58 protein-coding genes, 1 tRNA gene and 1 pseudogene (2 of these 60 cut by a window edge) are annotated in these 55,672 nt (G+C 73.5%); 33 read left to right on the forward strand and 27 right to left on the reverse strand.

From position 1 onward, the window contains the following. Nucleotides 1-240, reverse strand: partial view of a dihydropteroate synthase gene (gene folP / locus EF879_RS10175; protein ID WP_123557243.1) — the 5' portion only. 630 nt of this gene lie to the left of the window's left edge; 240 of the gene's 870 nt are visible here — the first part of the coding sequence; its start codon is at nt 238-240; its stop codon lies beyond the left edge, outside the window. A gap of 180 nt (nt 241-420) precedes the next feature. Here folP and EF879_RS28785 point away from each other — a divergent pair. The 4 genes and pseudogenes from EF879_RS28785 to EF879_RS10195 all read left to right on the forward strand — a co-directional run. Next, nucleotides 421-966: pseudogene (locus EF879_RS28785) on the forward strand (DivIVA domain-containing protein); the annotation flags it as partial. A 302-nt stretch (nt 967-1,268) separates the two neighbouring features. Beyond that, nucleotides 1,269-1,802 (forward strand): SRPBCC family protein, encoded by a 534-nt coding sequence (locus EF879_RS10185; RefSeq protein WP_123557245.1) that lies wholly within the window; start codon nt 1,269-1,271, stop codon nt 1,800-1,802. Between the two features lie 91 nt (nt 1,803-1,893). Beyond that, a complete protein-coding gene (locus EF879_RS10190) occupies nt 1,894-2,484 on the forward strand; it encodes a DNA-3-methyladenine glycosylase I (RefSeq protein WP_123557247.1) in 591 nt (196 codons plus the stop codon). A gap of 31 nt (nt 2,485-2,515) precedes the next feature. After that, the gene (locus EF879_RS10195; RefSeq protein WP_123557249.1) at nt 2,516-3,106 is read left to right on the forward strand and encodes a hypothetical protein; all 591 of its coding nucleotides are present in this window, start codon (nt 2,516-2,518) and stop codon (nt 3,104-3,106) included. Nucleotides 3,107-3,149: 43 nt separating this feature from the next. Here the strand turns inward: EF879_RS10195 and EF879_RS10200 are convergent, their stop codons facing one another. Both EF879_RS10200 and EF879_RS10205 read right to left on the reverse strand, forming a co-directional pair. Next, on the reverse strand, nt 3,150-3,941 hold the full coding sequence (locus EF879_RS10200; RefSeq protein ID WP_123557251.1) for an enoyl-CoA hydratase/isomerase family protein: 792 nt from the start codon (nt 3,939-3,941) through the stop codon (nt 3,150-3,152). After that, a complete protein-coding gene (locus tag EF879_RS10205; RefSeq protein WP_123557253.1) occupies nt 3,938-4,762 on the reverse strand; it encodes a PaaX family transcriptional regulator C-terminal domain-containing protein in 825 nt (274 codons plus the stop codon). Before EF879_RS10205 ends, EF879_RS10200 begins: the two co-directional genes overlap by 4 nt. Before the next feature lie 191 nt (nt 4,763-4,953). Between EF879_RS10205 and EF879_RS10210 the strand changes: the two genes are divergently transcribed. Together EF879_RS10210 and EF879_RS10215 are read left to right on the forward strand one after the other, a co-directional pair. Then, nucleotides 4,954-5,121, forward strand: a complete 168-nt coding sequence (locus EF879_RS10210) for a DUF3117 domain-containing protein (RefSeq protein WP_007455245.1) — start codon at nt 4,954-4,956, stop codon at nt 5,119-5,121. 154 nt (nt 5,122-5,275) lie between these two features. Beyond that, entirely contained in the window at nt 5,276-6,820 is a 1,545-nt protein-coding gene (locus EF879_RS10215) for a M17 family metallopeptidase (protein WP_123557255.1), read from the forward strand. A gap of 115 nt (nt 6,821-6,935) precedes the next feature. On the opposite strand, the gene EF879_RS10220 is transcribed toward EF879_RS10215, so the two are convergent. Beyond that, nucleotides 6,936-7,559: an O-methyltransferase gene (locus EF879_RS10220; RefSeq protein WP_123558314.1), complete on the reverse strand. Its 624-nt coding sequence runs from the start codon at nt 7,557-7,559 to the stop codon at nt 6,936-6,938. Nucleotides 7,560-7,875: 316 nt separating this feature from the next. Between EF879_RS10220 and EF879_RS10225 the strand changes: the two genes are divergently transcribed. Together EF879_RS10225 and EF879_RS10230 are read left to right on the forward strand one after the other, a co-directional pair. After that, complete coding sequence (locus EF879_RS10225) at nt 7,876-9,201, forward strand: S1C family serine protease (RefSeq protein WP_123557258.1); 1,326 nt, start codon at nt 7,876-7,878, stop codon at nt 9,199-9,201. Nucleotides 9,202-9,401: 200 nt separating this feature from the next. Beyond that, the gene (locus EF879_RS10230) at nt 9,402-9,854 is read left to right on the forward strand and encodes a preprotein translocase subunit TatB (protein WP_123557260.1); all 453 of its coding nucleotides are present in this window, start codon (nt 9,402-9,404) and stop codon (nt 9,852-9,854) included. A 48-nt stretch (nt 9,855-9,902) separates the two neighbouring features. Here the strand turns inward: EF879_RS10230 and EF879_RS10235 are convergent, their stop codons facing one another. The 3 genes from EF879_RS10235 to EF879_RS10245 all read right to left on the reverse strand — a co-directional run bounded on the left by EF879_RS10235 (nt 9,903) and on the right by EF879_RS10245 (nt 12,612). Next, nucleotides 9,903-11,105, reverse strand: coding sequence for an Mrp/NBP35 family ATP-binding protein (locus EF879_RS10235; protein WP_123557262.1), 1,203 nt, complete (start codon nt 11,103-11,105; stop codon nt 9,903-9,905). Nucleotides 11,106-11,365: 260 nt separating this feature from the next. Beyond that, the gene (locus tag EF879_RS10240) at nt 11,366-11,884 is read right to left on the reverse strand and encodes a hypothetical protein (RefSeq protein ID WP_370375471.1); all 519 of its coding nucleotides are present in this window, start codon (nt 11,882-11,884) and stop codon (nt 11,366-11,368) included. Further along, entirely contained in the window at nt 11,881-12,612 is a 732-nt protein-coding gene (locus EF879_RS10245; protein WP_123558316.1) for an HAD family hydrolase, read from the reverse strand. Before EF879_RS10245 ends, EF879_RS10240 begins: the two co-directional genes overlap by 4 nt. A 130-nt stretch (nt 12,613-12,742) precedes the next feature. Between EF879_RS10245 and EF879_RS10250 the strand changes: the two genes are divergently transcribed. Then, nucleotides 12,743-13,810, forward strand: a complete 1,068-nt coding sequence (locus EF879_RS10250; RefSeq protein ID WP_123558318.1) for a DMT family transporter — start codon at nt 12,743-12,745, stop codon at nt 13,808-13,810. Between the two features lie 51 nt (nt 13,811-13,861). Here the strand turns inward: EF879_RS10250 and EF879_RS10255 are convergent, their stop codons facing one another. After that, nucleotides 13,862-14,278: a DUF4190 domain-containing protein gene (locus EF879_RS10255; RefSeq protein WP_123557266.1), complete on the reverse strand. Its 417-nt coding sequence runs from the start codon at nt 14,276-14,278 to the stop codon at nt 13,862-13,864. 36 nt (nt 14,279-14,314) lie between these two features. After that, the gene (locus EF879_RS10260) at nt 14,315-14,839 is read right to left on the reverse strand and encodes a DUF4190 domain-containing protein (protein ID WP_123557268.1); all 525 of its coding nucleotides are present in this window, start codon (nt 14,837-14,839) and stop codon (nt 14,315-14,317) included. 191 nt (nt 14,840-15,030) lie between these two features. Here EF879_RS10260 and EF879_RS10265 point away from each other — a divergent pair, with 191 nt between their 5' ends. After that, nucleotides 15,031-15,882 carry an SDR family NAD(P)-dependent oxidoreductase gene (locus EF879_RS10265; RefSeq protein ID WP_370375488.1) on the forward strand — a complete coding sequence of 284 codons (852 nt, stop codon included), beginning with the start codon at nt 15,031-15,033 and terminating at the stop codon, nt 15,880-15,882. Nucleotides 15,883-15,903: 21 nt separating this feature from the next. Here the strand turns inward: EF879_RS10265 and EF879_RS10270 are convergent, their stop codons facing one another. The 4 genes from EF879_RS10270 to EF879_RS10285 all read right to left on the reverse strand — a co-directional run bounded on the left by EF879_RS10270 (nt 15,904) and on the right by EF879_RS10285 (nt 19,904). After that, nucleotides 15,904-16,389 carry a DUF4190 domain-containing protein gene (locus EF879_RS10270; protein WP_123557272.1) on the reverse strand — a complete coding sequence of 162 codons (486 nt, stop codon included), beginning with the start codon at nt 16,387-16,389 and terminating at the stop codon, nt 15,904-15,906. A gap of 252 nt (nt 16,390-16,641) precedes the next feature. Continuing rightward, nucleotides 16,642-17,049, reverse strand: a complete 408-nt coding sequence (locus EF879_RS10275) for a CoA-binding protein (RefSeq protein WP_123557274.1) — start codon at nt 17,047-17,049, stop codon at nt 16,642-16,644. 127 nt (nt 17,050-17,176) lie between these two features. Then, nucleotides 17,177-18,754 (reverse strand): Rv2578c family radical SAM protein, encoded by a 1,578-nt coding sequence (locus EF879_RS10280; protein ID WP_370375472.1) that lies wholly within the window; start codon nt 18,752-18,754, stop codon nt 17,177-17,179. 118 nt (nt 18,755-18,872) lie between these two features. Further along, nucleotides 18,873-19,904, reverse strand: coding sequence for a LacI family DNA-binding transcriptional regulator (locus EF879_RS10285; protein ID WP_123557276.1), 1,032 nt, complete (start codon nt 19,902-19,904; stop codon nt 18,873-18,875). A 281-nt stretch (nt 19,905-20,185) separates the two neighbouring features. Between EF879_RS10285 and EF879_RS10290 the strand changes: the two genes are divergently transcribed. The 3 genes from EF879_RS10290 to EF879_RS10300 are packed head-to-tail and all read left to right on the forward strand — an operon-like array spanning nt 20,186 to nt 22,607. After that, nucleotides 20,186-21,361: a Gfo/Idh/MocA family protein gene (locus EF879_RS10290; RefSeq protein WP_123557278.1), complete on the forward strand. Its 1,176-nt coding sequence runs from the start codon at nt 20,186-20,188 to the stop codon at nt 21,359-21,361. Then, on the forward strand, nt 21,358-22,170 hold the full coding sequence (locus EF879_RS10295; protein ID WP_123557280.1) for a sugar phosphate isomerase/epimerase: 813 nt from the start codon (nt 21,358-21,360) through the stop codon (nt 22,168-22,170). Before EF879_RS10290 ends, EF879_RS10295 begins: the two co-directional genes overlap by 4 nt. Nucleotides 22,171-22,202: 32 nt before the next feature. Further along, the gene (locus tag EF879_RS10300; protein WP_123557282.1) at nt 22,203-22,607 is read left to right on the forward strand and encodes a thiol-disulfide oxidoreductase DCC family protein; all 405 of its coding nucleotides are present in this window, start codon (nt 22,203-22,205) and stop codon (nt 22,605-22,607) included. Here EF879_RS10300 and EF879_RS10305 read toward each other — a convergent pair. The 3 genes from EF879_RS10305 to trxA all read right to left on the reverse strand — a co-directional run bounded on the left by EF879_RS10305 (nt 22,586) and on the right by trxA (nt 24,824). Then, nucleotides 22,586-23,629: an MFS transporter permease gene (locus EF879_RS10305; RefSeq protein WP_123557284.1), complete on the reverse strand. Its 1,044-nt coding sequence runs from the start codon at nt 23,627-23,629 to the stop codon at nt 22,586-22,588. The two genes, EF879_RS10300 and EF879_RS10305, sit on opposite strands and share 22 nt — an antisense overlap. Next, on the reverse strand, nt 23,626-24,066 hold the full coding sequence (locus EF879_RS10310) for a hypothetical protein (RefSeq protein ID WP_123557286.1): 441 nt from the start codon (nt 24,064-24,066) through the stop codon (nt 23,626-23,628). Before EF879_RS10310 ends, EF879_RS10305 begins: the two co-directional genes overlap by 4 nt. A gap of 389 nt (nt 24,067-24,455) precedes the next feature. Further along, nucleotides 24,456-24,824 (reverse strand): thioredoxin, encoded by a 369-nt coding sequence (trxA, locus tag EF879_RS10315; protein ID WP_123557288.1) that lies wholly within the window; start codon nt 24,822-24,824, stop codon nt 24,456-24,458. A gap of 623 nt (nt 24,825-25,447) precedes the next feature. Here trxA and EF879_RS10320 point away from each other — a divergent pair. The 10 genes from EF879_RS10320 to EF879_RS10360 all read left to right on the forward strand — a co-directional run bounded on the left by EF879_RS10320 (nt 25,448) and on the right by EF879_RS10360 (nt 33,681). Continuing rightward, on the forward strand, nt 25,448-26,029 hold the full coding sequence (locus EF879_RS10320; RefSeq protein WP_123557290.1) for a hypothetical protein: 582 nt from the start codon (nt 25,448-25,450) through the stop codon (nt 26,027-26,029). Between the two features lie 74 nt (nt 26,030-26,103). Further along, on the forward strand, nt 26,104-26,742 hold the full coding sequence (locus EF879_RS10325; RefSeq protein ID WP_123557292.1) for an RNA methyltransferase: 639 nt from the start codon (nt 26,104-26,106) through the stop codon (nt 26,740-26,742). Nucleotides 26,743-26,908: 166 nt separating this feature from the next. After that, nucleotides 26,909-27,583, forward strand: a complete 675-nt coding sequence (locus EF879_RS28790; protein ID WP_370375473.1) for a DUF6758 family protein — start codon at nt 26,909-26,911, stop codon at nt 27,581-27,583. A gap of 119 nt (nt 27,584-27,702) precedes the next feature. Then, on the forward strand, nt 27,703-27,861 hold the full coding sequence (locus EF879_RS27580) for a hypothetical protein (protein WP_199736305.1): 159 nt from the start codon (nt 27,703-27,705) through the stop codon (nt 27,859-27,861). A 6-nt stretch (nt 27,862-27,867) separates the two neighbouring features. Next, nucleotides 27,868-28,740 (forward strand): PH domain-containing protein, encoded by an 873-nt coding sequence (locus tag EF879_RS10335; RefSeq protein ID WP_123557296.1) that lies wholly within the window; start codon nt 27,868-27,870, stop codon nt 28,738-28,740. A gap of 184 nt (nt 28,741-28,924) precedes the next feature. After that, nucleotides 28,925-29,728: a SigE family RNA polymerase sigma factor gene (locus EF879_RS10340; RefSeq protein ID WP_233604369.1), complete on the forward strand. Its 804-nt coding sequence runs from the start codon at nt 28,925-28,927 to the stop codon at nt 29,726-29,728. Continuing rightward, the gene (locus tag EF879_RS10345; RefSeq protein WP_123557300.1) at nt 29,725-30,918 is read left to right on the forward strand and encodes a hypothetical protein; all 1,194 of its coding nucleotides are present in this window, start codon (nt 29,725-29,727) and stop codon (nt 30,916-30,918) included. The genes EF879_RS10340 and EF879_RS10345 overlap by 4 nt, the downstream gene beginning before the upstream one ends. Before the next feature lie 124 nt (nt 30,919-31,042). Further along, nucleotides 31,043-31,894: a PHP domain-containing protein gene (locus tag EF879_RS10350; RefSeq protein WP_123558322.1), complete on the forward strand. Its 852-nt coding sequence runs from the start codon at nt 31,043-31,045 to the stop codon at nt 31,892-31,894. 40 nt (nt 31,895-31,934) lie between these two features. Further along, complete coding sequence (locus EF879_RS10355) at nt 31,935-32,549, forward strand: MarC family protein (RefSeq protein WP_123557302.1); 615 nt, start codon at nt 31,935-31,937, stop codon at nt 32,547-32,549. Between the two features lie 277 nt (nt 32,550-32,826). Then, a complete protein-coding gene (locus EF879_RS10360) occupies nt 32,827-33,681 on the forward strand; it encodes a PD-(D/E)XK nuclease family protein (RefSeq protein ID WP_123557304.1) in 855 nt (284 codons plus the stop codon). A 154-nt stretch (nt 33,682-33,835) separates the two neighbouring features. Here EF879_RS10360 and EF879_RS10365 read toward each other — a convergent pair whose 3' ends face one another. Beyond that, entirely contained in the window at nt 33,836-34,261 is a 426-nt protein-coding gene (locus EF879_RS10365) for a Fur family transcriptional regulator (RefSeq protein WP_123557306.1), read from the reverse strand. Between the two features lie 212 nt (nt 34,262-34,473). Here EF879_RS10365 and EF879_RS10370 point away from each other — a divergent pair, with 212 nt between their 5' ends. Beyond that, nucleotides 34,474-34,950 carry a DUF2231 domain-containing protein gene (locus EF879_RS10370; RefSeq protein WP_123558324.1) on the forward strand — a complete coding sequence of 159 codons (477 nt, stop codon included), beginning with the start codon at nt 34,474-34,476 and terminating at the stop codon, nt 34,948-34,950. A gap of 176 nt (nt 34,951-35,126) precedes the next feature. Here EF879_RS10370 and EF879_RS10375 read toward each other — a convergent pair whose 3' ends face one another. Continuing rightward, nucleotides 35,127-35,453 (reverse strand): translation initiation factor 2, encoded by a 327-nt coding sequence (locus EF879_RS10375; protein WP_123557308.1) that lies wholly within the window; start codon nt 35,451-35,453, stop codon nt 35,127-35,129. Between the two features lie 184 nt (nt 35,454-35,637). Between EF879_RS10375 and EF879_RS10380 the strand changes: the two genes are divergently transcribed. Next, nucleotides 35,638-35,826, forward strand: coding sequence for a hypothetical protein (locus tag EF879_RS10380; protein WP_123557310.1), 189 nt, complete (start codon nt 35,638-35,640; stop codon nt 35,824-35,826). 11 nt (nt 35,827-35,837) lie between these two features. Here the strand turns inward: EF879_RS10380 and EF879_RS10385 are convergent, their stop codons facing one another. From EF879_RS10385 to EF879_RS10395, 3 genes are all read right to left on the reverse strand, one after another. Next, on the reverse strand, nt 35,838-36,449 hold the full coding sequence (locus tag EF879_RS10385; protein WP_123557312.1) for a flagellar biosynthesis protein FlgA: 612 nt from the start codon (nt 36,447-36,449) through the stop codon (nt 35,838-35,840). Between the two features lie 151 nt (nt 36,450-36,600). Beyond that, nucleotides 36,601-36,951, reverse strand: a complete 351-nt coding sequence (locus EF879_RS10390; protein ID WP_123557314.1) for an FmdB family zinc ribbon protein — start codon at nt 36,949-36,951, stop codon at nt 36,601-36,603. Between the two features lie 104 nt (nt 36,952-37,055). Further along, nucleotides 37,056-37,667, reverse strand: coding sequence for a 5-formyltetrahydrofolate cyclo-ligase (locus tag EF879_RS10395; protein ID WP_123557316.1), 612 nt, complete (start codon nt 37,665-37,667; stop codon nt 37,056-37,058). Between the two features lie 83 nt (nt 37,668-37,750). Here EF879_RS10395 and EF879_RS10400 point away from each other — a divergent pair, with 83 nt between their 5' ends. The 6 genes from EF879_RS10400 (at nt 37,751) to EF879_RS10425 (ending at nt 44,471) form a co-directional block, all read left to right on the forward strand. Further along, on the forward strand, nt 37,751-40,315 hold the full coding sequence (locus tag EF879_RS10400; protein ID WP_370375474.1) for a diguanylate cyclase: 2,565 nt from the start codon (nt 37,751-37,753) through the stop codon (nt 40,313-40,315). 9 nt (nt 40,316-40,324) lie between these two features. Continuing rightward, the gene (locus EF879_RS10405) at nt 40,325-41,275 is read left to right on the forward strand and encodes a UTP--glucose-1-phosphate uridylyltransferase (protein ID WP_123557318.1); all 951 of its coding nucleotides are present in this window, start codon (nt 40,325-40,327) and stop codon (nt 41,273-41,275) included. A 22-nt stretch (nt 41,276-41,297) separates the two neighbouring features. Next, nucleotides 41,298-42,608 (forward strand): gephyrin-like molybdotransferase Glp, encoded by a 1,311-nt coding sequence (gene glp, locus EF879_RS10410; RefSeq protein WP_123557320.1) that lies wholly within the window; start codon nt 41,298-41,300, stop codon nt 42,606-42,608. Next, complete coding sequence (locus EF879_RS10415) at nt 42,605-43,246, forward strand: GNAT family N-acetyltransferase (RefSeq protein WP_233604370.1); 642 nt, start codon at nt 42,605-42,607, stop codon at nt 43,244-43,246. The genes glp and EF879_RS10415 overlap by 4 nt, the downstream gene beginning before the upstream one ends. A gap of 224 nt (nt 43,247-43,470) precedes the next feature. Next, on the forward strand, nt 43,471-44,259 hold the full coding sequence (locus EF879_RS10420) for a hypothetical protein (RefSeq protein WP_199736307.1): 789 nt from the start codon (nt 43,471-43,473) through the stop codon (nt 44,257-44,259). A 138-nt stretch (nt 44,260-44,397) separates the two neighbouring features. Continuing rightward, nucleotides 44,398-44,471: transfer RNA gene (locus EF879_RS10425), tRNA-Ala, on the forward strand. A gap of 54 nt (nt 44,472-44,525) precedes the next feature. Here the strand turns inward: EF879_RS10425 and EF879_RS10430 are convergent. Both EF879_RS10430 and EF879_RS10435 read right to left on the reverse strand, forming a co-directional pair. Continuing rightward, entirely contained in the window at nt 44,526-45,152 is a 627-nt protein-coding gene (locus EF879_RS10430) for a VanZ family protein (RefSeq protein WP_123557322.1), read from the reverse strand. A 253-nt stretch (nt 45,153-45,405) separates the two neighbouring features. Beyond that, nucleotides 45,406-46,833, reverse strand: a complete 1,428-nt coding sequence (locus tag EF879_RS10435) for a S9 family peptidase (protein ID WP_123557324.1) — start codon at nt 46,831-46,833, stop codon at nt 45,406-45,408. Nucleotides 46,834-46,979: 146 nt separating this feature from the next. On the opposite strand from EF879_RS10435, the gene EF879_RS10440 reads away from it, so the two are divergent. Beyond that, nucleotides 46,980-47,636, forward strand: coding sequence for a response regulator transcription factor (locus EF879_RS10440; RefSeq protein WP_123557326.1), 657 nt, complete (start codon nt 46,980-46,982; stop codon nt 47,634-47,636). Then, on the forward strand, nt 47,633-48,697 hold the full coding sequence (locus EF879_RS10445) for a cell wall metabolism sensor histidine kinase WalK (RefSeq protein WP_233604371.1): 1,065 nt from the start codon (nt 47,633-47,635) through the stop codon (nt 48,695-48,697). The genes EF879_RS10440 and EF879_RS10445 overlap by 4 nt, the downstream gene beginning before the upstream one ends. An 81-nt stretch (nt 48,698-48,778) precedes the next feature. Here EF879_RS10445 and EF879_RS10450 read toward each other — a convergent pair whose 3' ends face one another. The 4 genes from EF879_RS10450 to EF879_RS10465 all read right to left on the reverse strand — a co-directional run. Continuing rightward, nucleotides 48,779-49,597 (reverse strand): SGNH/GDSL hydrolase family protein, encoded by an 819-nt coding sequence (locus tag EF879_RS10450; protein WP_123557327.1) that lies wholly within the window; start codon nt 49,595-49,597, stop codon nt 48,779-48,781. Nucleotides 49,598-50,010: 413 nt separating this feature from the next. Next, nucleotides 50,011-51,531 carry a PQQ-binding-like beta-propeller repeat protein gene (locus EF879_RS10455; protein ID WP_158624150.1) on the reverse strand — a complete coding sequence of 507 codons (1,521 nt, stop codon included), beginning with the start codon at nt 51,529-51,531 and terminating at the stop codon, nt 50,011-50,013. Between the two features lie 218 nt (nt 51,532-51,749). After that, nucleotides 51,750-53,648, reverse strand: a complete 1,899-nt coding sequence (locus EF879_RS10460; RefSeq protein ID WP_158624151.1) for an SMI1/KNR4 family protein — start codon at nt 53,646-53,648, stop codon at nt 51,750-51,752. Between the two features lie 912 nt (nt 53,649-54,560). Then, a protein-coding gene (locus EF879_RS10465; RefSeq protein WP_370375489.1) for a dolichyl-phosphate-mannose--protein mannosyltransferase crosses the window boundary here: on the reverse strand, nt 54,561-55,672 show its 3' portion. 667 nt of this gene lie beyond the right edge of the window; the window shows 1,112 of its 1,779 coding nt (coding positions 668-1,779); its start codon lies beyond the right edge, outside the window; the stop codon is at nt 54,561-54,563.

Consider the following 55,672-nt stretch of genomic DNA (forward strand, 5'->3'; position numbering starts at 1 on the left):
CACCGTGCGGCGAATCTCCTCCGCCACGTCGACCTCGGCGCCGGGGCCCGCCTTGACGCCGCCGATGTCGATGATCTCCGCGCCCTCGGCCACCGCCCGCTCCACGGCGCGCAGCGCCCGGTCGGCCGCGAAGGTCGCGCCGCGGTCGAAGAACGAGTCCGGGGTGCGGTTCACGATCGCCATCACGACGAGTTCCCCGGGCCCGAAGCTCCGCCGTCCGAGCCGTAGCGCGCCCGACATTCACCACTCCCTCGGGATCGTCCGCTCTCTCCGTCGTGGGTGACGCTAGCCGGCGGACCCGGGCCGCGTCCTCCGGGGCCGTCACCCGCCAGCCCCGGACGGGGTACGCGGTGATGATCGTCGAAGAGTGCGCGGGGTGGCGGGGTCGCCCGCGCCGCGATGTCATGCCACGATCGGCGCATGGGTCAGGTACTGCTCCTCTTGGTCGTGGCGTTGACCGTCGCGGCGGTGGTGTTCGGCGTGACGGTGCTGGTGACCGGCGCCGATCCGGGGCTCGGAGACGCGGAGCCGGACGGTCGGGCCGTGCCGCTGCCCGGCAACCGGCCGCTCCAGGAGTCCGACCTGGAGAAGGTCCGCTTCGACACGGCGCTGCGGGGATACCGGATGGCCCAGGTCGACCAGGCACTGCGCCGGACGGCGTACGACATCGGTTACAAGGACGAGCTGATCGGGGTCCTCCAGGCCGAGGTCGCGGCGCTGCGCGCCGGGCGGATCAGCGAGGCGGACGAGTTGCGGCGGGCCCGCGAGGAGGCGCTGGCCCCGAGCGGCGCCGCCCTCGCGGCGGCCCCGGTCGGTACGCCCGCGCCTGCGGCGGCCGAGGCGGCCCCCCGCTCCGGCCCGTCCACGCCCGAGCGGCTCGAGGTCGAGCCGGCCCGGTTCGGCGGAGCCGGGTCCGGTGCGGTGCAGGACGGCTCGTCCACCGACCCCGCGGACTCCACGCGACGCGACGCGGCCGACGCCGACGCCGCGGACCGTGCCGGCTCCGCCGACCGGGTCGACTCCGCCGATGCTGAGGGCCGGACCGACCCCGCCGAGCCCGCCAGCCCTGCCGCCCCGGCCGGCCGTGCCGGGTCCGCGAACGCCGAGCCGGCCGAATCAGCCGGGACCGGCGGAGGTGAGACGGCTCGGTCCGACTTCACGTCCGTGATCGCCGCCGAGGACGGCGACCTGGCCGGACCGACCCGGTCCGCCCCGACGGACGGAACGACGGAGCCGGCCGGCCCGGCGGCGGAGCGCCCGGAGCGGTCGTGAGCGCCGGAGGCGATCCCGGCCCGGGTCCCGACGGACCGGCTGCCGGCGACGATGCCGACCTGCGGGCGGCGGCCCGACCCGGCGCCGGGGAGGTCACCGCCACGGTCATCGTTGCCGCTCCCGCGTCCCGGGTCTTCGCCGCGCTGACCGCCTGGGAGCGGCAGGGTGAGTGGATCCCGTTCACCCGGGTCCGACTCATCGAGGGCGACGGTGGCGAGGGCAGCCTGGTGGAGGCGATCACCCGCGTCGGGCCGGCGGCGCTCCGGGACGAGATGCGGGTGGTCCGGTTCGACGCGCCGTACGAGGTGCGGGTGGTGCACTGCGGCCGGCTGCTCCGTGGCCCGGGCGTGCTGCGCTGCACCCCGATGGGCCGGGACCGTACCCAGGTCGTCTGGCACGAGTGGTTCCACCTGCCGGGTGGGGTTGCCGGCCGGGTCGCCTGGCCGGTGCTCTGGCCCGGGTCGAAGGTCGGGCTCACCCAGGCGCTGCGGCGCTTCGCCCGGCTGGTCGAGGGCGGCCGGCTGCCCTGACGCACCGGGCCACGTACCCGTGAGGGACTTCCGTCCGTTCTCTCCACCCCGTGTCGGCAGGTCGTCGGTCCGTTGGCCTACCGTCGACGCCGTGGCAGATCTGGTGACGGGCGCCGACGGCCTGGTCCGGTGCGGCTGGAGCGCGAGCACCCCGGACTACGCGGCGTACCACGACGAGGAGTGGGGCCGGCCGCTGCACGGCGACGACGCGCTCTACGAGCGGCTGACCCTGGAGGCGTTTCAGTCCGGGCTCTCCTGGCTGACCATCCTGCGGAAGCGTCCGGCGTTTCGCGCCGCCTTCGACAACTTCCGGCTGGAAACCGTGGCCCGGTACGACGAGTCGGACGTCGCCCGGCTGCTCGCCGACACCGGAATCGTCCGGAACCGTGCCAAGATCGAGGCCGCGATCGCCAACGCCCGGGCCGCCCTCGACCTCCCTGAGAATCTGGCGACCCTGCTCTGGTCGTTCGCCCCGACCACCCGGAAGGCCCGCCCGCGGTCCTCCGCCGGGGTGCCGGCGGTGACGCCGGAGTCGACCGCGATGGCGAAGGCGCTGAAGAAGCGGGGCTTCCGCTTCGTCGGGCCCACCACGGCGTACGCGTTGATGCAGGCGACCGGGATGGTCGACGACCACCTGGACGGCTGCCACGTGAAACCTCCCGCCGCGGCCATGATGGGATAACGGGCATGAGCGAGCGGAGCGGGGAGAGGACGTGAGCGAGCGGATCGGTGCCTGGGCGGTTGTCATCCCTGGTGAGCGGTACGAGACCGAGCGGCTGTTCCACCACGACACCCTGGAGCTGACCGGCCTGAACGGCGGGCCCCGGCCCGGCCCGGGTGACCCGGTTCTGGTGGTCTGCGACGAGCAGCCGCCGCTGGTGGTGGCGCTCGGCCGGGTGACCACCACGGACGGCTCCGGCGAGCGGGACCCGGACGACCCGCAGTCCGGCCCGGTGGAGTCGGGGGCGCTCGCGGTGAGGTACACCCGGCAGGTCTTCGACGCGCCGGTCCCGGCCGACCGGCTCACCCTCGACGGTCCCGTCACCCCGGTCGACCCGGCCCTCTACGCGGAGCTGGCCGAACGGATCGGCCCGGCGCCGAAGCGGCGGGACTGGCTGGTCAGCCTGTACCTGCCGATCGAGGCGGTCTCGTCGGCCGAGGCGGTCCGGCTGTTCTGGTCGTACCTGCAGGAGCTGGGACCGCGGGAGCTGCCGACCTTCGTCTCGCCGTCCGGCGACGAACTCGCGATGCAGACGTTCGTGCTCGGGGTCGAGGCCAGCCAGGACCCGGAGGGGGACGACTGAACCGGGCGAGTGTCGGATAACCGACACCGTGCCGTCGCGCGACCTACCGTCCCTCGAAGGTGGGCCGGCGCTTCGCCACGAACGCGGCCGTGGCGGCGCGGTGGTCGGCGGTCGCGCCGCAGATGGTCTGGGCCTGGGCCTCGGCGGCCAACGCCTCCGACAGGGTGCCGGCGTCGCCGACCGAGAGCTGCCGTTTGATCGCCCCGTACGCCACGGTCGGGCCGGCGGCGAGCCGGGCGGCCAGCTCCTGGGCGGCCGGCAGCACCTGCGCGTCGTCGTCCACCAGCCGGGTCAGCAGGCCGAGCCGGTACGCCTCCTCGGCCGTGACCGGCTCCGCCAGTATCAACAGCTCGGCCGCCTTGGCGTGGCCGACCAGCCGGGGCAGCGACCAGGACGCGCCGGTGTCGGCGGCCAGCCCGACCTTGGCGAAGGCCAGCAGGAACCGGGTCCGGGGGCCGCCGATCCGGAAGTCGGCGAGGAAGGCCAGCGAGGCGCCCGCCCCGGCGGCCATGCCGCGGACCGCCGCGACCACCGGCTTCGGCAGGCTGGCCAGCCGTGCGGCGATCGGGTTGTAGTGGGTGCGGACCGTGCCGAGTGGGTCGCTGCTGCCGGAGTCGAGGACGGCGGCGTGCTCGCGCAGGTCCTGCCCGGCGCAGAAGGCGTCGCCGGCGCCGGCGAGCACCACCGCCCGACAGGACCGGTCGTGCTCCAGCTCCGCGAGGGTGTCGCGCAACGCCTCCTTCAGCGTGGTGTCCAGCGCGTTCATCGCCTCGGGCCGGTTCAGCGTCACCGTCACCACGGCGTCGGAGCGGTCGACGAGCAAGGACTCGGTCACTGACGTGCACCCTTCTGTCGGGCGGCCCGGTTGGCACTGTCGAGGCACCGGTCGACGAATCGGTCGGCCGCCGGGCGGAGCCGGGCGGCGTGTCGGTCGAAGAACGCCGCCGCACTACTGCCCGGCCATCGTTGCGGCAGCAGCGCGGGGGGCAGCTGCGGATCTCGGAAGAGGAAGGTACGCCACGCGTGTACGAGCCGGAAGCGCGCCGCGTACGCCTCCTCGTCCCTGCTGCGTACGGTGACGGCGGCGAGGAGTGGACGCTGCCGGGCGACGAAGTCCTGGTACGCCTTGGCGATTTCGTCCAGGTTCCAGGCCCGGCGTACCACCGCCATCGCCCCCGCCGTGCCGGCGGCATGCGCGGCCGTGAACCGTTCGTAGCGCACGCCGGCCTCGGTGAGCAGCCCGTCGACGTCCTCGCCGGCCCGGGTCGCGATCCAGGTCTGCTCGTCGAGCCGGCCGTAGCCGAGGTACGCGAGGTTGGCGGCGAGCCGTTCCCGGTCACGCCGGTTGACGGGAGACGAGAGGACGATCAGGTCGAACCGCCCATCCCAGCCGATTTTCGTCGTTCGGTAGATGCGTGCGGCGGCCTCGTCCAGGCGCCGGTTTGCTTTCGGGGTCAGCAGGTAACCCGGTCCGGAGGCGAGGCGGAGCGGGCGCAGCCAGCCCTGGCGGACCATCCGGGAGACGGCGGTGCGGACCGCGGGGGCGGCGATGCCCAGCGGGGAGAGGAGTTTCACCAGGGCGGAGACCGGAGCCCGCCCACCCCGGGACCGGAGGTAGTCGCCGTACAGGTCGAAGAGTGCCGACCGTGCCTGCATGACCGCACATTGTGACACCCCTCCTCAAGATATGCTAGGTGCTGTTACATCGGTACTGGTTCGGTTTGGGTCCGGCGGTGTTCATCAGGGAAAATCGTTGGTCGGCACCGCGGGTCTTGAGCGCGGTGATGCTGACGCAAAAGGACGTGGGGTAACCCACCGACCCTGGTGAAGGTCTGAGGGGAGACGAAATGGCGGCGATGAAGCCGCGGACGGGCGACGGTCCGCTGGAAGTCACCAAGGAGGGCCGGGGCATCGTCATGCGGGTTCCGCTGGAGGGTGGTGGCCGGCTCGTCGTCGAGATGACTCCCGACGAGGCCAACGCGCTCGGTGACGCGCTGAAGGCCGCCGCCGGCTGAGCGAACGACAACCCCTCCGGGCGGCGTGACACCCGGGGAAGTTCATCAGCCCTGGGCCACCGGTGATGCCGGTGGCCCAGGCCTGTGATGTCGGCCGGGCGTGCGACACCCCGCCCCGCCGGGTTCATCCACGATCATCTGGGGGTAGTGGCGCGTGCTGTCGATCCGTCTGGTAGGTGGTCCCGTCGAGGGCGATGCCCTGGCCCTGCCGGTCCGGCCCGCTGGGGAGTCGAACCCGGCGGACGCGGACCTGTACGGGCCGACCGGCGCCGGCCTGCCCGCCGAACTGACCGCCGAGGCCGCGGCGCTGCTTCCGCACCTCGACCACCCCGGTGACGCCGGCACCGTGCACCGGTCGATCCGGCCGTCGCGTACTCCGACCCGGCTCCTGCTGGTCGGGGTGGGCGCCGGGGACGAGGCCGGGTGGCGGACCGCCGGGGCGGCTCTGGCCCGGGCCGCCACACGTGAGAGTTCGATCACGTTCGCCCTGCCGGCGGCGGCCGGCCCGGAGGCGGTACGCGGGCTCGCTGAGGGGCTGTGGCTGGCGTCGTACCGGTTCCGGCTGCCCGAGGAGGAGCGGCGCGGGACCGCCGCCGGCGACGGTGGTGCCGGGGACGGTGCGGATCCGGGCGACGGAGGAGCCGGTGACGGCGCCACGCTCGCCGAGGTGGTCCTCGCGGTCTCGGACCCGGAGCCCTACCGGGCCGTGCTCGCCGCCGCGCGGGTGGTCGCCGAGTCGACATGCTTCGCCCGCGACCTCACCAACATGCCCTCCTCGGTGAAGAGCCCCGCCTGGTTCGCGGAGCAGGTCGCCGCAGCCGCCGCCGGGCGGCCGGGGCTGACCCTCGACGTCCGCGGACCCGACCGGCTCGTCGCCGAGGGCTTCGGCGGCATCCTCGCGGTCGGCGGCGGTTCGGTCCGGGAACCCCGGCTGGTCGAGCTGAGCTGGCGGCCGGCGGAGGCGAGCCGGCACGTGGTCCTGGTCGGCAAGGGCATCACGTTCGACACCGGCGGCATCGCGATCAAGCCCCGCGAGGGGATGAAGCTGATGCGCAAGGACATGGGTGGCGCGGCCGCGGTGGTGGCGGCGACCCTCGGTGCCGCCGCGCTGAACCTCCCGGTCCGGGTGACCGCCCTCGCCCCGCTCGCGGAGAACATGCTCAGCGGCTCGGCGTACCGGCCGGGGGACGTGATTCGGCACTACGGCGGAATCACCAGCGAGAGCACCAACACCGACGCCGAGGGCCGGCTCGTGGTGGCGGACGCGATGGCGTACGCCGTCGAGAGGCTGGCGCCCGACGTTCTCGTCGACCTCGCCACCCTCACCGGGGCGAACGCGGTCGCGCTCGGCAAGCGTACGGCGGCGCTCTACAGCGAGAACGACGAGCTGGCGGCGGCGGTGCTGGGCGCGGCCGACGCCGCCGGCGAGCGGGCCTGGCGGATGCCGCTCCCGGCGGACTACGCGGAGTACCTGGGCAGCGAGATCGCCGACGTGTTCAGCGCGCCGGACCAGGGCGCCGGCTCGGTGGTGGCCGCCCTCTTCCTCCGCGAGTTCACCGGGAAACTGCGCGACCGCTGGGTGCACGTGGACATGTCGGCGCCGTCCTGGGCGGACAGCCACGACGGCGAGCTGGTCAAGGGCGCCACCGGCTGGGGCGTACGCACCCTGCTGCGCTGGCTCGCCGACCACACCGGCTGACGTCGGGCCGGGCCCGACCCGATCCCGGCCGGCGGGCCGCCGGTGCTGTCGTCCGGGCCGCCGGCCGTCCGGTCCATCCCGGCCGCCCGTCGTCCGACCGCCGGGTCGGTCGCGCTCAGCGCTTCACCGCGACCAGCAGGCCCTCTCCGGTGGGGAGCAACGCCGGTGTCCACTCCTCCGACTCCCGGATGGCCTTGACGACCTCGCGGACGGTCACCGTCTCCACGTCCCGGGCCGCAGGGTCGCCGATCCGGCCGGCGGCGAGCGCGCCGTGCAGCGCCAGCATGCCGCCCGGGCGCAGCAGCCGCAGCGCGGCCTCGACGCAGGCGCTGTACTCGGCCACCTCCGAGTCCACGAAGATCAGGTCGTAGGCGCCGTCGGCGAGCCGGGGGAGGACGTCCAGCGCGCGGCCGCTGATGATCCGGGTACGGCCCGAGGGAAAGCCCGCCTCCTGGAAGATACGGCGGGCGATCCGCTGGTGTTCGGCCTCCACGTCGATCGTGGTCAGGATGCCGTCGGGGCGCATCCCCCGCAGCAGCCAGAGGCCGCTCACCCCGGTGCCGGTGCCGATCTCCACGACCGCCCGGGCGCTGCCGGCGGCGGCCAGGAACCGCAACGTCGCGCCGACGCCGGGGGTCACCGCGTCGAGTCCGACCTCGGTGGCGAGGCTGCGTGCGGTGCGTAGGACGAGGTCCTCGGCGACGTACGTCTCGGCGAACTGGAGTGCCTGAGTGGTCAGGGCGCTGACTGACCGGTCGACCGTGGCGATGGGGCACCTCCGGACGGCAGGGGACAGGGGTCGCTGGCGCGGGCGGACGGCCGGGTGGCGGAACGTGCTGCGGCAGGCGGTGGGCCGGTGGGGGGACGGTTGCGAGTATGAGCCTAAGAGGTGCTGCCCCGTGATCGGCAGGGGCGGTCCGGTGGCCGGGGACAAGCGGTGACCGGTACTCGGCCATCCGTGCGATGCTGGATGCGGAACCCGGACGCTGCGGCCGGAAGCGGTCGCCCCGCCCACCCGCGACGTCCGGACCGGGACGGACTGGGAGGCATCGAACGTGACGGACGGCTGGAACTGGCGCCAGCCCGAGGGGACCGCGACGCCGGGGCACGCGCCGTCGTCGCGCCCGACGATCGGCACGCGGGCGGGCTCCGCCGGCGTTCCGGACCCGGCGTCGTTGCCCTGGTGGTCGGACGCGCTGCACGACCCGTGGCGGGATCCGGGGACGCCCACGGCGGTGGTCATACAGGTCCCGCCAAGCTCGGCGGGCGGTAGCGCGCCTGAACCGGTCAGCGACCCGGACGGCGTACGGCGCCGGGGACTCGGGTCGGTCTTCCTGGTGTCGCTGCTGACCGCGCTGCTGGCCGGTGCGCTCGGCGGTGCGCTCGGGTACGCGTTCGCCGTCCGGGGCGGCGTGGCCGGCACCACCGCGCTGGGATCGACCGGGGCGGAACCGCCGGCGATCGCGCAGCGACCACCCGACTCGCTGGCCGGGGTGGCCGAGCGGGTGCTGCCGAGCGTCGTCACGGTACGGGTCAGCGGCAACGGCGGGGTCGGACTCGGCTCCGGGTTCGTGGTGACCGAGGACGGCTACGTCGTCACCAACGACCACGTGATCGGCGTCGGTACGGAGTCCGCGACGGTCGTCTTCAGCGACGGCTCCACCGCTCCGGCCCAGGTGGTCGGCAAGGACCCCGAGTCCGACATCGCGGTCATCAAGGTGGCCCGGACCGGCCTGAAGCCGGTCGAGTTCGGCGACTCCGACGCCGTTGCCGTCGGTGACCCGGTGCTCGCCTTCGGCACGCCGCTGTCGCTGGCGAACACGGTGACCGCGGGCATCGTCAGCGCCCTGGACCGGACGTTCCGCAACGGGGATCCGGGTGGGCAGGTGCGGTACTACGCCGCGATCCAGACCGACGCCGCGGTGAACCGGGGCAACTCCGGTGGGCCGCTGGTCGACGGCGCCGGGCGGGTGATCGGGGTGAACTCCGTGATCCAGACTCCGGCGGCCGACGAGGAGACCGCCGGCAACGTCGGTCTGGCCTTCGCCATCCCGATCAACCAGGCGAAGCGGCTGGCCCAGGAGATCATCGACACCGGCAGGGCTCGCCGGACGGTGATCGGTGCGCAGGTCGGTGGCACCCGGCAGGGCGGTACCGGCGGCGTACGACTCTCCGCGGTCGACCCGGCCGGCCCGGCGGCCCAGGCAGGGCTGCGCGCCGGCGACGTGGTGTTGAGGCTCGACGGGAGGCCGCTGGAGGAGCCGAGCGACCTGATCGCCCTGGTCCGCAAGTACGCCCCCGGCTCGGTGGTCACCATCGAGTACCGCCGCGGGTCGGAGACCCGGTCGGCGTCGGTGACCCTCGCCGCGGACGCGAAGTAGAAGTAGACGCGAAGTAGAAGTAGCGGTGACCCTGGCCGGCGTGGGCCGCGCCGGCAACCGGTGGCCCGCGCCGCCGTGGACAGGAGGCGGTGTGGCGATGGCCGGGTGGACGTCGGCGAAGCCCGCCGGTCGTCGCCTCCCCCTCCCATGGGTCACGTCGTCGTGCGTACTCTTGCCTCGGTCGGCGTGAGGAGGCGTACGTGTTCGAGAACCTGAACTGGTGGGAGATCGGTGCGCTGTTGCTGGTCGCCCTGCTGATCTTCGGCGACCGACTGCCGAACGTGATCAGTGACGGGCTCCGGATGCTGCGCAACCTGCGGAACATGGCCCAGAACGCGACCAGCGACCTCAGCCGGGAACTGGGCACCGACATCACGCTCGAGGACCTGCACCCGAAGGCGTTCATCCGCAAGCACCTGCTCAGCGAGGAGGACGAGGCGGCGATCCGCAAACCGTTGCAGGGCGCCTACGAGAAGCTGCGCGCGGACCTGACCGACGTACGCCGCGAACTGGACGACGTGGCCGCGGCGGCCGACATCCGCTCCTCGACCGGTTCGGAAAGCACCTCGACGGGCACCGGTCCGACCCCGCCGGCCGCTACGGGAGCCGGCCCGACCCCGCCGCAGCGCCGGTACGACATCGACGCCACCTGAGCCTGGCGGCGCCGACCCGCCTGATCCCGGTGACGTGGACGCCCGGGGTCAGCGACCGGCCGGGCGGAGACCGAGCGGCTTGCCGACCAGCGACTCGCGCCGGACCGCGAGCCGTTCGGCGACCGCGGTCAGCGCCCGCGCCGCCGACGACTCCGGCTGGGCCAGAACGACTGGCGTGCCGGTGTCACCGGCCTCCCGGACCCGCGTGTCGAGTGGGATCTGCCCGAGGAGCGGCACCTGGGCGCCGATGGCCCGGGTCAGCGACTCGGCGACGACCGCGCCCCCACCGGAGCCGAAGACCTCCATCCGGGAACCGTCCGGCAGGTCCAGCCAGGACATGTTCTCGACGACCCCGACCAGGCGCTGGTGGGTCTGCAGGGCGATCGCCCCGGCCCGCTCGGCCACCTCGGCCGCCGCCGTCTGCGGCGTGGTCACCACCAGGATCTCGGCGCTCGGCAGCAGCTGGGCCACGGAGATGGCGACGTCGCCGGTGCCGGGCGGCAGGTCCAGCAGGAGGACGTCCAGGTCGCCCCAGTAGACGTCGGCGAGGAACTGTTGCAACGCCCGGTGCAGCATCGGGCCCCGCCAGACCACCGCCGCGTTGCCCTCGGTGAACATGCCGATGGAGATCACCTTCACCCCGTGTGCCTGGGGCGGCATGATCATGTCCTCGACCCGGGTCGGCCGGCTGTCGACCCCGAGCATCCGGGGTACGGAGTGGCCGTAGATGTCCGCGTCGACCACCCCGACCGCGAGGCCCCTGGCGGCCAGCGCCGCCGCCAGGTTGACGGTGACGCTCGACTTGCCGACCCCGCCCTTGCCGCTGGCGATCGCGTAGACCCGGGTCCGGGAGCCCGGCTGGGCGAACGGGATCACCGGCTCCGGGCCGGCCGCACCGCCGCGGAGTCGGGCCTGTAGGGCCTGCCGTTGCTCCGGGCTCATCACCCCGAACTCGATCTCGACCCCGGTCACCCCGGGCACCGCGGCGACCGCCGTGGTGACGTCGGTACGCAGCTTCTCCCGCAGCGGGCAGCCGGCGACGGTGAGCAGCAGCTCGACCCGTACGGTGCCGTCGGCGTCGACCGTGACGGAGCGCACCATGTCGAGGTCGGTGATCGGCCGGCGGATCTCCGGGTCGTCGACCGTGGCCAGCGCGGCCCGCACCGCCTCCTCGACGGCGCTCGCGGACCGGGCGTCCTGGCCGGGCACGGACGCGGCGGCGTGGGGGCCGGGTACGGCAGGAGCAGACATGCCGCCATGCTACGTCGCCGAGGGTGCCGTCCGGTCGTGGCCGATGGCGGGGTGTGGGCGAACCGATACGACCTGCCGGGTACGTCGGTACTTCGCCCGTTCTGCGATGAGGGGCGGCTCTCGGTGGACGCCGATCGGCGCTGGTGCGACGATCGGGGCGGTTCGCCGCGCACCTGGCCCCTTGAGGTGCGCGGCGGAGCCCCGTGAGGTGCGCGGCGGACGACCGCTCGCCCCGGGGCGGGCCGCCCGGCCGGCGCGGCTCAGCGCCGGCGTACCCGGTGGAGCCGGAACGGCCGCGGAGTGCGCCGGACGGCGGGGGTTGCCCGGGGCGGTGCGGCGAGGGAGTCGTCGGGCAGGGTGGGACCGGCGGCGATCACCGGCCCGGCGGGGGCGAGCCGGTTGACGGCGCACCCGTCCGCCGCCCACCGGCGCGCCACCTCGGCCGGACTCCCGGAGGCGTTCAACCGTTTGGCCGCCAGCTGCGGTGCCACCGTCGTCCACTCGGGGCTCTCCGGCGTCAGCCGGGTCACCTCGGCCGACCAGGTGACGATCCGCCCCCCGTGGTCACCGCGGAGCGTCACCTCGGCGGTCCGGGCCTCGGCGAGCCCCGGCGCGGCCTGCTCGCCGGGGCCGGTGACGACGTACAGGGCATCGTCGAGCGGCAGGCACCAGAGCGCGACCGCCGGACGGGCGTCGACGGCCACCCAGGCCACGGCCGCCTTCCTGATCGCCTCCGCGACCAGCGCCGATCCGGCCGGGTCGGGAACGCTGTCTGTCACGTCCCGCATCCTGCCGCACGCGGCGGCGGCGCGGTACCCGACCGGACGCCGTCCAGCAGGTCGGGCAGCTCGGCCAGCGACCCGAGCACCGGGCCCCGCCAGCCCCGGTCACCGTTGAACACGAGGTGACGGTCGAGATCGGCCGCCGCCAACCGCACCGCGGTCATCCCGGCCCGGGTGGCCCCGGTGAGTTCCTGGCTGCCGCCGTCGCCGACGTAGAGACAGTCGGCGGGCGTGACCCGGAGCCGGCGACAGGCCGCCAGGTAGATCGCCGGGTCAGGCTTGCACGTGCCGACCTCCACCGAGAAGACCCGGGCGTCCAGCAGCGGCGCCACCGGCAACTTCGGCAGGAACGCGGGCAGCTCGTGGGTGCAGTCGGTGACCAGGGCGGTCCGAACGCCTCGGCGGCGTACGGCGCGGAGCACGGTCACCGCTTCGGGGCGGAGCCGGGTGTCCGCCCGTACCGCCTCGATCCTGGAGTCGGCGGCGGCGACGAGGTCGGCGCTCTCCGGCCGTCCACCGGCCTTCTCGCAGACCCAGCGCAGCGTGTCGACCGCGTCGCCGAGCGCCCCGCTGGCGCGGAGGTAGAAGGACCGGTCGAGGACGTCGGTGAGGACGTCCGGCGGGCAGCCGAGCAGCGCGGCGACGTCGGCGTGGTGCCGGCCGCGCCGGGTCGCGCAGGTGAGGGTGCCGAAGAAGTCGAAGAGCACCGCGCGGTACGCGGGCAGCCTGGTGTACCGGTTTCTGGGCATGGGGGAGCAAGCCTCCGGACCGGGAACTGAGCGGACGTGAGACCGGCCGATGCTAACGCCTTGTTGATCAGAAGGTGGCCCCGCGTGACATGTGAGGATCTTTTCCGTGGTCAGTCCGCCGTCTCGCGCCCCGATCGACCCGCTCAGCCTCGGAGCGGTGGCACTCGCCGTCGCCGCGGTCTCGTCGTCCGCGCCGCTGATCGCGTACGCCGCCGCCCCGGCACTGGCGGTCGCCTTCTGGCGCAACGTCATCTCCGTCGGCCTGCTCGGACCGTTCGCGCTGATCCGTCGCCGGCACGAGTTCCGGGCGCTCGCCCGGCGTGCGGGCCGCCGCGACGCCGGATTCTGTGTCCTGGCCGGCCTCGCCCTCGCCGTGCACTTCGGGACCTGGATGCCGAGCGCCCAGCTGACCTCGGTGGCCACCGCCACCGCGCTGGTGGTGACCCAGCCGGTCTGGCAGGGACTGATCGCGCTCGGGCAGGGCCGGCGCCTGCCCGCGGCGGGCTGGCTCGGCATTGGTGTGGCGGTGCTCGGCGCGGTCTGGGCGGTGGGCGCCGACCTCGACGTCGGGTCGACCCGGGCGGTGCTCGGGGACCTGCTCGCCGTCGGCGGCGGGATCGCGGCGGCGGTGTACACCGCGCTCGGCGAGCGGGCCCGGACGACGATCAGTACCGTGACGTACACCACCATCTGCTACGGCACCTGCGGAACGGCGTTGCTCCTGGTGTGCCTGGTCGGGGGTGTACGGCTGGCCGGCTTCCCCGCCTCGACCTGGCTCGCCGTGCTGGGCCTGGTGGTGGGTGCCCAGTTGCTCGGGCACTCGATGTTCAACTACGCGCTGCGGCGGATCTCGGCGACCACGATCAGCGTGCTCCTCCTGCTGGAGACGCCGGGGGCCGCGCTGCTCGCCTGGCTCTGGCTGGACCAGGTGCCCCGGCCGGCGGCGCTGCCCGGACTGCTTCTCCTGCTGGCCGGGGTCGCCGTCGTGCTGCACGCCGAGGCCCGGGCCGCCCGCCGCGCGGCGGCCGACGCCGCCGTCGAGCACCGCCCGTTGGTCGGTGATCCCGGGCCGGTGCCACGGGACTCCCGCCCCGGGCCGGTGAACTCCGATGCCGGGCCGGGGACGCCGGGCGGATCCGTGGCGGAGCCCCCGGTGCCGGCGCCGGACCGGTGACCTCGGGCCAACGATCGGACCGGGACCGGCGGGGCGGGGCTCCGCCGGAGGTCACCCCGTCTGGGTCGTGGAGAAGATGACCGCGCCGACGACGCCGAGGTAGCCGAGGACGAGCAGGATGGTGAGCACGCTCAGGGCGACGCCGATCCAACCGAGGACCATGCCGGCGGTGGCGAAGCCCTCGCCCTCCTCACCGCTGGTCCGGATCTCCTCCCGGGCGCGCCTGGCCAGGTAGAGGGCGACCACGCCGAGCAACGGGCAGCTCAGGAGGCCGACGATCCCGGTGATCATCGAGGCGAGCGCCATGCCGTTCGTGGGCCGGCGGACCACGTAGGGCGGAGGGCCGGGCGTCCAGGCGGGCTGCGGCGCACCGGCCTCGGGCGCACCGGCGTACGGCCCGCCGGACGGTGCGGCGTCCGGCCCGTTGTCGAGGCTGTGGGTGGGGTCGGCAGGGTTGTCCGGTTGCACGGTTGCCTCCTGTCGGCGGAACGTTCAGCGGGGGGATTAGCTGTCGTAGCTCGATCCCTGTTTCACGCTGATCACGATGATCACGATGATCGCGATGGTGGCGAGGATCGCGATACCGCCGGCGATCCAGCCGACGATGATTCCGGCCAGCGCGAGTCCGTCCCCGCCCTCACCGCGCTCCCGGATTTGCTTGCGGGAGATGTGCCCGAGGATGGCGCCGACGATGCCGAGGTATCCCCCCAGGCCGTACGCGCAGATGCCGAGCATGCCGACGATGCTCACCACCAGGGCGGCGATCGACATCCCGTTCGCCTGCGGCGGCACGACGACCGGGTAGGCGGCGCCGGGGTAGCCCGGGTACCCGACTCCGGGGGGCGGACCGGCGGCCGACGGGTTGCCGCTCGTCGGGTAGCCTGCCGACCCGCTCGACTCGGCCGGGTAACCCGGTTGGTACACCGTCTCCTGCGGGATCGTCGGCTCGGTCGGGTTCGGGTCTCCCCCGACGGACGGGGCCTGCCAGGAGGAATCACTGGAGTAGGTACTCGGCTGGGGATCCGTCATCTGAAATGCTCACTCCGTCCGTGCGGGATGCGCCGTCAGGGTAGTCGCCCTGCGCCAGTTTCGCCGTCCCGGCCGGTGGTCCGGCATTGCCCGGATCGTCCGAACAGGGCAGGATCGCGGGCATGGTATTTGACGCCCGCGCCGGGGACAGGGCAGACAGCCGGTCCCGCCGGGACGCCGCGCGCCCCGCTCTGGCCCGCCGCAGCCGTACCGGCGTGGCGAACGCCATACCGGCGGGCGCCGACACCCTCCGGTTCGGACCGATCGCGGACGACGAACCGGCGACGATGCGCCTGGACGGCCGGGTCGCGCTCGTGACGGGGGCCGGCAGCCCGGACGGGATCGGGTACGCGACCGCGCGGCGACTCTGCGGGCTGGGTGCCCGGGTGGCGATCGTCTCGACCACCCGACGGATCCACGACCGGGCGAGCGAGTTGGGCGCGACCGGCTTCGTCGCCGACCTGACCGACGAGGCCGAGGTGGCCGCGCTCGCCGACGCCATCGTCGACCAGCTCGGTGAGGTCGAGGTCCTGGTCAACAACGCCGGGCTGGCGAGCCGAACCAGCCCGGAGGTGCTCCGGCCGGTCGGCCAGCTCAGCTACGACGAGTGGCATCGGGAGATCGAGCGGAACCTGACCACCGCCTTCCTGTGCAGCCGGGCGTTCATCGGTGGCATGGCGGAGCGGGGCTGGGGCCGGATCGTGAACCTCGCCGCCACCGCCGGCCCGGTCAACGCCCTGCCGACCGAGGCGGCGTACGCGGCGGCGAAGGCCGGCGTGGTCGGGTTCACCCGGGCCCTCGCGTTGGAGATGATCGCCGACGGGGTCACGGTCAACGCGGTGGCGCCGGGGAAGATCTACACCGCCGCGTCCACCATGACCGAGCTGAAGCAGGGGCTCGACACACCGGCCGGCCGTCCCGGTACGCCCGACGAGGTGGCCGCCGCGATCGCGTTCCTCTGCTCGCCGGCGGCGTCGTACATCACCGGGCAGATGCTCGTGGTGGACGGTGGCAACAGCGTGCGGGAAGCCGAGTTCCGGTAGCCGGCCGCCGTCCGGCGGAGGCTAGTACGTCCCGTCGGAGCCGGCCCAGATCGCGAGGGCGAGCCAGCCGCAGCAGAAGATCACGTACAGCGCGGTGAAGACGTAACTGAGGATCAGACCCCAGAGGGCGAGCTGGGCGCCCTGCTCGCCGCTGCTCGCGATCTGCCGCCGGGCCAGGTGCCCGAGCACGATGCCGGCCGGGGCGAAGACGAACGCGAAGACCAGCGACAGAATCGCCAGGACGTTGTAGCCGCGCGGCTCGCCGTACGGGCCGGGCTGGGGGTACTGGCCCGACTGTCCGTACCGGCCGTAGCCACCGTATGGGCCGGGCTGCTCCGGCTGCCCGTACTGGCCGTACCCGCCGGGCGGGCCCCACGGGCCCGGCTGGTGCCCCGCACCCGGCTGTCCTTGCGGGCCCGGTTGTCCGCCGGGCTGCCCTGAGGACTGGCCCGGCGGTTGCGGGGACTCCTGCGGATCCTGCGGGTCGCCGGGCCCTGGGTAGCTCATCGGGACTCTCCCCTCCTCGCCCAGAACGCTACCGGGTGATGTCGGCTTTTACCGGTATTGCGGCAATAGCCGGCCGTGTCGACCGGGGAGACCGTCGGGCGTGCCGGGGGAGCCACGGCCGGCAGGCCCGCCCGGGCAGGTGGGCGAGGGGGCGTGGCCGGCGGCGCGATCGGGCCGGCAGTGCGATCGGGCCGGCGGCGACGAGGCTGTTCGCGGAGCGGAGGGACGCGGCGGGCGGCGCCGTCGCGGAGCTCAGCCGCGCCGGGACAGCCCGCCGGCGGCGCGTTCCACCGCCAGACAGCGGTCCTCGACGTAGTCGATCCCAGCCTCCTCCGCGATCCGCCGGGCCTCGGCCGAGACGATCCCGAGCTGGAGCCAGACCGCCGGCGCGCCGATCGCCACCGCCTCCCGGACCACCTGGACCGCGTCCTCGGCGGGCCGGAACACGTCGACGAGGTCGACCGGATGCGGGATCTCGGCCAGGGAGCGGTACACCTTCTCCCCGAAGAGCTCGTCCGCCTGCGGATTCACCGGGACGATCCGCCAGCCGTACCGCTGCATCTGCAGCGGTACGGTGTGGGCCGGCTTCGACGGGTCACGCGACGCACCGACGACCGCGATCACCGCCGCGTCGGCCAGGATCTGCTGCGGGGTACGCATCCCGCGACTGTAGCTCCGCCGGCCCCGCGCAACGCCGGCACGTACCCAGCGGCAGGGATGGGGGAGTCACGCGCCCGCCGAGCAGGGCACCCGCGACGTCGCGGACCCGGCGTCGACAGGCCGGCGGTCAGAGCAGGCTGAGCTGCTCGACGGCCGGTGCCGGGGCGGCGTCCGGCGGCACCTGGCGAGTCTCGCCCGGGGCCGGACGGTGCAGGCCGTACCGCCGCGCGGCGATCCGGACCCGGGCGGTCACCTCCCGCTGGTACGCCTGCGGCAGGTAGGAGCCCGCGCCGTACAGCTCCCGGTAGCGCGGCACCAGCCCGGGGAACTCGCGGGCCAGCCAGGCCGCGTACCACTGCCGGGCGCCGGGGCGCAGGTGCAGCGGCAGCGGCGTGACGCTGACCGCCCCGGCCGCGGCGATCGCGGCCACCGTCTCCTCGATGGAGTCGTCGGTGTCGGTCAGCCCGGGCAGGATCGGCGCCATCAGGACGCCCACCGCGAACCCGGCGTCGCGGAGCGTCCGGACGACGTCCAGCCGCCGCCGCGGGCTGGGCGTCCCGGGCTCGACCGCCCGCCACATCCGCTCGTCGACGAAGCCGACCGAGAGGGAGAGGCCGACCTGGGTCACCTCCGCGGCCTGGCGCAGCAGCGGCAGGTCCCGCACGATCAGGGTGCCCTTGGTCAGGATCGAGAACGGGTTGGCGAAGTCTCGCAACGCGGCCAGGATCTGCGGCATCAGCCGGTACCGGCCCTCGGCCCGCTGATAGCAGTCCACATTGGTGCCCATGGCGATGTGCCCGCCACCCCACCGTGGCGCCGCCAGCTCGCGGCGGAGCAGCTCGCCCGCGTTGACCTTGACGATGACGCGGGTGTCGAAGTCGCGCCCGGGGTCGAGGTCGAGGTAGGTGTGGGTGTTGCGGGCGAAGCAGTTGTGGCTGACCACGCCGTTGGCGATGAAGTCGCCCGTCCCGGTGGTGATGTCGTAGAGCCGCAGCTCTCGCCCCTGCGGCTCGATGCGGCGGACGCGTAGCGCCGTCCGGCTGCTCAGGATCGTCCCGTCGAGCGGGGCGGCCGTGGCCTGGCCGGCGCCACATCGCTCGGGGTCGCCGGTCGTCGGCCCTGACCGCCCGATGCCGAGCAGGCTGTCGGTGATGGTCAGGTAGGGCCGGGGCGGTTCGCCCGGCGGGGCGGCGGTGACGTGCTTCCACCCGCGTGGAGTGAGGAACCGGTGGTCTGCGCTGGCGGTCAGCGTGGTGCCGTCCTCCAGCGTGATCCGGTACGCCGGCTTGACGGTCGACCAGTGGGCCAGCACCGCGGTGCGGACGTAGCGTCGGTGGTTGCCCTGCGCGACGGTCCCGTAGATCTCGTCGCCGACCCGCAGCTCGGCGAGGGGCCGGGTGTGCCCGTCGGCGAGGAGGATCTCGGTCTCGCCGGCCAGGCAGTAGACGCAGGCGTGGCTGCACCCCCGGTAGGGGTTGACGGTCCACTCGAACGGGACGCGGGAGGCGCCCGGCACCCGGTTGATGATCGACCTGGCCCGCACCTCGTAGAAGGTCATGCCGGCGAAGCCGGGGGTGTCGAAGGTGCGGGTGACGGCGCCGGGCAGCGCCAGCGGCAGGGGTGGGGCCGCTGGCGCCGCCTCCGGGGGGTCTCCGGGGCCGCCGTGCGTGGCCGACGACAGGTTGTCCCAGCGCATGGCGACCATTCGAACACATGTTCGACAAGCCGTGCAACCGCGACGCGCCGTCAGGAGGCGTCTGCGCAGGTCCGATGGCTCCCGCTCCGGCGGTCCCGCGGTCGGCTTCGCTCTGCCGGGCCGGCCGTCAGCGCGGGTCCGGCGGGGGCGGCGCGGTGCTCTCCCGGCGGATGAGTTCGGCGTCGACGTGCTCGATGTGCGGCGTGTTCAACGGCTCCGGCGGTTGCAGGGCGAGCGTCATCGCCCGGGCCCCCATGTCGGCCAGCGGCAGCCGGACGGTGGTGAGGGCGGGGGTCACGTCCCGGGCGATCGGCATGTCGTCGAAGCCGGTCACACTGATCCGCCCCGGTACGTCGATGCCCCGTTCCCGGAGCACGGCCAGCGCCCCGATCGCCATCGAGTCGTTCAGGGCGACGATGGCGGTGACGTCCGGCTGGGTGTCGAGCAGCGTCGCCGTCGCGCTGGCGCCGCCGGAGCGGTCGAAGTCGGCGTAGACGATCTGTCGGGCGGAGAGCTTGCGTCCATGTTGTCGGGCGGCCCGACGCAGCCCGTTGAGCCGGTCGCTGGTGGTGGTGAGGTGGCGCGGCCCGGCGACGACCCCGATCCGGGTGTGGCCAAGCCGGAACAGCTCCGCCCCGATGAGCTGGCCGCCGGCCTCGTTGGCCGGGATCACCGCGTGGCCGCTGTGCTCGTGCCGGCCGATCACCGCCACGTGGCCCCCCGTGGCCTGGTAGACCCGCAGCTTGGCGTCGAGGGTGCGGGTGAACTCCTCGTCGTGGTACCCGGAACCGGCGAGGATGATCGCGGCGGCCTGGTTGGCCCGGAGGAGTTCGACGTACTCCAGCTCCTTCTCGGGGTCGCGGTAGGTGTTGCAGATGATGACCAGGCGGCCGTGTTCGGTGGCGACCCGTTGCAGCCCCCGGGTGATCTCCGAGAAGTACGGGTCGGAGACGTCGTGCACGATCACGCCGACCGCGCTGCGGTGGTTGCGGGCGAGTTGCTGCGCGTGGGCGTTCGGAACGTACTGGAGTTCCTCGACGGCGGCCAGGACCCGTGCCCGCAACGCCTCGGTCACCGGCTTCGGGCTGCCGTTGATGATTCGGGACGCGGTGGCGGGGGAGACACCGGCTCGCCGTGCGACATCTGCCAGAGTGGCCATGGCCTCCAGTCCCTCCCCGACCGCCGGTGACCGGTTGCTGGTCGAGGATAGCGCGGCGCGACCAGCGGGTCCGGTGCGCCGGACCGGAGACCGGATGGACCGGAGCGGACCCGACCTGACCTCCCCTTGCCCGAACCAGAACCTGATCGGTAGCGTACGCGGGAAAGCGCTTACCGGATTCCCGTGGCACCGGAACTCCGCGCTCCGACCCCCGCGTTCGCCGACCATCCCACCCACCCCACCGTCGCGCGGCGCGGATCAGCAGCCTGAGGAGGCGACGTATGGCCCGTACCACGATCGGCATCGTGCTCAACGGCGTGACCGGCCGGATGGGCTACCGGCAGCACCTGGTCCGGTCCCTGCTCGCCATCCGCGAGCAGGGCGGCCTGCCGCTGCCCGACGGGACCCGGCTCTGGCCCGAACCGGTGCTGGTCGGCCGCAGCGAGGCGAAGCTGCGGGAGATCGCCGACCGCCACGGCCTGACCGAGTGGAGTACCGACCTGGCCGCGACGCTGGCCCGGCCGGACGTGCAGATCTACTTCGACGCCCAGGTCACCGCCCAGCGCGAGAAGGCCCTGAAGCTGGCGATCGAGGCGGGCAAGCACATCTACACCGAGAAGCCGACCGCGGAGGACCTGGCCGGTGCGGTCGAACTGGCCCGCCTCGCCGACGCCGCCGGCGTCAAGCACGGCGTCGTGCAGGACAAGCTCTTCCTACCCGGGCTGCGCAAGCTCGACCGCCTGGTCAAGGGTGGGTTCTTCGGCCGGATCCTCTCGGTGCGCGGCGAGTTCGGCTACTGGGTCTTCGAGGGTGACTGGCAGCCCGCACAGCGGCCCTCCTGGAACTACCGCGCGGCGGACGGCGGCGGGATCACCGTCGACATGTTCCCGCACTGGCACTACGTGCTGGAGCAGATCTTCGGCCGGGTCACCTCGGTGACCGCGTACGTCACCACGCACATTCCGCAGCGCTGGGACGAGGCCGGCGAGCGCTACGACGCCACCGCCGACGACGCCGCGTACGGCATTTTCGAGATCGAGCGGCCCGGCCAGGACAGCCGGATCGTGGCCCAGATCAACTCCTCCTGGGCGGTCCGGGTCTACCGGGACGAACTCGTCGAGTTCCAGGTGGACGGCACGGAGGGCAGCGCCGTCGCCGGGCTGCGCAACTGCCGGATCCAGCACCGTGCCACCACACCGAAGCCGGTCTGGAACCCGGACCTGCCGGTCACCGAGGACTTCCGGTCACACTGGCAGGTCGTGCCAGACAACGAGGAGTTCGACAACGGCTTCAAGGTCCAGTGGGAGCTCTTCCTCCGGCACGTCGTCGCGGACGAGCCGTACACCTGGGACCTCTGGGCCGGTGCCCGCGGGGTGCAGCTGGCCGAACTCGGCCTGCGCTCTGCCCGTGAGGGCCGGCGGATCGAGATCCCTGAGCTGGTCGGCGGGGCGGCGTGACCGTCCCGGCCCGGTTCTCCTTCAACCAGGCCACCGCCAAGTACTGGCCGATCCCGGAGCTGGTCGCCGGCTGCGTCGCCGCCGGGGTCCGGCAGATCGGCCTGTGGCGGGAGGAGACCGCCGCGTACGGCCTGGACAGGACCGCGGCTCTGGTCCGCGACGCCGGCGTCGCCGTCACCTCGCTGTGCCGGGGCGGCTTCTTCCAGACTCCCGACTGGTACGACGAGAATCGGCGCGCCATCGACGAGGCGGCCACCCTCGGGGCGCCGGTGCTCGTGCTGGTCTCCGGCGGGCTGCCCGAGGGGAGCCGGGACCTGGACGCGGCCCGGGCCAGGGTCGGCGAGGCGGTGGGGGCGCTGGTGCCGCATGCCCAGGCCGCCGGGGTACGGCTGGCGATCGAGCCGCTGCACCCGATGTTCTGCTCGGACCGGTGTGTGGTCGCCAGCCTGGGCCAGGCGCTGGATCTGGCCGCCCCGTACCCGGCCGACGCGGTCGGGGTGGTGGTGGACACGTACCACCTCTGGTGGGACGACCAGGTCTGGGCGCAGATCGCCCGGGCCGGCCGGGAGGGCCGGATCGCCTGCTTCCAGGTGGCCGACTGGATCACCCCGCTGCCGGAGGGCGCACTCCTCGGTCGAGGGCTGCCCGGCGAGGGCTGCGTCGAGCTGCGCCGGTTCCGGGAGGCGGTCGAGGCGGCCGGCTACACCGGGCCGATCGAGGTCGAGGTCTTCCACGCCGGACTCTGGGCCCGTCCCGGCCCGGAGATCCTGGCGCGGACCCTCGCCGGTTACCTCGCCCACGTCGCATAGCCGGTGGTGTCCGGGCGGGGGAGGATGGTCCCATGGACCGACCCACCTTCGTGTACGACGGTGACTGCGCCTTTTGCAGCAAGTGCGCGGAGTTCATCGAGCGGCGGATCCCGACCGACGTCCGGGTGCTGCCCTGGCAGTTCGCCGACCTGGACGCCCTCGGGCTGACCCCGCAGCAGTGCGACGAGGCCGTCTGGTGGGTCGGCCCCGACGGCGTCCGCGCGGCCGGCCCGGACGCGATCGCCCGGCTGCTCGGCACGAGCCGGCCGGGGTGGCGCGTTCTCGGCGCGCTACTACGGCTGCCGCCGGTGCGGGCGCTGGCGTGGCCGAGCTACCGCTGGGTGGCCCGCAACCGGCACCGGCTGCCGGGCGGTACGGCCGCCTGCGCCCTGCCGCAGGCGGCCCGGGACCGGAGCTACGTGGCGGGCGAGGGCTGAACCGGAGGCGTCTCCGGCGGTGTGACCGGGGGTGCCTCCGGTCCGGGCGGTTGTCCGGTCGACGGGCGCGGTGCTCGGGCCGGGCCGGGCGGGGTGTCTGCCCCGTCACCGTCCGGGGGCGTGGCGGGGGTGCCGACCTCGCCCGCCGGACCGGCGCCGTCGGCGCCCATCGGACGCAGCCACCGTCGCCTGAGCCAGTTGACCGGCCGGACCCGCTCCAGGGAGAGGTAGCTGGCCATCGCCACCAGGTGCGGCGCGAACGAGATCGTGATGGTGGCGAAGGTCATCAGGTGGAACGAGTAGAAGAAGGCGACCACCCGCCGCTGCCACCGTGGCGGGGCCACGAAGACCAGCGGGCTGAGCAGTTCGAAGGCGACGATCCCGAACTGCGCGGCGATCAGCAGGTAGGGGACCTGGGCGATCAGGTCGGCCAGCTCGGTGCCGCGCCGGATGACAGCCCGGGCCAGTACCGAGCCGGTCAGCCACTCGATCCCGCCGAACCGGAGCTTCGCCCAGGCGGCCAGGAAGTACGTGCAGACGACCGCGATCTGGGTGACCCGCAGTGCCCAGCCGCCGGCCTCGGTCCGGGTCGCGTCCCCGTGCCGGGCAGGCCCGGCGGTGGGGAGGACGGCGAGGGCCACCAGGAAGGCGAACCGGTCGTGGTCCACCTTTCCGTAGCTCATCGCGATGACCATCCACTCGAAATAGAGCAGGAAGACCGGCCAGCCCAGGGCGTGGGGGGCGCGCCCGGTCGCGGCGGCCAGCGAGAGCAGCAGGATCGCCCAGAAGAGGATCTCGACCAGCCGGGGGGTGGGGGTCGGCAGCGGCAGCAGCCGTCCGATCAGGAGCGGCTGGTACAGCTCGCCGGGGATGCTGGCCTTGTGCCGTACCCACGGGGTGAAGATCACCAGGTCCGCGGCGACGAAGAGGTAGACGAGGGTGCGGAAGGCGGCGATCCGGCCCCGGGGCACCGGTTCGGTCAGCCACCGCGTCAGCCCGCCCGCCAGACTCCGGTACGTCATGCCGGCACCTGCCACCGGACCGCCGTCTCGTCGACGAAGTCGCCGGTCGGCCGGCCGTTCCGTATCCCGTGCCAGCGGATCACGATGCGGACCTCGACCAGCGCGGGGGCGCCGGGATGCCGTTTCGCGTACGCGTCGGCGACCTGCCGCAGCAGGCTCGGGTCGGCGGCGTAGCGGCTCTGCCGCCCCTCGATCTCGGCTCGGCGGATCCCGGTGTTCGCCTGGTCGAGCGGGACCACGGCGCCGGTCACGTCCACCCCCTCGACCCGCGTGTCCGGTGCGGGATCGTTCGGCGGGTTGGACGTCGCGTACATTCGGAACGGGCCGAACGGGAAGTGGTCGTCCTGCCCCCAGAGCGTGCCGGCCAGCAGGAGGGCACCGACCAGTACGGTGATGCCGACCCGCAGCGCACGCCCGCGACTCGTCAACACGTCCATCGCCCCGAGACCCTACGCCGTCGGCGCGATCTCGTTCGTCCCCGCCCGGGTCGGGGACCGGTAGGGTCGTCGGAGGTGGCCCGGACCCGGGCGCCGCCCGCCGTCGCGGGTCGCGGCGGACATGGCTGTCGCCGGGGGGCGGGGCGGGCATGGTCGCGCCCGGTGGCCTCACGCGGCCTGGCGGACGGCGCGGGATGCAAAGACGGCACATACGCCTCCGGCCGGGCCCGGTGGGCCCGGCCGGAGGACGAGTGACCGGTGGGCGCCGCCGTGGCGCCCGCAGTCGTCCTTTCTCGACCTGAACCGCGTCTCGACCTGAACCGCGCGGCGGTCACCCCCCCGCGTCCCGCCGTGCGGACGCCGGGACCACACGTCAGGTTGCCGACGGTTCAGTGTGTGTGTTCGTGCTCGGCGAGCTTCCGGCGCACCTCGTCCATGTCCAGCGCCTCCACCTGCTCGATCAGCGACTCGAGCGCCGACTCCGGCAGGGCGCCCGGCTGGGCGAAGACCACGATGCCGTCCCGGATCGCCATGATCGTTGGGATGGATCGAATCTTGTATCGCATGGCGAGTTCCTGCTGCGCCTCGGTGTCGACCTTGCCGAAGACGATGTCCTGGTGCTTCTCGGAGGAGCGCTCGTAGATCGGAGCGAACCGCTTGCACGGGACACACCAGTCGGCCCAGAAGTCCACCAACACGATGCCCGGCTGCTCGGTCACCTCGTCGAAGTTGGCTGCGGTCAGCTCAACGGTCGCCATTGATCACTCCGATCGACGCAATTGAAAGGTGCACCTCTGGGAACCTCGTCCATCGTCGGTGAATTCCCCGCGCCGAGGGGCTGAAACGGTCATCGTGGGGCGCATCACGTGGGCACTCGCATCGACGCCAATCCCTGCTCTGCAGAGGTGGTCGACCGAAACACGGTTGACATATCTTGCTCACCGAGAGTTATGGGAGCGTTTCCAGGGATTGCCCTGGCCAGCCGGAGTCCGATCGGCGAACGTGTCGGATGGCAAGCGGAAACAGGAGACAAATGGGATGGCGGGTCGCGTACGTGTCCTCACGATGAGTAACATTACAAAAAGGTAACTGTGACCCCGATCTCGTTGTCGGCTCTTCTGTCCTGCGGGCCGGGTCGGGCAGAATCTTTCCCAACAGAGCGTGGGCGGCGGGCGCCGGGGAGGGCCCCGCCGCTCATTGCGTCCGGGAGTTGTCGTGCCGTTCCCCGGCGACCGTGACGCCCGCTCGCTCGACCCCCGTTTCCCGCATCGGTACCGTGCGCGATCGGTTGCTCTCGGTCGACCGGTTCGGTCCGCCGTCCCGGGCGGGATCGGTGGGGAACTTTCAGGGCATGACCGGATTTCCTCCGCGGGCCCGGCATATGCTGACCCGGGAGGCCGCCATGAGTCACACCGGATCCCCGGACCCGGCCGGCGCCACCGCTCCGGATCCCTCCGGCGGCGTGCGCGACGTCCGGCGAACCACCACGGCCCCCTACTCGCCGGAGGACTGGCAACTCCTCGTTCGGCTGCCGGGTCGGGTGATCGTGGCGGTCTCGTCCGGGCCCGAGAACCCCGCCCGGGCCGTCGCCGAAGGGCTGGCCGGACTGGACGGGATCGCCGCCGGCCGCGCCTTCGACAGCGAACTCGTCCGAGCCGTGGTCGCCGCCATCTACGCCGAGTCCGACGACGGGCACTCGGCGCCGGTCCGGTCCCATTCCCCCGACGGGGGGCTGACGGATTTGCTCCAGTCCTGCCGGGCCGCGGTTCAGGTCCTGACCCGCCACGCAGACCCGGCCGACTCGGCCGCGTACCGGCAGTGGGTGCAGTCCGTCGCCGCCCGGGTCTGCCGGGCCGCCGGTCCCGACGGCCGGCCCCGGCCGTTCGGCGATCCGGTGGAACCCGCACAGCGGGCGCTGCTGGATCGCCTCGGGGAGGCACTGGGGCTGCGGTCGGCGGGCTGACCGGGGTACGCCGACGGGCCGGATGGCGGGCCTGGGATCGCCCGGTCGGCGGGTGGCCGTACCCTCTGCAGACCGTGGAGGGTGCGGAGGTCGAACCCGAGGTCGGGGTGGGGCCCTGGCCCGGTGAGCCACCCACCGACCCGCGCTACGACCCGGAGCTGCTGGCGCACGGCGACCGGCGCAACGTCGTCGACCGGTACCGGTACTGGCGGCACGAGGCGATCGTCGCGGACCTGGACCGGCGACGACACGACTTCCACGTCGCGATCGAGAACTGGCAGCACGACTTCAACATCGGCACCGTGGTCCGCAACGCCAATGCCTTCCTCGCCGCCGAGGTGCACGTGATCGGCCGCCGCCGGTGGAACCGCCGCGGCGCCATGGTGACCGACCGGTACCAGCACGTACGCCACCACGAGACGATCGAGGCGTTCGTCGACTGGAGCAGAGCGCACGACCTGCCCGTGATCGGGATCGACAACCTGCCGGGCTCCCGGCCGCTGGAGACCGCCGTGCTGCCCCGCCGCTGCGTCCTGCTGTTCGGCCAGGAGGGCCCCGGGCTCTCCGCACCGGCCCGGGACGCCTGCGCCCAGGTCCTCTCCATCGCCCAGTACGGCTCGACCCGGTCGATCAACGCCGGGGTGGCGAGCGGGATCGCCATGCACGCGTGGATCCGGGCGTACGGCGGCCCGCCGCCCGACCCGTCGGGCTGATCGGCTCCGGATGGGGCCGGTGGGCGAGGATGTCCCCCGGCGTACGGGGGAAGGCCAAAAGAGCCGGTTCGCTTGACTACGGGGCAGTGGTACGGCGAGTGTAGTTCTCGTGGGTGTTGCGGCGAGCTGTCCACGTTGCGGCGGTCCGGTCCGGCCGCCCGGCCGCATGCACTCCACGCGGCACGCGCACCGTGGGCCGGCCTCCATCCCGCTCGTGGTGGCGCGTGCCGGGCCGGAGATCGTGGCCGGCACCGTCGACCGGATCTCCGCCGAGCCCCCCGCCGCCCGGCCCGCCACCGATGGCGGCGCGGCGGCCGGTGGGGAGGCGACCCCGTCGCCCCTCGGGTGCCGTTGGCCGCTCCCGCCGGGCGGGACGACGACCGGGGTCGGTGGGGCGGGCGGTGATCGCGGCGGGGTCCAGGCGACCGCCACCGCGTGCTGCGGCCCCGCGTCGCTCGGCGGCGGGCCGGCGGACCGGGTGCTGGTGGCCCCGGAGCCCGGCGTCGGGGCGGGCTGCCGGCTCGCCGGGACGGCGGGGATCGACCCGGGTCCACGGCTCACGGAGACGCGGACCGAGGTCGGCCCGGGCCGCGCCGAGCGGGTCGCCGCGGCCAGGGTTCGGGTCGGGCGGCGCTCTCCTCTACTGTGGTCAGGCAAATCTCGGACAGACCGAAGCGCCCACGTTCGCATGCTTCGGGAGACCCGGCGGTATGCGATAACCTGGCCGGCGAGCACAGGTCACCTCCGCGCGGGCGGTGTCGTCCTCCGCGACCTGACCGAGTGGACACCACCTGAGCTTGTGTACGGTGCTCCGTCTCCCTGCCCGCACGGGAGGCTCTGAGATGGTCGACCGGGGCGGGGTGGAGATCGTACGCTGTTTATTCACGGTTGGACAGCCGACTGATACTCTGGGTTTTGCCGCGGCTTGTAGCCCGGCACCGCACGGAGGGATGGCCCGCCATGGTTAAAAAGGTCTTCACCTGGGGCGGAATCGCCTTCCTGATCTTCTTCATCGCCTACCAGCCCTCGTCCGCTGCCGACGTCTTCAAGTCGTTGGGCGGCAGCATCATGGACATCGCCCAGGGCTTCGGCGACTTCTTCACCGACCTCGTCGCCTAGCCGTCCATGGGTAATCCGTCGGGTGAGCCCCCCGAGCCCGAGGACGACGCCGAGCGTCGACGGCGCGAGCGGGACACCGAGCCGATCCCCCGGGTCCGGCCCGACGACGGGCCGGAGTTCGGCGTGGGGTCAGACCACGGTGCCGGCGCCTCCTATGCGGACGGTCCCGACCTGGTCGACGAGTACGGGGAGCCACGCCGGGCCGGGACGCGGGGCTGGGTGCGGGATCCGGACGACGGCCCGGAGATCTCCGAGGAGGAGCTCGCCGGCCTTCGGGTCGACGCCTCCGGGATGCCGCTCGGCCCACGGCGCGTGCTGCCGTTGGAGGACGAGCCGACTGCGCTGGTCGCCCGCTACCTCTTCCCCACCGAGCGCTACCGGGGTGAGTGGAAGCGGCACAAGATATCGCTCGCCGTTCCCCTGCTGATCGGCCTCGTGGCCACCTTCGTGCTTGGATATCTCGCCGGCTGGCTGGCGGGCGAGGGCGGCGGCACGCTGACCACCCTCTCGGTCCTGGTCTGGCTCGCGATCATGGGCTGGGTGGCGTGGAAGGTGGCGGACTGGTACTTCGACCGCTTCATCCTGACCAACAAGCGGGTGATGGTGGTCAACGGCATCATCACCCGGCAGGTCGCGATGATGCCGCTGCTCCGGGTCACCGACATGAAGTACGAGCAGTCGCCGCTCGGTCGGGCGCTGAACTACGGCACCTTCGTCCTGGAGTCGGCCGGTCAGGACCAGGCGCTGCGTGAGATCAAGTACCTCCCCAACCCCAACGAGCTCTACCTGCGGGTGGTCGAGGAAATGTACGAGCCGCAGGCCGTCGAGGCCCGGCTGGGCAAGGAGGCCGAGGAGGCCAGCGCCGACGACGGCGCCTGACCTCGGGGCGGGGCGCTGCGGCTGGTGCTCTGCGCGCCGGAGGACCGGGAGCTGCTCCGCCGGGTCCGGCTTTCGGCCGGACCGGGACGTCGACCACACCGCGAACGAAGAGCGGCTGTTCATCTCATAGACCTGGCGGGCCGGCTGTGGCAGCCTGTCCGCAACACGGCCGGGGAGGCGACAGGTGGCGCCACGACACTCGATGGACGAGGAGTTCCGCGAGTTCGTCGCTGCGCGTTCGGCGGCCCTGCTGCGGACGGCGTACCTGCTGGCCGGGGACTGGGCGACCGCCGAGGACCTGTTGCAGACCGCGCTGACCAAGACGTACCTCGCGTGGAAGCGGCTGGGGGAGATCGAGGCGGTCGAGCCGTACGCCCGGCGGGTCCTGATCAACACCGCGACGAGCTGGTGGCGACGGCGCTGGCACGGCGAGCGGCCGACCGAGATCCTGCCCGAGCGGCCCGCCCCCGACGAGATCGAGCCCCAACTGGAGCGCGACCGGTTGTGGCGGCACCTCCAGAGCCTGCCGGTCCGGCAACGTGCCATCCTCGTGCTGCGGTACTACGAGGATCTCTCCGAGGCGCAGACGGCCGCGCTGCTCAACATCTCGCCGGGCACGGTGAAGAGCCAGACGTCCCGGGCACTCCACACGCTTCGCCGTCGGCTCGGGGCCGAGGCCGACCGCGCGCTCGATTCGGCCGCCCCGGGGCTGTCACCCGCGTCCCGGACCACCGCCGGGATCGCTCGTTCCACGGCGTCGTCGGCGGGACGTACCCCGGCACCGGCCGGCGTCGGGCCGCGGACCATCCCGGCGGCCGGCTCCACCGCGCCGCGCCGCCCGGACGAGTTGCTGCCGGCGGGCCGGCGTGAGGAGTCGCTTCCGGCGGGCGAGCCGGCGCCCCGGCCGCGCCAGGGCGGGGCACGACGGCCCGCCGCCGCGCTCGAGGTCCCCGCGCCGGTCATCCCGGTACTCGGAGCGGAAGCGTGAGCGTCATGGTGGAGGACTCGCTGCGTGAGATGTTCGCCGCCCGGGTCGCGACGCCCCCGGTCGCGGATGACATCGCGGCCCGGGTCATCCGGCGGGGCCGGGCCATCCGCCGGCGGCGGACCGTCGCCTCGCTGCTCGGGGCGGCGACTGCCCTGGTTCTCGTCGTTGGCGGCGTGACCTCGCTGGGTGGCTGGCCGGGCGGTCCGCCGCCGGGCGTCGCCAACGTGGCCGGCTTCGACATCGACGCCGTCGAGCCGGAGCTCACCACGCCCCTCGCGATGCCCGCCCCGGGCATCGACACCGGAATCGGGCTCGACATCCGCAGTGGTGACCAGCTCTGGACCACCGACGGGCGGCGCCTCAGCCTCGACGGGGTCGGTGAGGTGACCCGGATCTACCGCGTCCCCGCCGGGTGGATATACGCCGGGGTCGACCAGGTCCGGCTCCTCCGGTCCGACGGCTCGTCACTCGCGCTCAGCGGCAAGGACGGACGCTGGGTGCTCAGCGCCGACGGCCAGCGGTTCGCCTTCCAGCTCGGCACCACCCTCTACGTCGCCGCGATCAGCCCCACCGGGATGGCGGTGCTCGGGAACGTGACGGTCCCGGCCGACAGCTGGCCGGTCGCGCTCACCGCCGACCGGGTGCTGCTCTCGGTGGCGGGCCGGGGCTACGGAACCGTCAACCTGAGGACGCCGGCCCGAGCGGCCCCGAACGCCGACGTCACGGCGGTGTACGGCGTACGGGGGGAGCGGGTGGTCGGGCTGGTCCGGGGCAGGGGCGACCGAAACGACTGCCTGGCCGAGCTGACCGCGACCGGCGCCGGCCTCGTTTCGGTCCGCAGCGGCGCCTGCGACTTCCGCTCCACCGGAACGGCGTCCGGGGCCGGACTCACCAGCACCGCCGACGGGCTGGCTCCCGACGGCCGGTGGCTGGCTGCGCGGCGGGGTACCGGGGTCACCGTGGTCGACGTCGAGGGCAGCCTCACCGGACCGACCACGGCGGTCGACTGCCCGGGAGAGGCGGTGGTCCTCCCGGTCTGGGCCGACTCCCGGACGGTGGTGACCGGCGACGCCCGGACCGTCATCCGGTGCGCCGTCGACGGCACGAGGCAGACCCTGCCGCTGCCCGAGGGCGTCGGGGAGGACTGGCAGCTCGTGCCCAGGCTGCCGGCCGACGCGCCCGGGCAGTAGCCTCGGGCCCGTGACGTCCCCCGAACCCGCGCCGACGCGACCGCCGACGTCCGACCGGTCCGTCCCCGGGCCGGAGCCGACCGGCGCGTCGGCGTCGGGTGGGGCGGCCGGCGACGTACCCCGGATCGACCTGCACGCCCACTCGACCGCCAGCGACGGCACCCTCACGCCGGCGGAGCTGGTCCGGACGGCCCGGGCCGTGGGACTCGACGTCCTGGCGCTCACCGACCACGACACCACCTCGGGCTGGGAGCCGGCGGCCCGGGCACTGCCGCCGGGGCTCACCCTGATCCGGGGCGCCGAACTCTCCTGCCGGTGGTACGGCACCGAACCGTCGATCCCGCTGCACCTGCTGGCGTACCTCTTCGACCCCGACGCCCCGGGGCTCGCTGCCGAGCTGGCCCGGGTCCGGGCCGCCCGCGAGGTACGCGGGGAACGGATCGTCGCGCTGCTCCGCGCGGACGGCATCGACGTGAGCTGGTCGGAGGTCCTGGCGTACGCGGACGGCGGCACGGTGGGCCGGCCACACATCGCGCAGGCGCTGATCCGGGCTGGTCTGGTCGCCAGCACCGCCGAGGCGTTCGCACCACAGTGGCTCGGCGAGCGGTACCGGCTGCCCAAGGACGACATCGACGTGTTCCGGGCGGTGGAGCTGGTCCGGCAGGCGGGTGGGGTGCCGGTGCTGGCCCACCCGCGCGCGACCCGACGGGGCCTGATCGTGCCGGACACGGTGATCGTCGAGCTGGCAGCGCTCGGGCTCGCCGGCCTGGAGGCCGACCACGAGGACCACTCGTCGGCCGAGCGGGCGGCGGTTCGGGCCCTCGCCGGACGGCTCGGGCTCTTCGTCACCGGCTCCTCCGACTTTCACGGCACCCACAAGACCGTCCGGCTCGGCGCGTACACGACCGGCGTCGAGACGTACGAGCGGATCGTGGCCTCGGCCCGGGGCGTGGCCCCGCTCACCGGTCCCGGCTGACCCGGGCGAACCGTCCCACCCCCACGACTACCGTGAGCGGGTGAACACGAAGCTGCTCGGCGAGGTTCTGGTGACCCTGCTGGTGATCACCGATCCGCCGGGCTCGGTGCCGATCTTCGTCGCCCTGACCCGGGCGATGACGCCGCGGCAACGGGCCCGGGCGGCGTGGCAGGCCGTGGCGCTCGCCCTCGGAGTGATCGTGGTCTTCGCGGTGGCCGGGCGGACCCTGCTGGCCTACCTGCACATCGACCTGCCGGCACTCCAGGCGGCGGGGGGCCTGCTCCTCCTGCTGGTGGCACTCGAACTGCTCACCGGCAAGAGCGACGATCCCGCGCACCAGAGCACGACGAACGTCGCCCTGGTCCCACTCGGTACGCCGCTGCTGGCCGGTCCCGGCGCGATCGTCGCCACCATGCTCTTCGTCCAGGAGGCCGGCGGGGTGGCGGACTACCTGTCGATCGGCGTCGGGATCGCCCTGGTGATGGTGGCGGTCTGGCTGATCCTGCGCTTCTCCGGGATCGTGGTGAAGGTGCTTCGGCCGGCGGGAATCGAGGTGCTCACCCGCATCGCCGGTCTGCTGCTGGCCGCGATCGCGGTGCAGCTCATCGCCGACGCGGTGGCCGCCTTCGTCGACGCCCACCGGCTCGGGGGCTGACGGTCGTCCCCGTGGCGGCCCGGTCCCGGGAGCGACACGTCCGGCCCGGTCCCGGGAGGCCGGGTCGTCGCGTGTCCTCGGGGGTCGGGAGGGGCGCGGCGGTCCGGCGCGGGAGGTCGCAAAGGGGCGCGTCCGGTCCGGCCGGGCGGTGGGTGTCGCCTCGCACGGCCGGAGTGTCGGAACGGCATGGCAGGATCGGGGGGTGCGCAGGCCCTCCTCTGCCGGCAACCGGACCCCTCGGCCCCGTGACGAGCCCGAGCAACTGGGGTTCGACGGCATGCCTGAGCGGCTCTTCGTCTGTACGCCCAGCAAGCTCGGCTCCTACACGGACTGTCCCCGGCGCTACCGCTACGCGTACGTCGACCGGCCGGCGCCGCCCAAGGGGCCGCCGTGGGCGCACAACTCCCTCGGCAGCAGCGTGCACACCGCCCTGCGGAACTGGTACGGACTCCCGCCCGACCGCCGGCGCCCCGAGGCGCTGCCAACCCTGCTCAAGGGGACCTGGGTCCGCGAGGGCTACCGCGACGACGAGCAGGAGCGGGCGGTGTTCCGCCGGGCCCTGGAGTGGCTGGAGTCCTACGTGGAAACGCTGGACCCCACCGTCGATCCGGTGGGGGTGGAGCGGGTCGTGGCGGTCAAGACCGCGGTCCTCGCCTTCAACGGCCGGGCCGACCGGATCGACGCGCGATCCGGCCCGGACGGTCCGGAACTGGTGATCGTGGACTACAAGACCGGACGGGCCGGTCTCGACGCCGACGACGCCCGGGGATCCCAGGCGCTGGCGCTCTACGCGTACGCCGCCGAGCGGGTGTTCCGGCGGCCCTGCCGGCGGGTGGAACTGCACCACCTGCCGACCGCCACGGTCGCGGCCCACGAGCACACTGCGGAGTCCCTTGCCCGGCAGGTCGCCCGCGCCGAGGAGACCGCCCGGGACATCATGGCCGCCGAGCGGGCGGTTGCCGACGGTGCCGATCCCGACGAGGCCTTTCCGGTCTCGCCCGGGGCACGGTGCGGCTGGTGCGACTACCGGCGGGTCTGTCCAGCCGGGGCGGAGGCGCCCGCCCGGGACCCGTGGTCGGCGGTCGAGCGCGCGCTGCTGCCGGCGGAGTCGGGGCCCGAGCCGCCGGAGTGACCGGCCGCGGCCGCGTCACCTCGACGACGCCCTCGGGGATCCGCGTCGCTGGTTCCACCGTCGCCGGCCGGGCCGGCCCGGCTCGGTAGCCCCGCCGTGGGGCGTCGGTGACCCGGTTCGTGGCCGGTCGGGCGGTCCGGCGCGCGGTTGGTCGTCAGGCGTCGGTGGCCCGGCGGAGCTGGCAGTCCGGGCAGAGCCCCCAGTACGTGACCTCCGCCTCGTCGATCTCGAACCCGTACGATGCCACGGGTTCGAGGCAGGGGGCCGAGCCGACCGCGCAGTCCACGTCGGCGATCGCACCGCAGCCCCGGCAGACGACGTGATGGTGGTTGTCCCCGACCCGCGCCTCGTAGCGGGCGGGAGACCCGGCGGGCTCGATCCGGCGGGAGAGCCCGGCCCGGGACAACGCCCCGAGGACGTCGTAGATCGCCTGGGTGGAGACCGAGTCGAGGCGTTCCCGCACCCGCTGGGCGATCTCCTCCACCTCCAGGTGGCCACCGGTGGCGAGCACGTCCAACACGGCGAGGCGCGGCTTGGTGACCCGGAGGCCCCGCGACCTCAGCAGCTCCTCGCCCGTCATTCATCCATGACAGCACATGGATAGGGAGGCAACAAGGCGATCTCCAGGTGATCGTGGTAGCCGCCACAGCCGCTTCTTCGCAGGTCGGCGGGGTGCGGGAACCGGAGTGAACCACCGGGACTCCTGTCCCGTGTAGCGGAGTAGATCGGGCACCGTGATCGAGCCGCCGTACCGTGGGGTCCGGCGATTCCGAGCGTCGATGAGGAGGCATGGTGTTCAGGGAAGTCATGGGCCTCCCCGCACATGCGTTGCTGGTGCACGCCGCGGTCGTCTTCGTACCGCTGCTGGCGCTGGTGGGCACGGGTTACGCCGTTCTGCCGCGGTTCCGGGGCCGGCTCGACTGGGCGGCGGCGTCGCTGGCCGTGGTGGCGCCCGTCGCCGCCATCCTCGCGCGACTGTCCGGCGACGAGCTGCGGGACGTGTTGATCGCCAAGAACTACCCGGACGAGATCATCCAACAGGTCGACAACCACCAGGCGTACGGCTACCTGACGGTCTGGTGGAGCGTCGCGCTCGGGGTCGCGACCCTGGCGCTGCTCGTGCTGACCAGCCGGCGGGTCCGGTCCGCGCCGAGGTGGCTGCCGCCGCTGCTCGGCGCGGTCGTCGTCGTCCTGGCGGTGGTCAACCTCTGGTACGTCTACCGGACCGGTGACACCGGTGCCACGGTGGTCTGGCAGGGCGTGCTCTGACGAGCCTCGTCCCGAGGGCGGCAAGGGGGCGTCCTCGGGACGAGGCCGGGCCGGATGACCGGGCGGGAGCGGAGCTACCAGCCCGGCCGGCATCGTGCCCACGACAGCGCGCGCCGCTCCGGCAGGGCGACCGCGGCTCGGGAGCGCGCGTGCGGAACGGGTGGCCGGACACGCGCTCAGAACAGCGCACGGGAGCAGAGCAGACACATGAGCACGAGCACCACCGCGCCGCTGACCATGCCGATGCCGTAGGTCAGGGTCCGGGCGCTGCTCTCGGCGGCGTCCAGCGCGGGCAGGTCCTGCGGAGGCAGCGTCCGGGGCGGGGGCGGCTGCACGTGTACGGTCGGCCGCCACTCCGGCGGCGGCATGCTGCTCGGCGGCGGACCGGCGTACGGCGGCTTCCTCTCGCCGGGCTGGGCGGGCGGCCGGGGCGGATCGGCGGGTTGTCCGGTGGGCCGACGCCAGAAGGCGTCATCGGCGGAGTCACCGCTGGGCGTCGTCACGCTGTCCGACGCTACCAACCTCGATGACCCCGGGCCTGTCGGCGGGCCTGATCCCGGGACCCTTCCGGTCCGGCCCTGAGGGGCGTCGGGCGCCCGCCGGACATCGACGGCGTCGCGGCGCGGCGCTTGCCCGGGCTGGCCCCGGGCGGGCAGGCCCCGCGCCGCGGACGGGTACGCTTCTGGCGTGCACAGGAGGGACGAACTGTTCGCCGCGGGCGCGGCCACGGACGACGACCGGCTGGTCGACCTCACCGACGACGACTTCCGGGTGTTGCCCGACCAGTCGGTGGACGACACCGACCGGGGTTGGGGCGAGCTGCCGGCCTCCAACGACGACCGGCTGCTGGCCGAGCGCCCGCCGCACTGGGACTGACCAACCGACCGTCACGGCTGGACGATGATCGCGAACCGGGTCGCGCCGGGCAGGACGAGTGCCCGCCGCGCCTCGTCCGGCTTCAGCGCCAGGTAGAGGGCGCTCGCGGAGCCCTCCTGAGTCAGGACGTCGAGCACCAGCGCCCGGCCCGCCACCAGGATCGGCTTCGTTGCCGGACTCTCGTCGGCGACGGCGAGCAGATCCACCCGGATCCCCGGTCGAGCCACGGCCAGGGCCGCCGGCTCGGCGAGCCGGATCGGGACGCCGACCGTGCCGGCCGGCACCGGAAGTGGACGTCCGGCCGTTCCACCGGTGGGCGTCCCGGGGTCACCCGCCCCGGGCGTCGTTCCGCCGGGCGTGCCGGCCCCGGTCGTTTGGTCTCGTGGGTCCGGGCCGGCGGTCGAGCGGGATGGACCGGCGCCGGGTGAGCCGGCGCCGGTGGCGGCCCGGCCCGCGGTCGTGTCGGTGCAGGTCGGCTCGCGGAGGTAGAGCAGGCCGATCGCGACCAGGACCAGGACGGTGGCCAGGGCCCACCGGAGCGCCGGGACGCTGCCGAGCCGCGGCGGCCAGCGGCTCGGGCGCAGGTCACCATCGCCCTCGGTCAGGGTGCGGTCGAGTGCCATGGCGTACCTCCCGTGGGGGCGACGCCTGCGCCGATGGGCGTCGTCCACGGGGCTGCACGCTAGCCGGGAGTGCGGTCGAGGGCGGTGGACCTACGGCGGCCTGTGGACAACCAGGCCGCCTGTGGAAAACGCGTCGGGGCGAATCGGCAGGTCAGGCCGCGCTGGCCGACGCCGTCGACGTGCTGCTGGCGGCACCGCTCGTCGTGCCGGACCCGCCGCCGCTGCCGTTGGCCGAACCGGAGGAGTTCGCACCACCGTTGCTGCCGGACGACGTGGCGCTGCTCCTCGTGGAGTCGGACGTGGTCGAGCCGCCGTTCGCGCCGTTGTTCCGGGAGTCGGTCCGGTAGAAGCCGGACCCCTTGAAGACGATGCCGACCGAGTTGAACAACTTGCGCAGCCGGCCCTGGCACGCCGGGCACTCGGTCAGTGGCTCGTCAGAGAAGGACTGCACCGCCTCGAGCTGGTGGCCGCACTCGGTGCAAGCGTACTGGTAGGTGGGCACATTCCCCTCCGGATCTTGCAAGCCTGTTGGCACTCGACGTATCCGAGTGCCAATGGTGCGGCATGGTACCCACTTTCGTCCAGCCGAGGTGTCGGGGCCGACCCTCAATCGGGCGACAGCCCGCGGAAGCCCTCAGTCGGGGTGATCGCCGCCCGGACCGGACGGTCGTGTGGGGCTTCCGGGAGACGATCGACCAGTTCACCGTCGTGGAGCAGCGCCACGGTCGGTGCGGCGGCGTCGACCCGGGCCAGCGCGCGGTCGTACGACCCGCCGCCCCGGCCCAGCCGCATCCCGCGCCGGTCGACGGCGACTGCCGGCACCACGATCAGCCCCGCACCGCCGACCGCGTCCGGGCCCAGCTGTCCGGTGCGCGGCTCGCGCAGTCCCCGCCCGGCGGCAACCAGTGAGTCCGGTCCGTCGTACGGCGCCCAGTCGAGGTCGAGGTCGGGGCGGAGCACCGGCAGCAGCAGCACTCCGGCCGAGCCCAGCGCCGCGGCGAGCACCTCCGGCAACTCCGGGCCACCGGGCTCGGTCCCGACCGGCACGTAGGCGGCGACCCGGTGTGGTCGTACCCGGTGGAGCAGGGCGACGAGCGCGGCCTGGACCTGTCCGGCGGCGGCCTGCCGGTCCCCGGGCGACAGCGACCGGCGGCGGGCGAGCAGCCGGGCGCGGACGTCCCGCTTGGCCCTACCCACCTCATCCGAAAAATCCGGCACGTAACACTCCCACGGCAACTCCGGTTAACCAGTTCGGTTGGGTCAGCATCGCAGCAACGGATGCGGAGCTTCCGGGGGGACGAGTGACGCTGCGCGGACGGTTGACCAGCGCGTTCCTCGCCGTCGTGCTCGGGCCCGTGCTGCTCGGGGCGCTCTTCGTGGCTGGCACCCTCGCCGCGGTGAGCCGCCACCAGGCCGAGGAGCGGCTCAACCTGGCCGCCGCCACGATCCGTACCTCGATCAACGCCCTCTGTCAGCAGTTGCACACCGCCGCCGGTGCCGTCGCGCTGCTCGGCGACCCGGCGAGCCGCTCCGGCACCGCCGGCCACCTGGTCACCCGAGGGCTGGCCGGCGCGGTGATGATCACCAACCCGGGCGGCGTCGTCACCTTCGTGACCCCCGGCGCTCCCTCCCGCCCCTGGACGTCCTGCGGGGGCCCGGTGGCTCCGGAGACGACGCCCCGAGCGCTCGCGGCGCGGGTGGAGGTGCGGAGCCGCTCCGGTGACCTGGTCGGCGCGGTCTGGGCCGCCCAGGCGCTCGACGCAGCCTTCGTCCGCCGGCTCGCGGCGACCAGCGGCGCCGCCGTGACCCTGCTGCGCCGCGAGCCCGCTCCGGGTACCGGGGAGTCGACCGCCCGCCCGGTCCACGACGCGACGGGGGCGTCGCCCACCAACCCGCCCACCGGACCGTCCCCGGCTCCGGCCGCGCCGCCCCCGGCCGGCTCACCCACCACTCCGGCAGCGGTGTCGTCCGGCTCACGATCCGAGTCGCCCCGCTCGTCGCCCGCGTCGACATCCGCGGCCGCCGGCGTCGGGGAGCTCACCGGGCCGGACCTGGCGGACGACCCCGGAATCGGGCAGACCACCGAGCAGAGCACCGAGTCGATGAGCGCCCGGGCCGGTGTCCTCGCCGCGGCCCGGCGGATCTCCGGCGACACGGTCGTCCGGACGGACGGCGGCCGGTACGTGCGCCGGGTCGGCCCCTCACCCGGTCAGCCCCTGCCGCTGGTCGTCTCGGTGCCCCGTGACCCGCCGGCGGCTCGGTACGCGTTCCTCGGCGTGGTCGTCCTCGTCGCCGGGATCGTCGCGGTGGTGGCGGCCTGGCGGCTGGCCCGGTCGACCACCCGGCCACTCACCGAGCTGGTCTGGGCCGCCGGCCGGGTGGCCGACGGGGACCTGGCAGCCCGGGTGCCGGTACGGGCCCCGGACGAGGTGGGCCGGCTCGCGGACAGCTTCAACCGGATGACCCGGGAGACCCAGTCGTACCGGCGGGCGTTGCGCATCAGCCGGCACCAGCTGCGGGACCAACTCGCCGTCCTCGGCGACACCCTGGCCAGCACCCACGACCTGGACCGGATCCTGCGGGTGATCCTGCGTACCGCGATGATCGCGACCGGTGCGCGGGCCGGTGTCGTCCTGCTGCGCGACCCGGAGAGCGGCGATCTGGTCGGCCAGGGCGCCAAAGGGCTCGGCGAGGCGCCGACCCAGACCCCGTCGGGTACGGCCGAGCCGTGCGAGCCGGCGTTCGCCCCCGGCACGCTGCGGATACCGCTGGGCCGAGGGCTGCTCGGCTCGGTCGCGGCCAGCGGTCAGCCCCGGCGGGGCAGGCTGGACCGGGACGACCCGTCGCTGTACGAGTCCGAGCCCCGCTGCCAGACGTACGTCGCGGTGCCGTTCTCGGTCCCGGTCCGCACCGGCACGTCCGGCGTCCCGGCTCGGGAGCCCACCGGCTGGTACCCGCTCGGCACGGACCACGGCCGGTCGCCGGTCGCCGGTGGGGCGTCGCCGCCGCCCGCCGTCGACCCGCGCCCCGAGGTCCCGTCCGTCGACGACGGGGAGGCCGCGCCGACGCTCGGGGTCCTCGCCCTCTACGACCGGCTCGGTGCCGACGAGTTCGACGACGCCGATCTGGCCACGCTGCGCTCCTTCGCCAGCCATGCCGCGGTGGCGGTGGACAACGTGCGGGCGCACGAGGAGGTCCAGCGGCTCTCCCTCACCGACCCGCTCACCGGCTTGTGGAACTACCGCTGCCTGCGGGAGTCCCTCCGACGGGAGATCGAACGGGCCAGCCGGTTCGGTCACACCCTCGGCCTGCTCGCCCTCGATCTGGACCGGTTCAAGGAGGTGAACGACACGTACGGGCACGCGGCCGGGGACGCGGTGCTGGCCGAGTTCGCGCAGCGGATCCGGGGCACGATGCGGGAGGTCGACTTCGCCTTCCGGCAGGGGGGCGAGGAGTTCGTCGTGCTGCTGCCGGAGACGGACGCCCGGGGCGCGGTGCGGGTGGCGGAACGCCTCGGGGCCGCGGTCCGGGAGAGTCCGATCATCCTCCGGCCGAAGCCGGGCGGCTCCGCCCCGGTCCGAGCCGAGGTCGCGGTCACCGTGTCGATCGGCGTCGCGGTCTACCCGGACCACGCCACCACCGGTCCGCAGTTGCTGGCCGCCGCCGACGAGGCGCTCTACGCGGCCAAGGCCGCCGGCCGCGACACGTATCGGACCGCGACGACCGGGGCCCGGGGGACGGCGGTACGGGCCGACCCGGCGGCCGGTGGAGCGCCCGGGGTGATTCGCCCTGGTTCGGGGCCGGGCCAGGCCTCCGGCGGCGCGTTATCCGGGCCACAACCGCCACGCCAGGGTCGTGGCCGATAGTCTCGCGACATGCCGGAGCATGCAGCTACCCCAGCGAACCCTGCCCCGTCGGCGGCCGGACGGCGGGCGGTGAAGGCGGTCATCCCGGCCGCCGGTCTGGCCACCCGGTTCCTTCCCGCCACCAAGGCGGTGCCCAAGGAACTGCTGCCGGTGGTCGACCGCCCCGTGTTGCAGTACATCGTCGAGGAGGCGGCCCAGGCAGGCCTCACCGACGTTTTGTTGATCACGGGCCGCGGCAAGACGGCGATGGTCGACCACTTCGACCGCCGCCCGGACCTGGAGGCCCGGCTCGCGGAGAAGCCGGAGCTGCTGGCCGAGGTACGCCGGACGGCCGAACTCGCCTCGATCCACACCTGCCGGCAACCGGAGCAGCTCGGCCTCGGCCACGCGGTCGGGTACGCCGAGTCGCACGTGGGCGACCAGCCGTTCGCCGTCCTGCTCGGTGACGAGTTCGTCAACCTCTCCGAGCCACTGCTCCCCGCCATGCTCGACCTGCAGGCCCGGACCGGCGGCATCGTCCTCGCCTTCTTCGAGGTGCCGCCCGAGGAAACCACGCGGTACGGGATCGCCTCGGTGGCCCCGGCCGACCCGGCGCTGACCGATCTCGGTGAGGTCGTCGAGGTGACCGGGCTGGTGGAGAAGCCGAAGCCGGAGGACGCCCCGAGCAACCTGGCGGTGCTCGGCCGGTACGTCCTGCCCGCCGGCATCTTCGAGGCGATCCGCCGGACCCCGAAGGGCAGCGGCGGCGAGATCCAGCTGACCGATGCGATGGGGCTGATGCTGAAGGAGGGGGTACCGGTGCACGCCATCGTCTACCGGGGTATCCGGTACGACACGGGCATGCCGCTCGGCTATCTCCAGACGGTGGTGCAGTTGGCCTGTGAGCGCGAGGACATCGGCGCGGAGTTCCGGCGCTGGCTGGGCGAGTTCATCGCCTCCGACGCCGGCCGCCGGACCTGACGAGTCGCGGTGAGGTGACGGTGTGACAGCCACGGCCGACGCCGAGGCGGCCGCCAACGAGCTGACGCCGCTCGCCGAATACCTGGGCAGCGTGCTGCGCAGGCTGCGGGCGCTACCCCCGCTCGACCTCGACCTGACCCAGGCGTACGGCAACGTCCTCGCCGAGGACGTGGTGGCGCCGCACGCCTACCCGGCGTTCGACCAGGCGGCCATCGACGGATATGCGGCCCGCTGGGAGGACATCTCGGGCGCGAGCCGGGCCGGCAGCGGCTACGGTCCGGCTCAGCACGGCAGCCCCCGCCCGGTACGGCTCAACGTGGTCGGGGACCTCGGCGCGGCGAGCTGGCGGCCGGTCCGGTTGACCCCGGGATCGTGCTTCTCGGTGGCGGCCGGATCGCCGCTGCCGATCGCCGCCGACGTGGTGGTGCCGGTGGAATGGACCGACCAGGGCATGGCGGCGGTGGAGATCTTCCGGGTCCCGAAGCGCGGCTACGGGCTGCGCCGGGCCGGTGAGGAGCTCCCCGCCGGCACGCTCCTGGCCCGGGCCGGCTCGTACATCTCCCCGGCCCTGGTCGCGGTCTTCGCCGCGACCGGCATCGGGCACGTCGTGGTCCGGCCCAGCCCCCGGGTGGTGATCGTGGCCACCGGCGACGAGCTGGTCGACGTGGGCCGCGGCAGCCAGCCGGGCCAGGTGGTGGACATCAACTCCCACGCGCTCACCGCGGCGGCAGCCGAGGTCGGTGCGCTGGCGTACCGGGTCGGGATCTGCGACGACGACCCGGAGGGGCTGCGCGGGCTGCTGGAGGACCAGACCCTGCGGGCTGACCTGATCATCACCACCGGCGGCACCGGGGCCGGGCCCGGGGACATGATCCGGCGGGTGTTGTCCCGCCGGGACGGCGGCCGGGCCAGCCCGGTCAGCTTCCGGGAGGTGGCCCTCTATCCCGGAAGCACCCTCGGATTCGGTACGGTCGGGGCCGAGGAGGTGCCGGTGGTGTGTCTACCCGGTGAACCCGGTGCGGCGTTGATTGGATTCGAGGTGTTGGCGCGTCCCGCCATCCAGCTGCTGGCTGGCGCGGAGCCGGTCTTCCGGCCCAGTGTCCGGGCGCACCTGCTGGAGACGGTTTCCTCGCCGGCCGGGCTGCGCGAGTTTCGGCCGGCGCACGTGGCGGAGCGCCGTGGCGGCGGCTACACCGTGCAGCCGCTGCGCGGTGGGCCGTACACCCTCTCCGGCCTCGCCGAGGCGAACGGCCTGGTGGTGCTCGGCGAGCGGGTGACCACCGCGGCCGCCGGCTCCACCGTGGACGTGCTTCTGCTGGACCGGCGCCGTTGAACCACGTCGAGACCCCGGGCTGGCCGGCGGTGCTTCAGGACGGACCGGTGGTGCTGCGGCCGTATCGGCGCTCCGACGCGGCGGCCTGGTCGGAGGTGCGCTGCGCCAACCAGGCCTGGCTGGCACCGTGGGAGCCGTCGCCGTCTGGCCGGTGGGAGGACCTGAACTCGCCGGCCGCGTTCCGGTACGTGTACCGGGACCACCGCCGGCAGTCGCGGCGGGGCGAGGCGATGCCGTTCGCGGTCTGTCTGCGCGAGGACGGCCGGGAGCGGCTGGTCGGGCACCTCAACATCGGCAGCATCGTGCGGCGGGCCTTCTGCTCGGCGTACGCCGGCTACTGGGTGGACGGCCGGGTCGCGGGCCGGGGGATCATCCCGACCGCCCTGGCCCTCGCCGTCGACCACGCCTTCGGCCCCGGCGGCCTGCACCGGATCGAGGTCAACATCCGGCCGGAGAACGGACCGTCCCGGCGGGTGGTGGAGAAGCTGGGCTTCCGCGAGGAGGCGTACCACCCCCGCTACCTGCACATCGACGGTGCCTGGCGCGACCACGTCGGGTACGCGCTGACCATCGAGGACGTGGCGGCCGAGGGCGGCCTGCTGGCCCGCTGGCACCGCCTGCGCAGCACCGCCTCCTGAGGGCGCCACACGTCGCGCCGGTGATCGACCCGGGGTCGGCCGGTCGGCGCGCCGCACGAATTTCCTGGTCTACCCGCTTAACCTGGGATAACTGGGACGTGCGGCAACGTCGGACGAACCCGCTCGATCTTCGCGGTCGGTGATCCGCGCGTCGCCGTGCGCTCCGCCGTCGCCGTGATCCTGCGGGTCCGGGACGACGGTGCCCGAGCTGGGTGACGGGAGGGATGAGGGTGCCGGCCTCGGTGCTCCTCGCCGTCCTCGCCGCCGCCGGTCTGCTCGCCCTCGCGCCGGCACTGGTCCGCCGGTACGACGCCACGGAGCGGCTGGCGGCGGAGCGGGCGTTGTCGACGGCGCGGGTGCTCCAGCGCCGTCGGCGGCGCCGTACCGTCCCCGGCCGGAAGCCGGTCAACCCGCCGCGCTCGTGGACCGGCACCCTCCGGGAGGTCGAGGCCCCGGCCCCCACGCCGCCTGCCCGGGCCCGGCGGCGTGGCGGACTCCGCCTGGTGCCCCGCACCTCCGGCCGCGGCCGGCGTCGCCCACCGCCACGCCGGCACACCCCGGCGATCTACCGGCGCCGCCGGGTTCTCGCCGCCCTCGTGCTGCTCAACCTCGTCGAACTGCTCGGGGTGGTGCTGGCGAGCTCGGGCTTCTGGATCGGCTTCTCGGTCAGCGCGACGCTGCTCGTCGCGTACCTCGTCCACCTGCGCAGCCGGGCCATCGCCGACCAGCGACGGCGCCGGGCCCAGGCCCGGGAGGCGGCCTGGTTGGCCGCGCGCCAGGCCGAGGTGCGGCAGGCCCAGGCCCGCCGGGCCCAGGCCCGCCGGGAGGCGCAGCGCCGGCTGGCGGCCCAGCGCGAGCTGGTACGCCGGGCGGCGCTCGGCCTGGATCGGGTCGAACTGCCCCGGGCGGCCAGCGGTGGGGGCCGGTCGGCCGGCTCGGTCTCCTACCGGCGCACCGGCGGCCTGCGCGGCCGGCCGTACGAGGCGGGCCGGGGGCCGACGGTCGGTCAGTGACCCGTCCGACCGCCGGGCTCGGACTGGATCGGGAACGCCGCGTCGGGGGGTGGATTCGCGGACCGGGCCGGTTACCTGTTAGCCTAGTCGCCGGTCCACCGTCATCCAGCGGTGGGCTCGCGGGTGGCTTCCGCCCGAGGGGCTGTGGCGCAGACCGGTAGCGCACCTCGTTCGCATCGAGGGGGTCAGGGGTTCAAATCCCCTCAGCTCCACCGCGAAGCAGCAGGTCAACGGCGAGTTTTCGGATGATCGAGGGCTCGCCTCGATCATTTGCCCGGCTGGCGTCCGGCGGACGCCAGCTCCGGTGCCGTGGCCAGTCGAGGTTTGTCCGACGATGATCTGGCGGTAGCCCGCCACCAGCGGCGCGACGCCAGCGCGGCCAGCCCGGCGCCCGCGGCGTTGAGTAGTACGTCATCCACAGAGGACACCCGGTCCAGGCGCAGGACGTACTGCGCGGTCTCGACCAGGATCGAGCAACCCGCCGCGAGCGCCAGGATCCGCGACACCGACGCCAGCGCCGCGAACCGCAGTGGGGCGAAGAAGCCCAGAGCCGCGAATATCAGCAGGTTGACGACGACCTGGCCGATCAGCGTCACCAGCCCTCGGTCGGCGAGGATCGCAACCAGATCCCGCAGCGGTACCAGGCTCACCCGACCGGAGACGCTGCCGGCTCGGTCGCCCGGCAACAAAATCATCCATACCCACGGCACCGTCCCGTAGACGATGCCGACCTCTGCCAGCGACAACCGCCACGTCCACGGCGGCGTGACGCCGGTGACGCTCCGGCGTCGGGCCAGCGACCACACCGCCAGGGCGGCCCACGGTAGTGCCGCCACCGTGATGGAGGCCACGCCGGTGAACGTACCGAGCCAGCCGTGCCACCCCTTCATCATGTCGCCTCCGTTCCTGTCCGGTCGGGCCATCTGTCCGGTCCGACCCTCCCGGCGGCTGGCCCAACCGTCCGCTGCCGGGAGTCGAACCCGCCTTGACAGCGGTTCGTCCAACTCCCGGCAGCTGGCCCGACCGGCCGCATGCGAGTACTACCTACGAGGGCTGTTTCTGCGCCGAAGCCCTGATCGGCATGGCCACGCTCTGCCGCGGCGGCCCATGGTGGTGGTTCGACCGCACCATCCGTGCGGGTAGCGGTCAGGGGCAGGCGGGTGCGACGAAGTCCGCCCGGACGCCGACAGTGAACCGGCAGCCGAAGTCGTCGCGGGCCACCACGCGCCGGTCGAGGATGGCGTCCCCGGTCGGACGGTGCCCGGTGCGGACCCAGTTCACCAGGTCATCGAAGCCCCGTGCCAGCTCGGCTTCGGTGAAGTCGCAGTGCCCGTTGGCGCGTATCGCGCGCGACACGAACAGCTGTGACTGCCCGTGCGACGCGACGGCGGTCGCATAGGCCTGTTCCATCGAGAACGGCACGAACAGGTCGCCGATGTTGTGCAGCGACAGCACGGGAATGCGTGGATCGCCGTCCACCCGCGGCATGCCGCTGAGGTCCGAGCTCGGCTGGGCCGTGCGGTCGACCCGGAGCGCCGTCAGGTTCAGCTTGATCTCATCCACGCTCGGCAGCACGTGATCGTCCAGCTCGTACCAGGTGGACCGATTGGACGTGAGGTTGCCGTCCGCGATGCCGGCCGTGCCGCCGTCAAGGCCGGGGTAGAGCGCGAACAGGAACGGCAGGTCGGTGTACGGCGTCAGCCCTCTGATCGCGTTCCAGAACGCGAACGTGCTCTCGAAGCCGGGCCGCTCACCGCCGGAGCGCCGCTCGACCGCATCCGACCACTTCCGTCCGGCAGGGGTCAGGTTCGGTGGCCGCCCGATGTCGACGCCAAGCGCCGCCTTGATGTCGTCCACCGTCGCGCGGAAGGTGGTCGGGAAGTCCGCCGACGGTTCCAGCGGGAACTCCAGGGGGACGCGCGCCAGCGCGGCCGCGGTCACCGTCGCGTCGAGGAAGTAGTCGAACAGCTTGACGCCGTCGAGGACGCCACAGTACGGCATGGCCCCGACGAACGAGCCGCGGAACTGCTCGATCGCAGTGGCCGTGACGTGGCCCCCCATCGACCCGCCGGTCAGGTAGACGGTGTGGGCCGCTGTGCCGTGGACGCGGGCGAACTGGGCGATCAGCGCGTGCGAGTCGCGCACGCCCTGCCCGACGTCGTAGCCGTTGGTCTGATAGCTGGACGCGGCCCAGGCGAAGCCCCGGGCCACGAAGTGCTCCCGCAGGGGAGGGCTCTCGACGTGTACGGTGGTGCCCCGGCCTCGGTAGCCGTGGGCGTACACGACGAGTTCGCCGTTCCAGTCCAGCGGCACCTCCATCCGGAAGGCGGCGCCGTTCTCGATGCCGGTGTAGGTCTTGCTGACGGGGTTGCCGTCAGCGTCGGTGAGCGGCTGGAACGGGGTGCCGTCGGGGTCGCAGTTCGGGTCCGCGACCGTGTAGCCGGGCTTGGTGGTGCTCGGCACCGGCGCCTGGCAGCCGACCGGCGCGGCCTGGGCCGCGTGGCTGGGCGCGACGAGCGCCGCGCTGACGAGCAGGACGCCGGGGAGCCAGCGAGCGGCTGACCTGATCTTCATGATTCGCCTCCGTCGTCAGTCAAATCCATGATCACGTCCTTTCCCGGTCGACAACCGGACCGGTGCAGGTCTACCGGCGACCGCGTATCGGCAGCTGATCGGCCGCCCATACGCCACCCATATGCGGTGCTCGGGATACTGGGCGGATGCGGGTGTTGCTCGTCGAGGACGAACAGCCGCTGGCCCGATACATCGCGGCCGGGCTACGCAAGCACGGCTGTGCCGTGGACGTGGCCCACGACGGCCAGCAGGCGCTGGACAAGTGCGACATGACGCCGTACGACGTGGTGGTCCTGGACCGGGACCTTCCGGTGATGCACGGTGACACCGTGTGCCGGCGGTTGGCGCAACACGGCACCGCCCGGGTGCTGATGCTCACTGCGTCCGACGCCGTGTCCGACCGGGTGACCGGGCTGACCCTGGGCGCCGACGACTACCTGGGCAAGCCGTTCGCCTTCGCCGAGCTGGTCGCCCGGGTACGCGCGCTGGCCCGGCGCAGCACGCCGGCCCGCCCGCCGGTGCTGCGCGCGCGGGATGTCGAACTCGATCCGTCCCGGCGCGTCGTCGAACGAAACGGTCGGCTGCTGTCGCTGACCCCGAAGGAGTTCGGGGTGCTGGAACGGCTGCTCGCCGCCGACGGTGCCGTGGTCAGCGCCGAGACGCTGCTGGAAAAGGTGTGGGACGAGCACGCCGACCCGTTCACCAACGCGGTACGCATCACCATCAGCACGCTGCGCCGCAAGCTCGGCGATCCACCACTGATCGAGACCGTGACCGGCGTCGGTTATCGGATCACCCCGTGATCGGGCGACTGACCGCCCGCAGCCTTCTCACGCTGCTGTACACCGTCCTGGTGCTGGCCGCCGGGTCGCTGCTCACGATGCTGACGTACCTGCTGCTGTTTCGCAGCCTGCGGCTGCACATCGACGCGGCGATGGCCAAGCTGCTGACCCAGGCCGTACCGGCGCTGCTGGTCGTGACCGCGCTGGCCGGGCTGACCGGCTGGGTGGTGGCCGGGCGGATACTGCACCCCATTCGCACGATCTCCGCGACCGCGAACCGGCTCTCCGCGGAGAACCTGTCCGAACGGATACCCGTCCGCCAGCCCGCCGACGAACTCGCCGCGCTGGCCACCACCATCAACGGCATGCTGGACCGCATCCAGCACGGCCTCGCCGAACGCGACCGGATCCTCGACAGCCAGCGCCTGTTCGTCGCCAACGCCGCGCACGAACTACGCACCCCGCTCACCACCATACGTACCGCCATCGACGTCACCCTCGACGGCGAACCCGACCGGGCCGAACTCATCGCGATGGCCGGCGACATCGCCACCGCCGTCGAAACCACCCAGCGCACCCTCGACGGACTCCTTGTCCTGGCCCGCAGCCAGGCCGGTCCGCTCCATCGGACGCCCGTGGACCTGGCCGAGGTCGCCGCCGCGACCGTCGCCGCCGCCGCCGACCAGGCCGCGCGCGAGGCCATCACCCTGCACACCGATCTGCGGCCGGCACCGGCCAGCGGCGAGCCGGTACTGCTGGAACGGTTGACCGGCAACCTGCTGGACAACGCCCTGCGCTACAACCATGCCGGCGGACACGTCACGATCACCTCCGGCACCGCGAACGGGCACGCCTTCCTACGGGTGGTCAACACCGGTCCGGCGGTCACCCTCGGTGAGGAACAACGGCTGTTCGAGCCGTTCGTCCGAGGCACCACCAACGGCACCCGCGGAGCCGGGCTCGGCCTGTCCATCGTCCGCGCGATCGTCACCGCGCACGACGGAGAGATCGTTGCCACCGCCCAGCCGACCGGCGGTATGGACATCGCCGTATACCTACCGCAGACCGCCACGCGCGGGTGATGGTCAGCAGACGGCGGCTGGGAGGCACAGGCCGGTTCGGGTCGCCGAACACCGGGCCCGGCCGCCGGCGCGCCGCCCTGGTCAGCGCTTCCGGGCCGCCGACTGGAGCGCGGACGTCACGATCCCGGTGTAGCCGACGTGCCCGGCTCGGTTCGGGTGGTACGACTCGCTGAGCGGGTTGGAGATGCCATTGATCCACTCGACGTCGTCACAGACCGCGTGTCCGGTGAACGGGCCACGGGCGTCGACGAAGGCGAAGCCGTGCGCCTCGGCCCGGGCCCGGATGGTGGTGGCGAGCAGGTCGGCGGCGGCGTTCATCTCGGCCTGTTCCCCGGGGGAGATCCGGGCGATGAGGTTGCACTCCTCACCGTTGAACAGTCGCGGGTAGCCGACGACGGCGACCCGCGCGTTCGGGGCGAGGCTGCGGATCCGCGAGTAGAGCTGGTCGAGCCGGCCGGGGAGGGTGTTGCGGATCATGTTCTCCGCGGCGTCGATCTCCGCCCAGCAGGTGTACGGCCACGGCAGCGCGCACCGGCTCACCACCGACACCCAGCCGATGTCGTTGCCGCCAGCCGAGACCGTGACATAGCTGGTCGCGGAGTTGAGGCCGGAGAGCTGCCCGTTGAGCACACCGGACACGGTCGCGCCGGAGCACGCGTTGAAGGTGAGGGTCGCGCCGAGCCGTTGCGCGCCGAGCACCGGGTACGCGTGCGGCGAGCGCTCACAGCCACCACTGTCCGGGTAGTACTCCCGGGTCCCGGTGCCAGAGGCGTAGGAGTCGCCGAGCGCGACCCAGGTGAGCGCGGCGGCGTGCGCGGGCGGGGCGGTGCCCAGCCCGAGCGTGAGGGCGGTGATCAGGGGCAGGGCGAGGGCGGTGACGACGAGGCGGCGCAGCGACATCGTGGCCTTCCTTACCATCGGCAATGGTAGATGTCAGGCTGGCAGAAACATGCGCTTTGGGGAAGACTTCTTGGAAGTTTCCTTCCTGGCTGGCACCGTCGATCGACCGCGGCACGACCGGGGCCTGGCCCGTGGGCGCGGGTGCGGCGAGCGAATGTGGGTGTGGTCAGGACAGCCCGAGGCCGGCACCGCGCGGTGGGTGCGGGCCGGCCTCGCAGGCGGTGATCAGGACCACGGCGGCGACGGCGAGCCACTTGGGTGTCGCAGCACCTGACCGCGTCCGCGCGCCGCGGGGCTGGTCGGCGCGTACCGGGAGGGGCGGCTGGTCCGCTACTCGCGTACCGCGGCCGCCGGGGCGCTGCTGGCCGCCAGCGCCTCCGGGTAGCGACGGCCCGCCGCCGAGCCGGAACGGATCAGGGGGCGGCGATGGCGTGGAAGGCGCCCGCGCGGGTCCCGACGTAGATCCGGCCGCGCCAGACCGCCGGCGTCGACTCGATGCAGCCGCCGAGGGTGACCGTCCACAGGCGCCTCGGCCGGGCGCGGGTGTCGGCGACGTCGTACGCGTGCAGCCTGCCGGCACAGTCTCCGATCAGGAGTACGTCGTCGACGACCACCGGCGACTGCCAGGTCGGCCCGGGCAGCCGGAACCGCCACCGGACCTCGCCCGTCTCCCGGTCGATGCCGAGCACCTCGCCGCCCTGCGTGTCGAAGATCGCCAGGTCACGGTGGAGCGCCGGGGTGCCCCAGACGCCGGCCGGTCGGCGGCCGTGGTCGTCGACCTTCCAGACCAGCGGGTCGCCGTCCCGGCTCGGATCCAGCTTCATCATCTGGCCCACCCGCCTCGACCGGGCGGTGCCGCGCTCGTACTCCGAGCCGACGTAGAGCGCGCCCGCCTCGTCGATTACCACCGAGGCGTCCGTGTCGTCCCCGGTCCAGTACCGGAAGACCCGCTTCGGCGTGCGGCCCTGGGTCAGTCCAGCGATGTCCCAGCCCTGTACCAGCCCGCCCGAGTTGGCGAAGTAGACCGTGTCGCGATGGATCGCGACGGAGTTCTCGATCGAGACCATCCGGTCACCGACGTCGCGGAGCAGCCGCGCGTCCCAGCCGGGAGTGTGGAAGACCAGCCGGGGCCTGACCGTGACCGTGCCGTCCGGCCCGTACCGTCGGTTGAGCTTCACGATGTGAAACTGGCTGTTCTCGCCGCCGAGGAAGAGGTGGTCGTCGAGGACCAGACCGGCCCCGTCGAAGTCGTCGTTCCACATCGTCGGCGAGACCGCCCGCGCCGACAGTTTCCACAGCTCGGTGGGGCGACCTCGATCGATGGCGATGATTCGATAGTGGTTGTCCCGCGAGCCGGAGTAGATTAGCGGAAAGCCGTCCGGGTCCACGGTGACCGAGCCCTTGATGATGTCCCCGGTGGGGAAGTCGGGCAGGATCTGCTCACCCGTCTCGGCGTCCAGGAAGTGGATTTTGTGGTCGTACGCCCCGAAGACGACCCAGGTCCGGCCGTCGCGTTCGAAGACCGCCGGCTGCCCCGTCCAGCCCGTACCGCACCAGACCCGGGTTCCCTTCTCGTCGGTCGACGTACCGCAGAGCCCGCCGGTGCGCGGGAACGTCCACTGTCGCGTCGGTTTCTCGCGCGGAATCGGTCCCGTGCCGTAGTACGTCCGAGTGGGGTTGCCACGGAAGGTGAGCAGCCCCGCAACCGTGTCACCGTACGGCTGACCGACCCGGGCCGGATCCGACCAGCCGGTGAAGGCCTCGGGCGCCGGGCTGGCCGGAGTGCTCGACGGGGTGGACCAGACCGGCCCCTGGCCGCCGGGATCGGCGTCACCGGAGTCACAGGCGGTGATGCCGAGGACGACCACCAGCGCCAGTACGCCGAGCCGGAGGGGCGCGGAGGTGAGGTGCGGTGCGGGGGACGGTGTGGGCACGGTCACAGTGTGCCGAGCGTCCGGCGTCCGGCAGTCCATCCGACCGTCTCGGCGGTGACATGTTGCGCGGTTTCGGCTGATCGGACAGTCACCGCATCCTCCGAAGCGACGAGGGGAGCGGTCGGCGGAGGTCCGGATCGATCCGGTTCGGACCGTCACCGTGGACAGCTCGCGGCCGTGACCGGGCCGTGGGGCGGCCCGGACAGTGGCGTGTCGGGTCAGGACGTGGGTGGCGGCGGGACGTGTGTGGAGGCGACCCCTCCCGTCGCCAGGGTCCGAATCACCGGGCGCAACGCCGGCCGAGGCTGCCCCAGCGGAGGCTGTCGCCGCGGTCGTACCACCAGGGGTACGAGCGGCTCCGCCGTCCGCTCCCGCTCCTCGGCCGCGACCAGCTCCTCGACCGCCCCGTCGGGCAGCGGGACCGGACCGAGGTCGGCGCCGAACTGCGCCCGCCAGTTGGGGTGCAGCCGCCGGCGCAGCAGGTGGCCGCCGGAGATCCGTGGTGCGGCCGGCCCGAGGACGTGCACGATCGCCTCGGCGGCCTGCTGCCGCCGCGCCCAGGCCCGCCGTTCCGGTTCGGTGATCAGGCCGCGGGCCACGGCGTCGCCGCGCGAGGCGGACGCGGCGTTCGCCTCGGCCGCGATCCGGCGGACCCGTAGCCCGAGCGGTGACTCGTCCTCGACCCGCCACCGGTCGCCGGCCGCCGCCCGGTCGAGAGCCGCCACCAGCTCCGGGTAACCGTCGAGGCCGGTCTCGGCGGCGAGCCGGCGTGCCTGGGCGAGCAGCGCGGCGCGCAGCCGCTCCTCGTCCGCGTACGCCAACTGGGCGGCGAGGAGTGGTTCGACCCGGGCGGAGACGGCGCTGGTCGTCGGCGGGTCGGGCAGCACCGGCAGGAACTGGGCACTGGGCAGCGGCGGGCGCAGCAGGTCACCGTCGAACTCGATGCCCAGTTCGGCGCGGAGCACCCCGAGCAGCGCCGGGACGTCCTCGTCCGGGTAGCGCGTGGCATCCGGCGGCGCCAGCCCGGCGGCGCGCAGCGCCGGCAGGAACCGGTCCGGGTCGCGGCCGGTCCATCGGGCCGGGTACAGCGTGTCGCCCTCGATGACCGGGGTCCCGTCCTCGACCAGGGTGAACCGGGTGCTGCTGCCCGTGTAGTGCAGCGCCACGGCCCAGGTGCCGGCCGAGAGCCGGCGGAGCGCCTCCGGGCGTACGCCCTCGGGCCTCCGCTCCTCCTCGACGGCGAACGCCCACCGCCCGGCCCGGCCGACCCGCAGCACCGGGAGGACCCAGGAGTCGCGCAGTGCCCGGGCCTGCATCCGGGTACGCGAAACGGCCCGGGCCGGGTCGGCGCCGAACCGCCGCAGCAGTTCCGCCTCGTCGATCCCCGCCACGAAGGTCAGGGCGACGTGCCCGTACTCGCCGACCCAGCCGGCGTCCGGATGCGGCGGCACTCGGTGCCGCTCGGGCGGGGATACCGGCGGAACCGGCGTGCCGGACCGGCGCGCCGCGGCGGCCAGGTCGAGCAGGGACCGCGGCGCGGGATGCTGCTCCTCGACGATCTCCCAGCGCAGCCGGCCGCCGTACGCCACCGGGTGCCAGTGCCCGATCGGCCGGTCCCGCGACAGCGCGTCGGCGACGTCGGACAGCAGGGCCGCCAGGTCCGCCCAGTGGCCGAAGTGGGTGCCGTCGCCCTCCTGATGGATCCCGACCGCGCCGTACGTCGGACCGGGTCGGCAGTCCACCACCAGCATGTCGACCGAGTTCGTCTTCGCGAACGGCACCCACTGGGGATGCCAGTACCCGCTGCGGATCAACTCGTCCCGGTCGTCGTGGTCGAGCGCGTCGGTGGCGGCGCGCCACCGCGGAACGATGTCGTCGACCCGCATGGGTTGGTAGTCGCCGGCGAGCTGGAACGCGGCCGGTCCGTCGGTGGCGCCGTCGTGTCGGGCCAGCGAGGCGCGCAGGTCGGCCGGGAAGGTCACCCCGATGGCGCGCTCCGCCGCCTCGACCGCCACCGGTTCGGCGGGCGGCCGCAGCGTGCCGAGGGTTTCCGTGGCGTGCGTCGCCAACCAGGTCTCGATCGCCGCCCAGCGGTCGGCCACCCGCCCGTCACGCACGTCGCACCCCCGGAATCTCGGCTGTCCCTGGGCGCGGTCGTTCCGACCGCGTGTGGCGGCAGCGTATCGGGCCGGGCCGACACCGCGGTAGAACCGCGACGGGCGGGTGGGCACCCGCGGCGGCATCAGCGGCGGTACCAGCGCAGTCCCGCGTGGTCCCAGAGCCGCCGAGGCATGGCGGTTGCCGGGTGTGCCGGGGTACGGCGGTTTCCGGGAGCGGCGTCTGCGGGTACGGCCCGCGGCCGGGTCGGGGCACGGGGCGGGCCCGCCCCGGGTGGCGCCGCCGTGGAGGAGACGACGACACGGCCGGGACGGGCCGGTCGGGAGGCCGGTGCCGGGTCAGCCGGTGCCGGGGCCGCTGGTGAACCGTCCCGGGTCTGCGGTGATCCGCCCGGCGGAGCTACCCGCTGCGCGAGGATCGGACATGGCTCTCCTCCGGGTTCCGAGGGGGAGGTCCCGCGGGTCCGTGGTGTGCGGCCCGCGGGAGGAGCGGGGGAGGACACCGGCACCGACGGCGGCGGCTCACCGCCCGTTCTATGGCGTCAAACGGGCAGCCGGATCAGCGGTGACGGCAACGGGTTGGTCGCCATGCCGACCCTCCGGCCGGTCGGTCGGTACCTGACCGGGCCGTGTTTGACGACGACGGGTGGTGCTGCGGTGGGCGGAGGACCGGTCGACCGCCGCGCCCCATATATCCGTTACGGTCGGCGGCGCGCGGGTCGGAAATCTGACTGAACGCCACCCGTTGTGCGGGTGATCCGGGGTGGTTAAGCTCCTTGGTGCGCGCCCCAATCGCCCGCTTCCCCCGTGGCAGGCGATCGGGGCGCGCGTCTGTGTCCGAGGCTTTCGGTCCAGGTCACGCCGGCCGCCGAGGCGCCCTGACCGCGCCTCGACGCCATCCGCGCCGTCCGATCAGATCCAGCGGTTGCCGAGCCACATCCGGGCCGACCACTCCGCGTACGGGATCACCTGTCCGACGAAGACCGGGTAGAAGTACGCGAAGCAGATCGCCACGAGCAGGACGTACGTCCCGACCACGATCGACCCGATCATCCGACGATCGCTGACCCGGGTCTTCGGTGCCCCGGCGGAGCCCGGGTCCGAGCCGGCCGACCCCGAATCCCCGCTGCGCGCCGCGCCCGACGACGTGTCGGCCTGGGCCGGGCCGGCGATCACCCCCAGCACGTACGTCACGGCGAGGACCAGGAACGGCACGGCCGGGGCGAGGTAGAACGAGAACATGGTCCGGCCCTGCAGGGCGAACCAGAACCAGGGGAGCCAACCGGCGGCCACCACCAGCAGGATCGCCCCCGCCCGCCAGTCCCGGCGTGCGATGCCGAGCCAGCAGAGCGCGCCGAGCGCGGGCAGGAACGACCACCAGAGCAGCGGGGTCCCGAGCAGAATGATCTCGGAGGAGCAGCTCGCGGCCCCGCAGACCCCGTCGCCGGTGTAGTGGAAGACGACCGGGCGGCCCAGCAGCAGCCACTGCCAGGGCCAGGACTGGTAGGGGTGGCTGTCGTCGAGCTGGGTGTGGAACCGCAACGCCTCCTGGTGGTAGTGGACCAGGTTCCACAGGTCACCGATGATCGGCGGGCTGGAACGACCGTTGTCGGCGAGCCAGTGTCGGAAGTAGCCGTCGTCGCTGACGAACCAGCCGGTCCAGGTGGCGAGGTAGGTGACGAGCATGATCAGCCCGGCCAGCAGCAGCCAGCCGGTCTCGTCGACGAACGTGTCCCGCCAGGGCCGGCGTACCCCGGCGGAGCGGCGGGCGCCAGCCTCCCAGAGGATCACCAGCAGCGCGAACGCCGGCACGAAGTAGAGCGCGCTCCACTTCACCCCGAAGGCGCAGCCGAGCAGGACGCCGGCCAACAGGCGCCACCACGGGACGGAGTCGGCGAATCGGAACGGGGGCTGGCCGGCCCGTCCGGGGCGGCTCGGGTCGATTCCCGACTCGATCGCCCGTAGCCAGCGCCGCCGCCGGGCGTCCCGGTCCAGCACGAGGGCGCCGAAGGCGGCGAGGACGA

The sequence above is a fragment of the Micromonospora sp. HM5-17 genome, from assembly GCF_003762835.1.
GTDB lineage: Bacteria > Actinomycetota > Actinomycetes > Mycobacteriales > Micromonosporaceae > Plantactinospora.

What these genes read in the sequence shown, in the direction of transcription:
- EF879_RS10320 (WP_123557290.1), top strand. Translation starts at nt 25,448, where the DNA reads ATGCTGACCCGGGAGGCCGCCATGAGTCACACCGGATCCCCGGACCCG.
- EF879_RS10430 (WP_123557322.1), bottom strand. Translation starts at nt 45,152, where the DNA reads ATGATGAAGGGGTGGCACGGCTGGCTCGGTACGTTCACCGGCGTGGCC.
- EF879_RS10450 (WP_123557327.1), bottom strand. Translation starts at nt 49,597, where the DNA reads ATGTCGCTGCGCCGCCTCGTCGTCACCGCCCTCGCCCTGCCCCTGATC.
- EF879_RS10280 (WP_370375472.1), bottom strand. Translation starts at nt 18,754, where the DNA reads ATGGTCGCCATGCGCTGGGACAACCTGTCGTCGGCCACGCACGGCGGC.
- EF879_RS27580 (WP_199736305.1), top strand. Translation starts at nt 27,703, where the DNA reads ATGGTTAAAAAGGTCTTCACCTGGGGCGGAATCGCCTTCCTGATCTTC.
- EF879_RS10365 (WP_123557306.1), bottom strand. Translation starts at nt 34,261, where the DNA reads ATGACGGGCGAGGAGCTGCTGAGGTCGCGGGGCCTCCGGGTCACCAAG.
- EF879_RS10285 (WP_123557276.1), bottom strand. Translation starts at nt 19,904, where the DNA reads ATGGCCACTCTGGCAGATGTCGCACGGCGAGCCGGTGTCTCCCCCGCC.
- EF879_RS10235 (WP_123557262.1), bottom strand. Translation starts at nt 11,105, where the DNA reads ATGTCTGCTCCTGCCGTACCCGGCCCCCACGCCGCCGCGTCCGTGCCC.
- EF879_RS10260 (WP_123557268.1), bottom strand. Translation starts at nt 14,839, where the DNA reads ATGACGGATCCCCAGCCGAGTACCTACTCCAGTGATTCCTCCTGGCAG.
- EF879_RS10210 (WP_007455245.1), top strand. Translation starts at nt 4,954, where the DNA reads ATGGCGGCGATGAAGCCGCGGACGGGCGACGGTCCGCTGGAAGTCACC.
- EF879_RS10360 (WP_123557304.1), top strand. Translation starts at nt 32,827, where the DNA reads ATGCCTGAGCGGCTCTTCGTCTGTACGCCCAGCAAGCTCGGCTCCTAC.
- EF879_RS10300 (WP_123557282.1), top strand. Translation starts at nt 22,203, where the DNA reads ATGGACCGACCCACCTTCGTGTACGACGGTGACTGCGCCTTTTGCAGC.
- EF879_RS28790 (WP_370375473.1), top strand. Translation starts at nt 26,909, where the DNA reads ATGCACTCCACGCGGCACGCGCACCGTGGGCCGGCCTCCATCCCGCTC.
- EF879_RS10205 (WP_123557253.1), bottom strand. Translation starts at nt 4,762, where the DNA reads ATGCAGGCACGGTCGGCACTCTTCGACCTGTACGGCGACTACCTCCGG.
- EF879_RS10310 (WP_123557286.1), bottom strand. Translation starts at nt 24,066, where the DNA reads ATGGACGTGTTGACGAGTCGCGGGCGTGCGCTGCGGGTCGGCATCACC.
- trxA (WP_123557288.1), bottom strand. Translation starts at nt 24,824, where the DNA reads ATGGCGACCGTTGAGCTGACCGCAGCCAACTTCGACGAGGTGACCGAG.
- EF879_RS10270 (WP_123557272.1), bottom strand. Translation starts at nt 16,389, where the DNA reads ATGAGCTACCCAGGGCCCGGCGACCCGCAGGATCCGCAGGAGTCCCCG.
- EF879_RS10385 (WP_123557312.1), bottom strand. Translation starts at nt 36,449, where the DNA reads ATGGCACTCGACCGCACCCTGACCGAGGGCGATGGTGACCTGCGCCCG.
- EF879_RS10405 (WP_123557318.1), top strand. Translation starts at nt 40,325, where the DNA reads ATGCCGGAGCATGCAGCTACCCCAGCGAACCCTGCCCCGTCGGCGGCC.
- EF879_RS10290 (WP_123557278.1), top strand. Translation starts at nt 20,186, where the DNA reads ATGGCCCGTACCACGATCGGCATCGTGCTCAACGGCGTGACCGGCCGG.
- EF879_RS10275 (WP_123557274.1), bottom strand. Translation starts at nt 17,049, where the DNA reads ATGCGTACCCCGCAGCAGATCCTGGCCGACGCGGCGGTGATCGCGGTC.
- EF879_RS10305 (WP_123557284.1), bottom strand. Translation starts at nt 23,629, where the DNA reads ATGACGTACCGGAGTCTGGCGGGCGGGCTGACGCGGTGGCTGACCGAA.
- EF879_RS10420 (WP_199736307.1), top strand. Translation starts at nt 43,471, where the DNA reads ATGAGGGTGCCGGCCTCGGTGCTCCTCGCCGTCCTCGCCGCCGCCGGT.
- EF879_RS10435 (WP_123557324.1), bottom strand. Translation starts at nt 46,833, where the DNA reads ATGAAGATCAGGTCAGCCGCTCGCTGGCTCCCCGGCGTCCTGCTCGTC.
- EF879_RS10440 (WP_123557326.1), top strand. Translation starts at nt 46,980, where the DNA reads ATGCGGGTGTTGCTCGTCGAGGACGAACAGCCGCTGGCCCGATACATC.
- EF879_RS10335 (WP_123557296.1), top strand. Translation starts at nt 27,868, where the DNA reads ATGGGTAATCCGTCGGGTGAGCCCCCCGAGCCCGAGGACGACGCCGAG.